The organism is Companilactobacillus mindensis DSM 14500 (assembly GCF_001434275.1).
In the GTDB taxonomy this organism is placed as follows: Bacteria; Bacillota; Bacilli; order Lactobacillales; family Lactobacillaceae; genus Companilactobacillus; species Companilactobacillus mindensis.
Map to the genome: position 1 here is coordinate 1 of NZ_AZEZ01000076.1, position 45,125 is coordinate 45,125.

48 protein-coding genes are annotated in these 45,125 nt (G+C 37.2%); 24 read left to right on the forward strand and 24 right to left on the reverse strand.

All coding sequences use genetic code 11. From position 1 onward, the window contains the following. Window positions 1-332 precede the first annotated feature (332 nt). From FD29_RS06955 to FD29_RS06985, 7 genes are all read right to left on the reverse strand, one after another. A complete protein-coding gene (locus FD29_RS06955) occupies window positions 333-989 on the reverse strand; it encodes a histidine phosphatase family protein (protein WP_057888217.1) in 657 nt (218 codons plus the stop codon). A gap of 125 nt (window positions 990-1,114) precedes the next feature. Beyond that, a complete protein-coding gene (locus FD29_RS06960) occupies window positions 1,115-1,690 on the reverse strand; it encodes a hypothetical protein (protein WP_057888218.1) in 576 nt (191 codons plus the stop codon). A 61-nt stretch (window positions 1,691-1,751) separates the two neighbouring features. Beyond that, window positions 1,752-2,624, reverse strand: coding sequence for a helix-turn-helix domain-containing protein (locus FD29_RS11275; RefSeq protein WP_147008001.1), 873 nt, complete (start codon window positions 2,622-2,624; stop codon window positions 1,752-1,754). A gap of 87 nt (window positions 2,625-2,711) precedes the next feature. Beyond that, window positions 2,712-2,915, reverse strand: coding sequence for a hypothetical protein (locus FD29_RS06970; protein WP_147008003.1), 204 nt, complete (start codon window positions 2,913-2,915; stop codon window positions 2,712-2,714). Between the two features lie 625 nt (window positions 2,916-3,540). Further along, a complete protein-coding gene (locus tag FD29_RS06975; protein WP_057888220.1) occupies window positions 3,541-3,879 on the reverse strand; it encodes a bacteriocin immunity protein in 339 nt (112 codons plus the stop codon). Window positions 3,880-3,891: 12 nt separating this feature from the next. Beyond that, window positions 3,892-4,095 carry a hypothetical protein gene (locus tag FD29_RS06980; protein ID WP_057888221.1) on the reverse strand — a complete coding sequence of 68 codons (204 nt, stop codon included), beginning with the start codon at window positions 4,093-4,095 and terminating at the stop codon, window positions 3,892-3,894. 98 nt (window positions 4,096-4,193) lie between these two features. Further along, window positions 4,194-4,502, reverse strand: a complete 309-nt coding sequence (locus tag FD29_RS06985) for a bacteriocin immunity protein (RefSeq protein ID WP_057888222.1) — start codon at window positions 4,500-4,502, stop codon at window positions 4,194-4,196. 212 nt (window positions 4,503-4,714) lie between these two features. On the opposite strand from FD29_RS06985, the gene FD29_RS06990 reads away from it, so the two are divergent. From FD29_RS06990 to FD29_RS07015, 6 genes are all read left to right on the forward strand, one after another. Beyond that, complete coding sequence (locus FD29_RS06990; RefSeq protein ID WP_057888223.1) at window positions 4,715-6,010, forward strand: GHKL domain-containing protein; 1,296 nt, start codon at window positions 4,715-4,717, stop codon at window positions 6,008-6,010. Between the two features lie 42 nt (window positions 6,011-6,052). Continuing rightward, window positions 6,053-7,300, forward strand: coding sequence for a GHKL domain-containing protein (locus tag FD29_RS06995; RefSeq protein ID WP_235804272.1), 1,248 nt, complete (start codon window positions 6,053-6,055; stop codon window positions 7,298-7,300). A 3-nt stretch (window positions 7,301-7,303) separates the two neighbouring features. Next, window positions 7,304-8,050, forward strand: a complete 747-nt coding sequence (locus tag FD29_RS07000) for a response regulator transcription factor (RefSeq protein ID WP_057888225.1) — start codon at window positions 7,304-7,306, stop codon at window positions 8,048-8,050. A gap of 143 nt (window positions 8,051-8,193) precedes the next feature. Next, entirely contained in the window at window positions 8,194-8,781 is a 588-nt protein-coding gene (locus FD29_RS07005; RefSeq protein ID WP_057888226.1) for a hypothetical protein, read from the forward strand. Window positions 8,782-8,882: 101 nt separating this feature from the next. Then, window positions 8,883-9,500 (forward strand): hypothetical protein, encoded by a 618-nt coding sequence (locus FD29_RS07010; RefSeq protein WP_057888227.1) that lies wholly within the window; start codon window positions 8,883-8,885, stop codon window positions 9,498-9,500. Window positions 9,501-10,088: 588 nt separating this feature from the next. Further along, a complete protein-coding gene (locus tag FD29_RS07015; RefSeq protein ID WP_057888228.1) occupies window positions 10,089-10,349 on the forward strand; it encodes a hypothetical protein in 261 nt (86 codons plus the stop codon). A gap of 66 nt (window positions 10,350-10,415) precedes the next feature. Here FD29_RS07015 and FD29_RS07020 read toward each other — a convergent pair whose 3' ends face one another. Beyond that, window positions 10,416-10,766, reverse strand: a complete 351-nt coding sequence (locus FD29_RS07020) for a hypothetical protein (RefSeq protein WP_057888229.1) — start codon at window positions 10,764-10,766, stop codon at window positions 10,416-10,418. 124 nt (window positions 10,767-10,890) lie between these two features. Between FD29_RS07020 and FD29_RS07025 the strand changes: the two genes are divergently transcribed. Beyond that, the gene (locus FD29_RS07025) at window positions 10,891-11,100 is read left to right on the forward strand and encodes a hypothetical protein (protein WP_057888230.1); all 210 of its coding nucleotides are present in this window, start codon (window positions 10,891-10,893) and stop codon (window positions 11,098-11,100) included. Between the two features lie 15 nt (window positions 11,101-11,115). Here the strand turns inward: FD29_RS07025 and FD29_RS07030 are convergent, their stop codons facing one another. Then, on the reverse strand, window positions 11,116-11,397 hold the full coding sequence (locus FD29_RS07030) for a bacteriocin immunity protein (RefSeq protein WP_057888231.1): 282 nt from the start codon (window positions 11,395-11,397) through the stop codon (window positions 11,116-11,118). A 329-nt stretch (window positions 11,398-11,726) separates the two neighbouring features. Here FD29_RS07030 and hflX point away from each other — a divergent pair, with 329 nt between their 5' ends. From hflX to FD29_RS07060, 6 genes are all read left to right on the forward strand, one after another. Further along, a complete protein-coding gene (hflX, locus tag FD29_RS07035) occupies window positions 11,727-13,019 on the forward strand; it encodes a GTPase HflX (protein ID WP_057888232.1) in 1,293 nt (430 codons plus the stop codon). Window positions 13,020-13,159: 140 nt separating this feature from the next. Continuing rightward, complete coding sequence (locus FD29_RS07040; RefSeq protein ID WP_057888233.1) at window positions 13,160-14,794, forward strand: peptide ABC transporter substrate-binding protein; 1,635 nt, start codon at window positions 13,160-13,162, stop codon at window positions 14,792-14,794. Between the two features lie 23 nt (window positions 14,795-14,817). Continuing rightward, on the forward strand, window positions 14,818-15,750 hold the full coding sequence (gene opp3b / locus FD29_RS07045; protein ID WP_057888234.1) for an oligopeptide ABC transporter permease: 933 nt from the start codon (window positions 14,818-14,820) through the stop codon (window positions 15,748-15,750). After that, window positions 15,750-16,775 carry an ABC transporter permease gene (locus tag FD29_RS07050; RefSeq protein ID WP_057888235.1) on the forward strand — a complete coding sequence of 342 codons (1,026 nt, stop codon included), beginning with the start codon at window positions 15,750-15,752 and terminating at the stop codon, window positions 16,773-16,775. The genes opp3b and FD29_RS07050 overlap by 1 nt, the downstream gene beginning before the upstream one ends. A 16-nt stretch (window positions 16,776-16,791) precedes the next feature. Further along, window positions 16,792-17,838 (forward strand): ABC transporter ATP-binding protein, encoded by a 1,047-nt coding sequence (locus FD29_RS07055; RefSeq protein ID WP_057888236.1) that lies wholly within the window; start codon window positions 16,792-16,794, stop codon window positions 17,836-17,838. Then, window positions 17,838-18,764 carry an ABC transporter ATP-binding protein gene (locus FD29_RS07060; protein WP_057888237.1) on the forward strand — a complete coding sequence of 309 codons (927 nt, stop codon included), beginning with the start codon at window positions 17,838-17,840 and terminating at the stop codon, window positions 18,762-18,764. The genes FD29_RS07055 and FD29_RS07060 overlap by 1 nt, the downstream gene beginning before the upstream one ends. Before the next feature lie 614 nt (window positions 18,765-19,378). Here the strand turns inward: FD29_RS07060 and FD29_RS07065 are convergent. Next, complete coding sequence (locus FD29_RS07065; protein WP_057888238.1) at window positions 19,379-19,672, reverse strand: bacteriocin immunity protein; 294 nt, start codon at window positions 19,670-19,672, stop codon at window positions 19,379-19,381. Between the two features lie 144 nt (window positions 19,673-19,816). On the opposite strand from FD29_RS07065, the gene FD29_RS07070 reads away from it, so the two are divergent. Next, window positions 19,817-20,296, forward strand: coding sequence for a hypothetical protein (locus tag FD29_RS07070; RefSeq protein ID WP_057888239.1), 480 nt, complete (start codon window positions 19,817-19,819; stop codon window positions 20,294-20,296). On the opposite strand, the gene FD29_RS07075 is transcribed toward FD29_RS07070, so the two are convergent. Beyond that, window positions 20,293-20,667, reverse strand: a complete 375-nt coding sequence (locus FD29_RS07075; protein WP_057888240.1) for a hypothetical protein — start codon at window positions 20,665-20,667, stop codon at window positions 20,293-20,295. The genes FD29_RS07070 and FD29_RS07075 overlap by 4 nt on opposite strands. 506 nt (window positions 20,668-21,173) lie before the next feature. On the opposite strand from FD29_RS07075, the gene FD29_RS07080 reads away from it, so the two are divergent. The 3 genes from FD29_RS07080 to FD29_RS07090 are packed head-to-tail and all read left to right on the forward strand — an operon-like array spanning window position 21,174 to window position 24,359. After that, complete coding sequence (locus FD29_RS07080; protein ID WP_057888241.1) at window positions 21,174-21,686, forward strand: DUF1440 domain-containing protein; 513 nt, start codon at window positions 21,174-21,176, stop codon at window positions 21,684-21,686. A gap of 9 nt (window positions 21,687-21,695) precedes the next feature. Next, a complete protein-coding gene (locus FD29_RS07085; RefSeq protein ID WP_057888242.1) occupies window positions 21,696-23,009 on the forward strand; it encodes an MFS transporter in 1,314 nt (437 codons plus the stop codon). A 12-nt stretch (window positions 23,010-23,021) separates the two neighbouring features. Continuing rightward, the gene (locus FD29_RS07090) at window positions 23,022-24,359 is read left to right on the forward strand and encodes a replication-associated recombination protein A (RefSeq protein ID WP_057888243.1); all 1,338 of its coding nucleotides are present in this window, start codon (window positions 23,022-23,024) and stop codon (window positions 24,357-24,359) included. Window positions 24,360-24,453: 94 nt separating this feature from the next. On the opposite strand, the gene FD29_RS07095 is transcribed toward FD29_RS07090, so the two are convergent. The 6 genes from FD29_RS07095 to FD29_RS07120 form a co-directional block, all read right to left on the reverse strand. Further along, window positions 24,454-25,917: a collagen-binding domain-containing protein gene (locus FD29_RS07095; protein ID WP_057888244.1), complete on the reverse strand. Its 1,464-nt coding sequence runs from the start codon at window positions 25,915-25,917 to the stop codon at window positions 24,454-24,456. Between the two features lie 169 nt (window positions 25,918-26,086). Beyond that, a complete protein-coding gene (locus FD29_RS07100; protein WP_057888245.1) occupies window positions 26,087-27,067 on the reverse strand; it encodes a Gfo/Idh/MocA family protein in 981 nt (326 codons plus the stop codon). 2 nt (window positions 27,068-27,069) lie between these two features. Continuing rightward, the gene (locus FD29_RS07105) at window positions 27,070-27,729 is read right to left on the reverse strand and encodes a ribose-5-phosphate isomerase A (RefSeq protein WP_057888246.1); all 660 of its coding nucleotides are present in this window, start codon (window positions 27,727-27,729) and stop codon (window positions 27,070-27,072) included. 96 nt (window positions 27,730-27,825) lie between these two features. Next, window positions 27,826-28,653 carry a MurR/RpiR family transcriptional regulator gene (locus FD29_RS07110; RefSeq protein ID WP_057888247.1) on the reverse strand — a complete coding sequence of 276 codons (828 nt, stop codon included), beginning with the start codon at window positions 28,651-28,653 and terminating at the stop codon, window positions 27,826-27,828. Between the two features lie 486 nt (window positions 28,654-29,139). Next, window positions 29,140-29,847 (reverse strand): C40 family peptidase, encoded by a 708-nt coding sequence (locus FD29_RS07115; RefSeq protein ID WP_057888248.1) that lies wholly within the window; start codon window positions 29,845-29,847, stop codon window positions 29,140-29,142. 212 nt (window positions 29,848-30,059) lie between these two features. Then, complete coding sequence (locus FD29_RS07120; RefSeq protein WP_057888249.1) at window positions 30,060-30,617, reverse strand: guanylate kinase; 558 nt, start codon at window positions 30,615-30,617, stop codon at window positions 30,060-30,062. 84 nt (window positions 30,618-30,701) lie between these two features. On the opposite strand from FD29_RS07120, the gene FD29_RS07125 reads away from it, so the two are divergent. Continuing rightward, the gene (locus tag FD29_RS07125) at window positions 30,702-30,911 is read left to right on the forward strand and encodes a hypothetical protein (RefSeq protein WP_057888250.1); all 210 of its coding nucleotides are present in this window, start codon (window positions 30,702-30,704) and stop codon (window positions 30,909-30,911) included. A 49-nt stretch (window positions 30,912-30,960) separates the two neighbouring features. Here FD29_RS07125 and FD29_RS07130 read toward each other — a convergent pair whose 3' ends face one another. Both FD29_RS07130 and FD29_RS07135 read right to left on the reverse strand, forming a co-directional pair. Continuing rightward, window positions 30,961-31,911 (reverse strand): hypothetical protein, encoded by a 951-nt coding sequence (locus FD29_RS07130; protein WP_057888251.1) that lies wholly within the window; start codon window positions 31,909-31,911, stop codon window positions 30,961-30,963. Between the two features lie 186 nt (window positions 31,912-32,097). Then, a complete protein-coding gene (locus tag FD29_RS07135) occupies window positions 32,098-32,724 on the reverse strand; it encodes an LVIS_2131 family protein (RefSeq protein WP_057888252.1) in 627 nt (208 codons plus the stop codon). Between the two features lie 271 nt (window positions 32,725-32,995). Here FD29_RS07135 and nrdH point away from each other — a divergent pair, with 271 nt between their 5' ends. Genes nrdH through nrdF form a run of 4 tightly spaced genes read left to right on the forward strand, consistent with a single transcriptional unit; the run spans window position 32,996 to window position 36,802 of the window. Next, complete coding sequence (nrdH, locus tag FD29_RS07140; RefSeq protein ID WP_057888253.1) at window positions 32,996-33,226, forward strand: glutaredoxin-like protein NrdH; 231 nt, start codon at window positions 32,996-32,998, stop codon at window positions 33,224-33,226. A gap of 2 nt (window positions 33,227-33,228) precedes the next feature. Beyond that, entirely contained in the window at window positions 33,229-33,603 is a 375-nt protein-coding gene (gene nrdI, locus FD29_RS07145) for a class Ib ribonucleoside-diphosphate reductase assembly flavoprotein NrdI (RefSeq protein WP_057888254.1), read from the forward strand. Continuing rightward, on the forward strand, window positions 33,584-35,761 hold the full coding sequence (gene nrdE / locus FD29_RS07150; protein WP_162253421.1) for a class 1b ribonucleoside-diphosphate reductase subunit alpha: 2,178 nt from the start codon (window positions 33,584-33,586) through the stop codon (window positions 35,759-35,761). Before nrdI ends, nrdE begins: the two co-directional genes overlap by 20 nt. A 15-nt stretch (window positions 35,762-35,776) precedes the next feature. After that, entirely contained in the window at window positions 35,777-36,802 is a 1,026-nt protein-coding gene (gene nrdF / locus FD29_RS07155; protein WP_057888255.1) for a class 1b ribonucleoside-diphosphate reductase subunit beta, read from the forward strand. A 60-nt stretch (window positions 36,803-36,862) separates the two neighbouring features. On the opposite strand, the gene FD29_RS07160 is transcribed toward nrdF, so the two are convergent. Continuing rightward, the gene (locus FD29_RS07160) at window positions 36,863-37,303 is read right to left on the reverse strand and encodes a MarR family winged helix-turn-helix transcriptional regulator (RefSeq protein ID WP_057888256.1); all 441 of its coding nucleotides are present in this window, start codon (window positions 37,301-37,303) and stop codon (window positions 36,863-36,865) included. Between the two features lie 264 nt (window positions 37,304-37,567). On the opposite strand from FD29_RS07160, the gene FD29_RS07165 reads away from it, so the two are divergent. Continuing rightward, window positions 37,568-39,877, forward strand: a complete 2,310-nt coding sequence (locus FD29_RS07165) for an L-type lectin family protein (protein ID WP_057888257.1) — start codon at window positions 37,568-37,570, stop codon at window positions 39,875-39,877. Window positions 39,878-40,068: 191 nt separating this feature from the next. Next, on the forward strand, window positions 40,069-42,438 hold the full coding sequence (locus FD29_RS07170) for an L-type lectin family protein (protein WP_147007910.1): 2,370 nt from the start codon (window positions 40,069-40,071) through the stop codon (window positions 42,436-42,438). Between the two features lie 87 nt (window positions 42,439-42,525). Here FD29_RS07170 and FD29_RS07175 read toward each other — a convergent pair whose 3' ends face one another. Genes FD29_RS07175 through FD29_RS07190 form a run of 4 tightly spaced genes read right to left on the reverse strand, consistent with a single transcriptional unit; the run spans window position 42,526 to window position 45,045 of the window. Beyond that, complete coding sequence (locus FD29_RS07175) at window positions 42,526-42,909, reverse strand: DUF1634 domain-containing protein (RefSeq protein ID WP_057888259.1); 384 nt, start codon at window positions 42,907-42,909, stop codon at window positions 42,526-42,528. Then, window positions 42,909-43,751 (reverse strand): sulfite exporter TauE/SafE family protein, encoded by an 843-nt coding sequence (locus tag FD29_RS07180; protein WP_057888260.1) that lies wholly within the window; start codon window positions 43,749-43,751, stop codon window positions 42,909-42,911. Before FD29_RS07180 ends, FD29_RS07175 begins: the two co-directional genes overlap by 1 nt. Next, a complete protein-coding gene (locus FD29_RS07185) occupies window positions 43,751-44,230 on the reverse strand; it encodes a hypothetical protein (protein ID WP_057888261.1) in 480 nt (159 codons plus the stop codon). Before FD29_RS07185 ends, FD29_RS07180 begins: the two co-directional genes overlap by 1 nt. 23 nt (window positions 44,231-44,253) lie before the next feature. Then, window positions 44,254-45,045 carry an alpha/beta hydrolase gene (locus tag FD29_RS07190; RefSeq protein ID WP_235804273.1) on the reverse strand — a complete coding sequence of 264 codons (792 nt, stop codon included), beginning with the start codon at window positions 45,043-45,045 and terminating at the stop codon, window positions 44,254-44,256. Window positions 45,046-45,125: the final 80 nt, after the last annotated feature.

Consider the following 45,125-nt stretch of genomic DNA (forward strand, 5'->3'; position numbering starts at 1 on the left):
TTGCTCTCACTGCGTTCCAGCGTCCACCAGAATTTCATGGAAGACGGCAGTGAACCCATAACCAAATCATATTTACTGATATTTAATAAAGAAAGCTGCCTATATTAATTTCTCAAAAGCCCAAAATACTTAAACCCATTAGTCTGGAATGGAATTCTGGTGGATGCTCAGCCGTGGTAGTCTCTTAGCTGGCGTATCTTGCCAGTTTAGAGACAGACAAGCTTAGAGACAATTTTTAAATTGGCTCCAAGTTGCTCTCACTGCGTTCCAGCGTCCACCAGAATTTCATGGAAGACGGCAGTGAACCAACACCAACATACCAATAAACAATTTTAAATATTTTGTTCCACTGTTTCGTTGTAATAAACAATCTTAGGACTAAACTTATCACCATCAAAGTGAACCTTAGTCAAAGACAGATTATTAGGTTCAATCTGATTAAGTAAAAATGGTGCATAAATGTTGACCAATGCCGTCAAAATGGCACTGTGGGTCACGATTATCACCGGTTTAGTCTCTACTTGTTTGATTTTCTCAATACCACTAGCGAACCGATCCCAGAACTGTTTGCTTGTTTCCGCCAAATGCGTTGGATCAAGTTTAGCTAATTTGTCCTGCATATCGTCAAAATTCATTTCCTGAAGCGTTTCTTCAACCGACTTGCCAGAAATTTTCTTATATGTTTCCTTCTTAGATTGGCCTTCAAAGCTGCCGTAAAATTGTTCCCGCAATTCGGGCATCGTGACCATTTTAAACGTCTTGCCACCGGCAGCTTTCATACCATTGTTCAATTCAGTGACCGTCTGGATCGAGCTATTCATGTCGCTGCTATAAATCGTCGGAGCGACTTCGCCTAGATTGCCTAAAGTTCTCCCCATTTTGTAAGCTTCTTCGTGACCAGCTTTGGTTAGAGGAGTATCAGACCAGCCCTGCATTCTGCCAAGTTGGTTAAAGTATGTTTCTCCATTACGGATAAAGTACACATCCATTTTATCAACTCCTAATTGATTGGATTCCATTAAAAGTGTAGGCTGGTCAGAAATAAAAAACAATTTTTTAAATCCTACAAAAAAAGGCATCCATCCCATTTATCATGAACTGGTGCCTTTCATTTTTATACTTTTTGTTTGAATAGTTTCATTTTATTCTGAGTCTTATTTTCCAACAATTCAATCATCTGATCGACTTTAATCGCATTTTGCATATCGTTAGAAATATCCAAATCAATTGTTTTTTGATCAGTTAATTGCAATTCTACACTGTACATACTGTCCATTCGATCAATTGCTTGGTCAACCAAATAATACCCTGCATCGATAGCACCTTCAGGACCGATACCTGCCGGTAAAGTCATTCCTTTACCCACAACGATTGCGGCCAGTTTTATTTTTGAAAAATCAATCGTCGTTGGTTTCAATCCCCAAGGTAACAAAATTGCCTTGATCTTTTTTGCCGTTGAGCTGTAATCATAGTAACTGATTCCTTCATCAGTGATTTGCCAATAACCGTGAGTTCCATTCAGATTGATCGAGTAAAACATGACGCTGACTATAAATCCGAGCACCCCGAACAAAATACTAACGCCAATTTGATTGAATAATAGTAAGAAACAATAACCAATGGCTCCACCAATCACCAGACTGATCACCAAAGGCATCGCATTAATCTTTTTACCAAATTTCAAATCCATATCAATCACTATCCTTAGATTTTCGATTTATTATCAATATAATTGTAGCGCTTTCATCGAATTAAGACTGCTTTGGTACTTGCAAATTTTTTTCATCCCTTAACTCATAAAGACGATTGACTAATTTAATATCTCGATCCATAACCAATTGGGTGATACCTTGTTGGTCAATAAATTCTAAGTTTTTTCGTTTTAGAAAGAGGATAATCGTTGGCAACATTTGACGTTCAAGCGTTTTGTGCCAATAAAAATCCTTCAAATTCAAATAAATCATTTTGTCATCCACAGTAGTAATTTGAAAGTAAAATGGTTCCACTATCATTTGAGCAGCATTCCCCGAATTAGGACCCAAGGATAAAGATTTACTAGGTTGGTATTCAAATAGATCCACTTTAATTTCAATTTTTTTAATCTCTTTATACGTCACGAATTCAGTCTTACGCATACGAAAGAGTGCCAACAGTGGCAAGTACATATTACCAATGAATCCGTAAACCTTTTGACTATTAGGCACATATCTGATTCCCGTCTTTTCCAAGGTCCAGTAATTATAATACCGTTTATAATCGAATGGATAAAAGTTAACAATAGCCATATACATGAGCAGTGCTGCTATCAATCCATACCAAAATCTACCTAAGAATCCGACCGTCAAACCCAACAAGACAAAGAATCCTAAAATAATTGCGGCTGCCTTGCTCTGCGGCTTGCCATAGTTGAATGGAAAATGTAAGTACGGCTCCCCAGTGATCAACTCATCCAAAGAAATATCCAACAAGCCACTCAAAGAAATCAAATTATCGATACTTGGCAAATTCTCACCAGTTTCCCATTTGGAAATCGACTGCCGCGAGATGTTCAAAGCTGTTGCTAGTTGTTCTTGTGATAAATTATTCTTTCTACGATATTTAACAATATTATCGGCCAAATTCATAAGTTTCATCCCCTCTTAACTACTTAAATTATAAGTACTAAGCCGATATTTTTGCACGCACTTATCAGTTGCAACGTTATATAACGGTTACTTCAATAACCAAGCACCCCACACTAACAAAATAATACCTATGATCAAGGATATATAAACACCAACAAAGACATATGGTTGCGGATTTTTAACGTTTTTTTTGATATTATTATTCATCACTCGAGCCGTATTGATTTGTAAGATTCCTATTACAATCAGTCCAAGTCCAAAAATCAAATTCATCGTATCAACTTCTTTCATTTAATTTAAAGATAACACTCTAAATTAAGGGTTGTTGAGTATTTGTTTGTTTATTTGTTTACTGTTCACTGCCGTCTTCCATGAAATTCTGGTGGATTGCTGGAACGCTGTGAGAGCAACTTGGAGCCAATTCTGTGAATTGTCTTCAAGCTTGTCTGTCTCTAACTGGCAGAGAAACGCCAGCTAAGAGACTCCACGGCTGAGCATCCACCAGAATTCCATTCCAGACTAGATGGTTTAAGGATTTTGGGATTTTGGGTTTTTAGATATTAATATCAACAATTTTATTGAATATTTATCAGTAAAAATTTAAATTACACAAGAAAGACCGTAACTCTTAATTAACTTAGGAATTACGGTCTTCTTATATGTATATTTAAAACTACATTTATATTACTAATAATCTTTACTCAAATATTATATATCCCAACTAAACAACGAAAACCCTAGCCTGGAGAGCAAAAGCTGATGGGCTCAGTAGTGGTTTAATCTTAGTCAGCGTACCTTGCTGGCTTAGATTACTGCCGAGCTTGAAGACAATTTTTAAATTGGCTCCAAGTCGTGCTCACTACGTTCCAGCCCAATCAGCTTTTGATCGGAAGGCGGCATCCTTCAACAACCCCTTTTATCTAACTGGCATATTTTCAAACATCCCGTAAAATTGCGATTTATCGACTGAGTTTCCACGATAAATACCGTTCCATCCGGCACGTTTAGCAATATCGCCCAATTCGATCAAATCATTTTCGGCTTTTTTCGACAAATTGATATTACTAAATCCTACGATGTAAATATAATTTACCATTCGGTTCAACAAAGCTTCTTTATTCTTAGTTTGATCGATTTTTGAATAAACTTGTACCAAAACATCAGTAATATCCAACAAAGCTGAGTTTTTATTTGATTGTTGCATCAATTCATTATATAAATCGTGAATGTATTGTTTTGTTAATTCGATATCCATACTTATCTCTCCTTAAATCTTCATAAACATAGCCAATATGCCTAAAATCAACATTCCTAATCCAAAGGCAAAACTGTACCAAACTGTCAAAGCAGAAAAACTAGACGTCGTTTTGTTACCGTGATGCTGGATCACTTTGACATATTTATATGAATTTACCATTTGATATATTCCAAATAGAACCGCTAAAACACCAATAAGAATTTCCCATTTCATGCTAAACGCTCCCTTTCAATATCCTGACTTTAAGATAGCATCTTCCTAGATGACTAGATTCAAGATATCTTGAATGGCTATTTTTCATTCCTGAATCATTAGAACCAAACCGTACCACCGAGCATGGATGCCAAAGCAATCCCGTCATACTTAGCTTCTTTGCCCTTAGATAAGTAATACAGATCCATAACTGACTTAGGAAAATCAGTTTTATTTGCTAAATACTTCAGTGTGATTTCCTTGCACAGGCGTGATGACAAAAGATCGACATCTCCACTCTTTTGCAGATCCGTTGCACATTTCAAAATCATCTGTTTCAAATCAGGACGTTTATTGATTGCAGGATCCGCATATGCTTTGGACAATAGGTCCATCATCTCTTGAACTTTTTCGGCATTCTTTTTCATAACTCAATACCTCCAACTAATAAGTTTTCTAACACTTAAAGCGTAATCCTCTTTAAAACAGTTTTTGAAAGGATATCTTGAAACGCGACTTTTTTATTCTTGAATCGACACTTCAAGATAAAATTCTGCTAGTTTCATGACATCCTTTTTTTATTATTTCAATATATGTAATAATTAATATATCGAAACAATTTAAATCTGGGGGGATAAAAATGGTTACTGTTGGTTTGGGAATCTACGCTGTTGGTCAATTTTTGGCCTGGATTCTAACCTTTTATATCTTCCAAATGATTTATAAGACTCATAAATTTGGTTTATTAGGAATCATGCTGATAATCGCTAACTTAGCCGATTTTTTTGCCGGCGACTTTTCCTATCCAATCATTGCTTTGACTCTTTATTTAATTTTTAACCGTCAAAAAAAACTAAATTTATATTTATTAAACAGTATTATTTTGACCTTATTGATAAAACTCATCATTGGCATCGTTGCCAACACTTTGATTATTTTCTTCTATAACTATCACATCAATACTGGAAACATTTTGGGCGGTGTTCTCTTCGTTGGCAGTAATTTCTTTATTAAATTGATCATTTCGTTATTATTCATTTTTTGTTATAAATACTTCGATCTCGGGGAAAAATTCAACATCCAAACATCATCGCTTTTCAGTCTGTTGATCGGTTATTTATTCGTCGTCATCTACGCCTTTATGAATATCGTTCAACACTATAAAGCTTACTCGGACTTAATTTCCGGTATCTTGCTCTTTATTTTGATTCAATGTACTTTCATCATGATTGTCTTTTTAAAGGGTAACCAGACGCAAAAAGAAACTTACACACGTGAGTTAACTCGGGAACAGTTGAATAACCTCAAAATGTACACCGACCAACTCGAACACGACCAAATCAAATTACGCAGTTTTGAACAAAATTATAAAGGTACTATCAAGAAATTACGTTCCATTGCTCAGGCAAAAGATTACGCCAAAATGAAAACTTCCTTGGGGACATTGGAAGATTATTCCAATAGTTACTTCGACAATATCTCTATGCAATTGTTCAAAGATCTCAATAACGTGGTGAATCCTTATCTCAAAAGCTTATTGATCAGTAAATTAACCTTGATTAATCAAAATAAAATCGACTGCCACTTTGAATGTCGTGATGTGGTAAACGAAATTGCCATCAATATTTTTGACTTAGTTAGATTGTTGGGAATCTCGATCGACAATGCCATCGAAGCTACCAAAGGCCAAAAGAACGGGCAAATTCAAATTGCTTTAGTCCAAGAAACTACTCAACTGTCGATCATCATCAACAATACGACTTCTGAAAAAACCGATATCAACGAAATGATGCAAGAAGGTTTCACTACCAAGCAACATCACACCGGTTGGGGAATGGTCAATGTTCAAGACATCAAACGCAAATATCCCAATCTCTTCGTTCAATATCGTAAAAATGACAAGTGGTTCAATCTCAATATCGTCATCATCAAATAATTAGGGGGCATCACAACATTGGCAAATTCAGGGCCATTTCTCATGCGGATAATTCTCACCTGGCTGATTTTTTATTACGTTTTGAATTTGATCTATCAACCAGACACCATCTCTTTGCAACGTAAATCGATCACCATGATCAGTCTGTATTTTATCTCCGTCATTTTGAACATTCTCTTACATGGCTACTCGTACTTGCCAATTCTTTTGCTTATTTATGGAAGTTTCCAAACTGGCCGTCAAATCAATTATTATTTGCTCAATACCGTCCTGTTAAGCTTCCTGTTAAAATTTCTCTCTGTGATCATTCCCACTCGACTACTTGCCCCATTCTTTGATTCTTCCGAAATACATTCGTATTACTTTATTTTAGTTATCTTATTCTTCCAATTTTTAGGTTCATTTCTATTCATTTATCTTTACAAATTTTTCAATCTTGACCGCCAATTCAAATATCAAGATTCAGCAATGACTAGCGTTTTATTAGGCTACTTTTATATCGTTTTGTACGCCACAATGTTGTTCGTTCGCCAATTCAGAACTTATATAAATTTGGTGACCGGAATTTTGGTTTTTGTTTTGATCCAGTGTATTTTTATTATTTTCATTTTCGTTCGTCAACGACACCTCAGAGATCGTGTTTACCAAGATAAATTTTCTGAGGAACAAGTCAAAAACCTAAAGATTTACACCGATCAGCTGGAAAAAGACCAATTAAAATTACGTCACTTTAAACACGATTATAAAAACTTGCTTTTCAGCCTAAAAACGGTTGCCGATGAACAAGATTACGATGCCATGAATCAAGCCTTGGATAATCTAGAAAATTATTCTGATGATTATCTCAATAATTTATCCATGGAATTATATAAAGATTTAAATAACGTCAAGAATCCTTATCTCAAAAGTCTCTTTATCAACAAGTTGAACGTCATCAATCAAAACAATATTATTTGTCACTTCCACTGTCGCAAAGAATTGACTGAAACGCCCATCAATATTTTTGATTTGGTCAAACTACTCAATCAAGCCATCGATAATGCCGTCGAATATACGAAAAGCCAAGAACACAGCGAAATTCAACTGGCTATCACTCAAGAAAATCAGCGATTAGCTTTTATCATCAACAATACCGTCTCCAAAGTTCCGACTACAAAAAAAGAAACCGACGGTTTGGATCTATTGCATATCAAAGATTTAAAGAAGAAGTATTCCAATATTTTTATCCAATACAGTAAAAACACTAAGTGGTTCAGATTCCACATCACGTTAATTACTAAAGGAGCGTAACTCATGTACCCAATCATTATGTGCGAGGACAATCGCATCCAATTACAACAATTAGACACTTTAGTCGAAAATTATATTCTCTTTCACAGCGACCTCTTCAAAGTTGAACTACAAGCCAGTCAGCCACAACAAGTTGTTAACTATCTAGACGACTGCGAACCGCAAAATGGCATTTATTTTTTAGATATCGATCTGCAAGCCGACATAGATGGGATTCAATTAGCCGAAATAATCCGTCAAAAAGATGTTCAAGCCGAAATTATTTTCGTAACGACTCACGACGAGTTGGCCCCACTGACGCTCAAGCGCAAAGTAGCAGCTCTAGACTTCATTGCCAAGGATCAGCCCTTAGATGACTATCGCCAAGAAATATACGACACGCTCGACTACGCCAAAAAAATCATCGATGAGACTCGCACGGTTCAAAAGAAAGGCTTCTCGTTTGAAGTCGGTACGCAAGTATATAATCTCGATAAGTCAGAAGTCATTTTCGTTGAGGCTTCCGATATTCCCCACCGCTTAAATTTGGAATCCACTAATGGAAAGTTTGAATTCTACGGTAAATTGACCGAACTTGAGGATAAATATCCCTTCTTATTTCGTATCAGTCGATCATGTCTGATCAATCCGGAAAATATTCAACACGTCGATTTTTCAATTCGAGAAGTTGGTTTTGCGGACGGATCAACGAGAAAGTTCTCTATCGGCAAATCCAAAAAACTTAAAAACATCATTCAAGCACCCCTTTAAAGATCATCGTTATAACGGTGATCTTTTTTTCTTCACATTTGCAACCTTTAAGTGCGTGCTTTATAGCCGGCCTCGCACCATACTTTAGTCGTAAAGATATTTTGGACGTCCGATAAAATTCATTCTAAAAGAAGGTTTTTATTATGTTAAAATTCGGAAAAAAAGTTACTTATAGACCACTATTAGTTGCCTTAGCCTTTGCACTCATTCCTACTGTTGCATTCGCATTTGCCAGTTCAAATCTTGGCTTGGAAATCGGTGCAGCCGTTTTTCTATTCATTATTTGCGTTTATTATCTGCCAAACTTGCCTTTGATCTTTAGTTATTGGCAAGTCGATGCCGAAGATATTCAGTATAATGACTTGCACAAATTATCACGTCGTTTGCTTGCCATCTTGTTTCCATTCAAAAATCAACTACTTACGATCCACATAAAAGATATAACATCTATCACCATTGATGGTTTAGAAAAACCAGTTGAACAAGCATCTTTCGCTCTGCCATACAGCGTTCCCTATGCCATCATGACGCCGGCTATTTCAATAATCAAAAATCCTGTCACTTTAACTTTCCAAATGAACGATGGTCAATCAATCGAATTAAACGTCTCCAGAGATTATGCCTACAATAAAAAAGAGACCATAAAGAAATTGAATCAATTTATCAATAGCCTCGATGATATTCCTGTGGTTGACCGCAAGAATTCCAAAATCCACTTAACGACTATTTAATTTGTTTCAGGACAAAATATTCTTCATTCAGGATATTTGTAACCGTTTTCCATAAAACAGTGCTAGAGTATGATTAACGTTAATTAAAGAAGGCGAAGCTCATGCTCGAATTTGGAAAAAAAGTTAATTACCGACCATTACTAGTTAGTCTCTTATTCGCACTGCTTGTCGTATCGTTTTTCAACATTTTTCACAACACATTCCTAACCGTTTTGTCTGGTATCGCCGGGTTCCTACTCATTTTGCTAGTCCATTACTATATGAATTTGCCCCTAGAATTCAAATACTGGCGGACTACTGACGACAGCATTCAATATTCCGATCTTAACAATTGGAATGACCGCATCTGGGCCATGCTAGTTCCTCCCGCAGCTCGACTCACAACAATCAAGAAACGTGACATTGCTGAAATAACCGTTAAAGGTGACCTGAATAAGGTTTACAGTACTCCTTCAATGATTCCTTTCAACACTTCCATGGGCATATTCTCCTCAGGGGTTGCTCTGATCAATAACCAGCACGTTGTCAGACTCACTTTGAAAAATGACGAGACGATTGATTTGGATATTAGCCGTGATTTCGTATACAGCCGTAAAGATACTATCAAAAAATTGAATCAACTATTTAAAGATTTACATGCTTATGGTGTCGAAGGTGACATGCCTAAGATCACCGCTCCAACTCAACTGAGTTCATTGGAAAGAAAACCATCGTTATAACGGCGGTTCACTGCCGTCTTCCATTCCAGACTAGAGGGTTTAAGTATTTTGGGCCTTGGAATATTAATATAGGTAGTTTTATTAAGTATTGAATATTTATCAATAAAAATTTAAATTACACAAGAAAAGCCGTAATTCTTAATTAACTTAGGAATTACGGCTTTTCTATATTTAAAATTATATTTATATAATTAATAACTTTTACTCGAATAATATGCATACCAACCAAACAACGAAAACCCTAGCCTGGAGAGCAAAAGCTGGTGGGCTCAGTAGTGGTTTAATCTTAGTCGGCGTTTTTCAGCCGGCTTAGATTACTGCCGAGCTTGAAGACAATTTTTAAATTGGCTCCAAGTCGTGCTCACTACGTTCCAGCCCAATCAGCTTTTGATCGGAAGGCGGTATCCTTCTTCTACCTCAGCTTTTTCATCTTTTGATCGGAAGGCGGTATCCTTCTTCTACCTCAGCTTTTTCATCTTTTGATCGAAAGGCGGCATATTTCAACGCTTTTTTCATTATCTTAATATGACACATTACGACTATTAACTTATTTATAATAGATTTATCCTAACAAATGAGGTAACGACAATGGCAAAAACAACGCTTTTACAATTAGCTAAAGATTGGCTAGATGGTAAGGTTTCCGATGAAGAAGTTCGCAAGATTGGATCAACAATTGAAATCTTCAAACCCATCGGTCTGCACGAGAATCTCATCACAGAGCCTGACGTTCAATGGGACTGTAACAACGGCAACAGTTGGTTCGAAGTCGATGCTGATCTATTATCAACGGATAAGATGACTTATAGCCAACGTAAAAAATTCGCCTCTCTAGTTCTAAATGAGTAAAAAGCTGTTTAGTCTGGAACGAATTTCATGGAAGACGGCAGTCATAACTCAAAAAAAATACTTCTCTTATAATTTAAGAGAAGTATTTTTTTCACCTAAAATATCAATTAGTGAATAAGCTGTTTCAAAACTTGTTGTCCGCTTGATGATCTCCAAAATAGCGGTCCACAGGCGGCTGCTATAATCATTCAAAACTAATTTGTTATCTAATCTTTCTGAATCGATCCGTGAAATAAGTTCTTCGATTTTTTTGTCGAAAAGTGATCCACAATATTGTTTTTGAACAAGTTCATCCACGGAAGTCTTCAAATATTGCCCGACCTCTTGATTAACGACGGACTCATTGATTTGTTTATTAAACGAAATTTCGAATTTCACTAATAATGCTAATAATAGTTTCTGTTTAGAATATTCCATTTGTCATTTCACCCATAAACTAATATAACTGATTTTTAGAATAATAGATACACTTTTTCAGCTTATTGTATGGTGTATAATAAAACGTATACATTTTTAAAATGATATACTTGGAGATTAATCTATGAATAAACAATTTTATAAAACAATCAATTTTTGGTACGGCGTAACTATGCTTGTCGTTGGACTCATCTTCATCGATCATTCCGTAAAATCTACTTGGATTTTAGTTGATGCCATTTTTATTATTTCTGCCATTGTTTTCTTTCTCTTAGCTTTGTTCCGCAAACCTAAACCTAAGAAAACTGAAGAAGATCGGAATCCACTTTTGTAGGACCGATCTTTTTTTCTACCAAAATAGTTTCGATATTCCGGTTCCTTTCCAAAAACTGTTAGCATCATTTTTCATTGCTTTGACCAAATCAATAACAGCTTGTGGGGCCTTATATTCGTGAGTCATTAAGTACATTGATATCGAATTATCCAGTTTCAAGGCCACGCCCTTCATGTCCTTGCCATTAGCTAGATCCTTGTATGCCAAAAGCAATCCTTGCTCTAAATCAGCGTCTTTTTTTACTTCTGGATCTTGAGCTGTTTGATCGATCAGATCCATTAATTCTTTTGTTTTCATTATTAAGCTCCCCGTTACTTGATAGCTTAACTTTATCATTACTCGTTCTAGGCGTTCAAAAACATCTTAAACCAGCTATTTTTACATCTTCAGCGTGAAAAGAAATCGCTTTCTACCTATTATATGGTGTTTCAATCACTTCCATGTTATTATTTATTCTGAAATGAGTTGCGAATGGCGAATTAATCACTCGAGTCATTCCTACTCTATTTTTTTCAATTTATGAAAGGATGGTATTTGTTATCATGCGCTTAAAGATCAATATCATTTCATACAAATAATAAAACGGCATTATTACCCTGGGGTAATGAGTGCCACCAGGAGGATTTATGAAAGATTCAAAATTAACATTTGAAAAAACACGTGTCATTGTTGCCGGAGTTAGCCACCTACAGCCTGACTTTGAATACACAATGCAAGAACTCGCCGCCCTAGTCGAAGCCAATAATATGGAAGTGGCTGATACTATTATTCAAAACGCCAATACCGTCAGTGGAGCTACTTACTTTGGTTCTGGTAAAGTTACCGAGATCAAAGAAATCGCCAACGCCGACGATGTTCAAATCATTGTTTTAAACGATGAATTGACACCTTCACAGATTAGAAATCTCGAAAAGGAAACCAAATTGAGTTTCATGGATCGAACTGAATTGATTCTACAAGTCTTTTCTAACCGAGCTCAAACTAAACAAGCTAAGCTTCAAGTTGAAATTGCTAAAATGCAGTATCAACTACCAAGAATTCACCCATCAGGTAACCCACTTGATCAACAATCTGCTTCCGGTGGTTTAGCTAACCGTGGTGCCGGTGAATCAAAACTAGAATTGGATCGCCGGGTAATTAGAAAACGGATCACTGCTTTACGCAATGAGTTAAAGACGGTTGATCAAACTGTCGATGTTCAAAGCAAACGTCGTACCAATACTTCTCTACCATTAGTTTCATTAGTTGGTTACACTAACGCTGGGAAGTCAACGACAATGAATGGTATCTTGAATTTCAACAAAGAAGATTCTCAAGACCGCAAGGTTTTCGAAAAGAATATGCTCTTCGCTACTCTTGATACCAGTGTTAGAAGAATTGATCTGGCGGATAATTCAAGTTTCCTACTATCTGATACCGTTGGATTTGTCAGCAAGTTACCTCACAATTTGGTTGAATCATTCAAGACGACTTTGCAAGAAGCTCAAAACGCTGACCTACTAATTCAAGTAATTGATGTTTCCGATGAACATTGGCGTAACATGATCGAAGTTACCGAAAAGACCCTGAAGGAAGTCGGTGTTGTCGACAAACCGATGATTTACGCTTTTAATAAAGCTGACTTGAAACCAGGCCAACAATTCCCTACTATCGAAGGCGACAATATTTACTACTCCGCTATCGACAAAGATTCAATTGAAAAATTAGTCGACTTGATCAAAATAAAAGTCTTCAATAATTTTAAAGAGACCACTTTATTGATTCCTTACAACGAACAAAAAGTTGCGGAAGAAATTTTACGTAATTCGCAAGTGATCAAAAAAGAGTTCACAAATGATGGTTCCTTGATTACGGCTAATCTAAGTCCTAACGAATTAGAAAAATTTAATAAATATATCCAAACAGAGATGTCTAATTAAACAGATATCTCTGTTTTTCTTTGCAATTTGTCCCTATTTGTATTATTATTTTATAAACATTAGAATTTTTCTAATTAAGGGTATTCACTTTTAATATTCATTAGTGTATTCTAAGAATAATTATTTAGGGAGGATGAACAATGAAATTTAAGAAATATTTACTTGCATTGTTACCGATATTTCTATTTGCATTAGTTCTAAGTGGCTGTGGTTCTTCAACTGAAAAAGATGATAAGAACACACTGTCAATCAGTTCTAGTGATGTCATTGCTACAATGGATTCATCAATGAACACTGATGTTATCGGTGCTCAAAATATTACTAACACTATGGAAGGTCTTTACCGTTTTGATGGTAAAACTTTAAAACCTGCTATAGCCAAAAAAGTCGTTAAACCTACTAACGGCGGTAAAACTTACACATTTGAATTGAAACACACTAAATGGTCAAATGGTAAGCCCGTTACAGCTAACGATTTCGTTTACGCATGGCGCAGAACTGTTGATCCAAAGACAGCCTCACAATATGCCTACATTTATGAAGGTATTTTAAACGCTGACAAGATCAGTACAGGTAAAAAACCAGTAGATTCTTTGGGAATTAAAGCTTTAGGTAAATACAAACTTCAAGTTACTCTTGAAGATCCTATCCCATATTTCAACACTTTGATGGCCAGTTCAACATTCTATCCTCAATACAAACCAGCAGTAGAAAAAGCTGGTAAGCAATATGGTCTAAAGAGTAAGGGCATGGTCTTCAACGGACCTTTCAAACTTGTTAATTGGACTGTTTCCAACAACAGTTGGACTGAAGTTAAGAACGACAAGTACTGGAATGCCAAAGCAGTTAAGTTGCACAAAGTTGAATACTACGTTGTTAAGGATGCCAACACTGGTCTTAACCTTTACGATGCTAACCGTATCAACCGTCTAGAAAAAATCAGTGGTGATACTGCTCGTCAAGTTGCCAACTACAAGACTTTCTCAATTGATAAGCAAGCCGCTACATTCTATATCGAACTTAACCAAAAGAAATACAAATTCTTCCAAAACAAAAAGATCAGACAAGCTATTTCAATGTCAATCAATCGTGATCAATTAGCCAACAACGTACTTGGTAAGACTGGTAGTGTTGATGACACGATCGTACCTGCATCAATGTCTTACAATCCTAAGACTAAGGTCGATTTCACTAAGGAAAAGGCTTTAGATTCTGCTAATAAATATTCTGAATACAATCCAACCGAAGCAACTAAACTTTGGAAAGAAGGATTGGCTGAAACTGGTCAAAAGAACTTGAACTTCACCCTTCTAGGTGATGATTCCGATGGTTCTAAGAAGCAAAATGAATACTTACAAGGGGAAATGGAAAAGAATCTCCCTGGTATCAAGGTTACTTTATCAAACGTTCCATTTAAGTCACGTTTGGACAAATCTTCATCCGGTCAATTCGACATGGTTGTCACTGCCTGGAATGCCGATTACCCTGACCCATACACATTCTTAGGTCTATTCACAACTGGTAATCCTCAAAATAATGGTAAGTGGTCAAACAAAGAATTTGATAATTTGATTGAAAAATCAAGTACTACCGATGCCAACGATGAAAACGCTAGATGGCAAGATATGTTACAAGCAACTAAGATCTTAACTGAAGAACAAGGAGCAATTCCTTTGTATCAATCCAGTCAAGCTAACTTAACTAGAACCAACGTTAAGAACTACACAATTACACCAAATGGTAGTTATAACCTTGTTAATACTTACAAAAAATAATCAAAGGTGAGGGAGATTAAATAATGACTAAATATATTCTCAAACGAATCTTTTACCTCTTTATAACCTTGTTCATTATTGCCTCTTTAACTTTCTTCCTAATGAAGATGCTTCCTGGTACTCCGTTCTCTAACCAGAACCGTATGTCACCGGATCAACTGAAGATCGTTAAAGCTCAATATGGCTTGGATCAATCGGTAGGAGTTCAATACGTCCGTTATATGGTGGGATTATTACATGGTAACCTTGGAACATCCTTCCAATTCAATAATGAACCTGTTACTTCTTTAATCGGTCAAAGACTTGCTCCATCAATGCAAATTGGTGCTCAAGCTATGATCGTTGGTACTGTTCTCGGTATCCTACTTGGTGCCGTTGCTGCTATTCGTAAGAACACATGGGCTGATACATTGGCAACTTTCGTATCAATCTTAGGCCTATCAATTCCTTCTTTCGTTTTAGCCGTACTACTTCAGTTCTACCTAGCTTACAAATGGAGAATCTTCCCTGTTGCTCTCTGGGATAACTTCCAATCAAGTATTCTACCAACTTTAGCTTTGGCAGCCTTACCGTTAGGTACTGTCGCCCGGTTTATGAGAACCGAGATGGTCGATGTTATGAGTAGTGATTACATCGAGTTAGCTAAATCTAAGGGTAATTCAAACTGGAAAGTTGTTACAAAGCATGCGCTACGTAACTCATTGATCCCAGTTGTTACAATTATCGGTCCAATGGCTGTTTCAGTTATGACTGGTTCAATGGTTGTTGAGAACATCTTCTCAATTCCTGGTATTGGTGAACAATTCGTTAAGTCGATCACAACAAACGATTATCCAACTATCATGGGACTTACAATCTTCTACTCATTCTTATTGATTATCGTTTACTTGATCGTCGATATCCTTTACGGATTGATTGATCCAAGAATTAGACTAGGAAATGGAGGTAAAGAATAATGGAACAAATTCCACAAATTCCCAAGGAAAAATTTAAATTAGTTCATGACGAGAACAATACCGAACAAGAAAAAATCGGTACTCCTTCATTAACATATATGCAAGATGTTCGTCGTCGTTTGTTCCAAAACAAGGTTGCGGTCGTATGTTTGACACTTCTATCAATCATTGTTTTAATTTCAGTCTTTGCCCCAATCATTGCACCGCACCAACCAAATGTTCAAAACGTTACTTTATCTAACCTCCCTCCTAAATTAGGTAATCTAAATATCCCTGGTATGAATGGTTACCAAAACATGGGTGGCAAAATGGTCGATGCTTATAAGCAAGCCGGTGCCCCTAAGGGAACTTCCTTCATCCTTGGTACTGATTACCTTGGACGTGACCTTCTCTCAAGAATTATCTACGGTACTAGACTTTCATTAGTCGTTGCCGTACTTGCTACATTAGTTGACCTTCTAATCGGGGTACCTTATGGTATCGTTTCTGGTTGGAAAGGCGGCAGAACAGATACTGTTATGCAACGTATCGTTGAAATCGTATCTTCTGTTCCTAACTTGATCGTTGTTATCTTGATGATGATCATTCTAAAACCAGGTTTGACATCAATCGTTATTGCGATTGCTATCACTGGTTGGGTAACCATGGCCCGTCTGGTCCGTGCGCAAACCTTCCAATTGAAGGAACAAGAATATATCTTAGCCGCTAGAACCCTTGGCGAATCATCAACTAAGATTGCTACAAAACACTTGATTCCTAACCTTTCATCAACAATCATCATTCAAACAATGTTTACAATTCCCAATGCCATCTTCTTCGAAGCTTTCCTAAGTTTCATTGGTATTGGTATTCCCGCACCAAACGCTTCATTAGGTACACTTTTATCCGATGGTCAAAAAGCCTTCAGATTCTTACCATATCAAATGTGGGCTCCAGCTATTATCTTGAGTATCATCATGATTGCTACTAACCTTCTTGGTGATGGTTTACGTGATGCCTTTGACCCTCAATCATCAGAACACTAACTAAGGAGAAATCGAAATGGATAAAATTCTAGAAGTAAAAGATTTACATGTAGATTTTGACACCTATAATGGTGTCGTTCATGCGATTCGTGGTGTCAACTTCCATTTAAACGCCGGTGAAACCTTAGCTATTGTTGGTGAATCTGGTTCTGGTAAGTCCATCACAGTTCGTTCAGTTCTACAATTGTTGGCTTCAAATGCCACAATTTCAAAAGGAGAAGTTCTCTATCACGGAGACGATCTCCTACAAAAGAGTGACAAGGAAATGGATAAGATTCGTGGAAACAAAATTTCCATGATCTTCCAAGATCCCATGACTTCACTCGACCCTACTATGACAATCGGAAAACAAGTTGCTGAACCACTCTTGATCCACAACAATGTTTCCAAAAAAGATGCTTTAAAACGTACTGAAGAAGTTCTCCGCTTGGTTGGTATTCCTAACCCAGCAGCCAGAATGAATGACTACCCTCACCAATTCTCCGGTGGGCAACGTCAACGTATCGTTATCGCAATTGCCATCGTTGATTACCCAGAAATCCTAATCGCCGATGAACCTACAACTGCCCTTGATGTTACGGTTCAAGCACAGATCATCGATCTATTAAAAGAATTGCAACAAAAAATCGGTACTTCAATCATCTTTATCACCCATGATCTTGGTGTCGTGGCTGGTATCGCTGACCGTGTGGCCGTTATGTACGCTGGTCGTTTCGTGGAATATGGTTCGGTTGATGATATTTTCTACAATCCTCAACACCCATACACATGGGGACTATTGGATTCAATGCCTACCCTAGATACCAACGAAGAAGCTCGTTTGAACTCAATTCCTGGTACTCCACCAAATCTTTTGAATCCACCAAAGGGTGACGCTTTTGCCCCACGTAATGCTTACGCAATGCAAATCGATGAAGAAGAGCAACCACCATTCTTCAAAGTTTCTAAAAACCACTTTGCAGCTACTTGGTTATTACATCCAGATGCACCCAAAGTTACTCCACCCGCAGCTATTCTCAAACGTTATGAGAAATTCCAAAAGTTAGGAGGCAATGCTAAATAATGGCAGATGAAAGAGAAGTAATCGTATCCGTTAAAAATCTCAAACAATATTTCAACATTGGCAAACCTAACATGGTTAAAGCTGTCGATGATGTATCCTTTGACATCTATAAAGGTGAAACCTTTGGACTTGTTGGTGAATCTGGTTCTGGTAAGAGTACTACTGGACGTAGTATCATCAGACTTTACGATCCAACTGATGGCCACATCTTCTTCAATGGCCAAGACATCAGTAAAATCAAGAGTCACGGTCCTAAGATGAAGGAATTCCGTCGTGAAATGCAGATGATCTTCCAAGATCCTTACGCTTCATTGAACCCTCGTATGAAAGTTAAGGATATTATCGCCGAAGGTCTCGATGTCCACGGTTTAGTTAAGAATGATCAAGAACGTGACCAAAAGGTTCGTGAATTGCTCGACATGGTTAACTTGAACCCTGAACACATGACACGTTACCCTTACGAATTTTCCGGTGGTCAGCGTCAACGTATCGGTATTGCCCGTGCTTTGGCCGTTGATCCTCAATTCATCATCGCCGATGAACCTATCTCAGCTCTTGATGTTTCCATCCAAGCCCAAGTTGTTAACTTGATGCAAGATATTCAAAAGAAACAAGGCCTAACTTACTTATTCATCGCCCATGACCTTTCAATGGTTAAATACATCAGTGACCGTATCGCTGTTATGTATCGTGGTAAGATCGTTGAATTAGCAAGTTCTAATGAGATTTATCAAAATCCATTACACGCCTACACTCAAAGTCTCTTGTCCGCTATTCCCGTTCCTGATCCAGAAATCGAGAAGAAACGTACAAGAATCGACTTTGACCACAAGAGTCCTTTCAAAGATAACCAAAGACTTCAAGAAGTACTTCCTGGCCACTTCCTCTATTGCAGCGACGAGGAAGCTAAGAAGTATCAAAAATAATGTGATTCAATGGTAAGTGCAGATACCGCTGACTTGCATTTGACAGTTCAAATCCTATAAAGTACGTTCAAATCCAATACCAAAAATATTATTTTACAAAGTAAAAGAGCTAGCCGTTTGGCTAGCTCTTTTTGTATTTGTATTATTTTTCATGGGCATCTTCTTCTTTCATTTTTGAATTCTGCTATATCTGGGGAGGATATATATTTGAAAATTCTATTAGTTTCTTCTTTTTGGGGGAGGATATAAAAAAGATTAATTCATAGGATTTTTAGTTTTATAAGTTATTATCTATTTAATATAGTCTTGAAAGTCATCTCTTCGTTTCTTGACTATGCTTATATAATAACGGCTAAATATGAACACAACGTTGGGAAAGTAAGAAAAAAATAGTACTTAAATATGAAGAAAAATTGATGAACTTACATATAAAAAAATAAGAGTGTGACAGAACTCGGTTAACTTCCGAGCAATAATCGAAAACCCTCAATATTCGCATTATGAATATTGAGGGTTTTGCTATTATGCGGAAGAAGTTGAGTTCTGTTGCACGTTTATGCTGCATATTTTACGAAAAACATAGTTGTGTCACAGCCTCATCTCCATCAACTTAATTAATACCCATACCAGATATGTGATTGCTGCATAATTTTTTTCAATTCATCGGATTGATCTTGTGATAAAGTGATGTGATTTTGAATCATCGCATTAGAAACGGCAATGTTCATCCGACTCAAAATATATGGTATCGAAGACTCTTTTTTCTCAAGTTCAACTTTGTAACTGAGGAGGACTTTCTCTAAAGGTGCCTTAGTTGGATCACCACTCAGTTCAGTCAATAATTTTGCAATAATTCTAACTGCTTCATCCCCACGCTCAACGCCACTAGCAAACCATTTTTCACCCATAATCAATACCCCTCTCGATTAATTTCCATACGTATAATATAACGATTATTTAAAAATAGCTGCAAACAACATCCCAAATGAGCCTTTTACATATCCTGAATATCACCCGCGGTATAATTATCTTGAATACTAGGAGGATCTATTATGAAAAAATTCTTGCTTATCCCTGTCGTCGTATTAACTCTGATTATATCTGGTTGCACAAGTGCCACTTCGCAAAAAAACACTTCCAGTTCTTCCACAACAACTAAAGTTTCTGGCACACCATATCAGAAATTAAATAAAGCTAGTCAAAAACAACTTCAATTCAAATTCGACCCCATCAAAATCAAATCTAGCGCCGATGGTACTTTAAATTACAACATCAATCTTACGATTACTAACCGGACTAAAAAGTCAGTCCACTTCGATTTAGCTAAATTTGGTATCTATACTTCTCAAAAGAAAATCGTCAAGGCTAACAAGACCGGTATTTTAATTTTGAAAGCCGGTCAGACTAAAACAATCAATAAACTAATGACAAAAGTTAACGAAAAATCCTTCATCGATGGCAGTTACTTTATTTACGCCAATCAAGATCACAAACTTGCGGATATTGTCTTTGCCAAAGCTAGCACTAACTAAATAATTCTCTTACAAGCATCACAGTAAACAAATATATCCATTCTATTGGCTGCACCCATTTCTACTTGTTGTTGGATATCTAAGTTGAAGGCTCCATCTAGGGAACCTTGACGCAACGTATTAACAATAACTTTATAAGCCTTAGTTAGGGCCGCGTCAAAAGCCCCTTCCATAGAAACTACGATAACTCCAGATTCTTCGTCCCAAATATTATCAACAAAACGATATCCTGCTGGAATCGGTCCTTTAGATATTGGCAAAGAATTTTTATCATACATCGACCTAGTCAATTCCAATTGTCCTTGAACATATTCATTTTTTGAAACTACTATTCGGTCGACAACTGGTTTTTTGTTATCATTTGTATCCATCTTCAATCCCCACTCTTCCTTAATCACGTATTTATTTACAGTGTATACTTCTTTATTTGATTTGATTATCAACCAACAAAAAAACTGCCGGGGAAGGCAGTTTTTTATTTTTGTGATATTTGCGGGGAACAAATACCAAATTTGTATTAGGAAATTAACTTAATATCTTTTAGGGGGGAGATATATTTTTATTTTTAAGGGTTAATTCATATTTTTAATAATTATCTATTTAAAAGGTTGTGCTGTGATAAGGGATTGTTTGTTCATCCGGTCACCTCTTGTTCCTTTGTTATTTGACTATGCTTAAATAATAACGGGTAAATATGAATTAACAATTTCCAAAGTACGAATTAATTTATAACAATTTATGAAGAAATTGTGACCACAATCAAGTTTTAGTTCAAAACGTCTCATTCTATTGCACTTGAGACTTATTAGCTGAAATCGTTATCAGTCTGATTTATACTTAATTTAATTGAAATAATTATAGAATCGAGGGATTTGTTATGCATTTAAACAAAGATCAAAAAGTCGACTTGAAGGCCGCCATTATTGCCGGTACAGCAGCTGGTATTTTCTCTGGCTTCGTCAAATTAGGTTGGGAGAACGTCTTGCCCCCACGTACACCAGCACGTGATGCCGTAAATCCTCCCCAAACCTTGATGGAACAAGCTGGACTTCCTAAGAGCATTACCCGGGGAACATATACTTATTCTGATCACCAAATGCCTTGGGCCAGTTTTTTGATGCACTTTGGCTTCTCAACTTCATTCGCTATCATCTATGAAGTTTTGGCTCAATATCAACCATTCATCAGAAAAGGTTCCGGTGCCATCTTTGGCTTAGCTATCTGGGTCGCCTTCCATATTGGTATCATGCCCATGATGAAGACTGTTCCTTCTCCAAAGGATCAACCAACTGAAGAACATATTTCTGAAGCTCTCGGTCACATTGCTTGGATGTGGACAAACGATATCGTCGGTCGTGAACTTTATCGTCGTTTAACGGCGCAAAAATAGGCGTTATTTTTGGGCAAATGGAAAACATCCCTAACTGAACGGATCAGCTATGGACTAAGTGATGCGGCAGATAATTTAGTTTTCCAAATGATGACCACTTATCTATTATTCTTTTATACCGATGTTTTCGGACTGACTGCCAGTGAGGTCGCAATTCTCTTTGTCGTTGCACGAACTGCGGACGTTTTTGAAAGCTTTATTATCGGTGTCATGATCGACAACACCCACTCCAAATGGGGTAAAAGTCGGCCATTCTTCTTGTGGTACTCATTTCCTTACGTTATCTTCGCTGTTTTAACTTTCGTTACGCCTAATTTCCTACCACATTCTGGGAAATTGATCTGGGCTTATGTCACATACTTAGGACTCGGATTCTTCTACACTGCTGTCAACTTACCAATTACTTCGATCCTGCCTACTATGACTAACAATGAACAAGAGACCACGCTTTTAGGCGTTATTAGACAATTTTTTGGTAGTTCCGTGCAAATCATTGTGGCCGTCTTTACCATTCCGCTCGTCGAATTATTTGGCAAAGGCGATCAGCAAAAAGGGTTCTTAGGTACGATCATGCTCTTTGGCTTGATTTCCTTGATCTTGATTCTCAACACATTCTTTCACGTTAGAGAACGATTCACTAACAAAGAGATCAATCACCAACCATTCGCTGAAGTCTGGCGTATGTTGCGCAAAAATAAACCGTGGATCATTATTTCGATCGTCATCTTCTTGTACTGGCTGACGACAGCAATTAAGAATCAAACGACTATTTACTACTTCAAATACGTCATGCACGATGAAAACTTAGTCTCATTGGCCAATAGTTTCACGCTGACGGCTTTGATCGGGGTCGTTGCTATTTACTTTGTCTCAGCTAAACTAGGCAAGAAACGCACGATGCTACTCGGTATCGCCACAGCTTTTGTCGGTCAAATAGTTATTACTTTCGCCACTTACATGAAGAATTTACCAATACTATTCAGTGGCATTTTCATCAACTGTATCGGTGGCGGTTTTATCATCGGATTAGTTTCGATCATGATTGCTGATACGATCCGCTACGGTACGTCAATGGGAATCCAAGCCGAGGGCGTATTGGCATCAACGGATGACTTCGGAGTCAACTTAGGCCTTGGCCTCGGTGGTCTGATCACCGCTGAATCGCTCCAAATTTCCGGTTACGTTTCTAATCGGACGCAGACTGCGCAAACTATTTCCGCCATCAATTTAAATTACGCATTGATTCCTTTGGCTCTTTACCTAATCATGTTTTTGATCTTGTTAGGTTACAATGAGAACAAAATCAATGCCGCTATCAAATAAAGAAGGTTCAATATGCAACAAGAATCGCTTTTCGCAAATCAGAACAACGACGACAATACTCCTCTAGCCAATCGGGTCCGCCCAACGACACTAGAGGATTTTGTCGGTCAACAGCACTTGATCGGTGCTGGAAAAATTTTACGTGACATTATCGATCAAGACAAAATCCCTTCGTTGATTTTTTGGGGTCCCCCAGGGGTCGGTAAAACTACGCTGGCCGAAATAATTGCCAAGAAAACTAAGGCTAATTTCATCACTTTCAGTGCCGTCACCAGTGGCATCAATGACATCAAGAAAGTGATGAAGGAAGCTGAAATGAATCGAGAAATGGGTCAAAAGACGATTGTCTTCATCGATGAGATCCATCGTTTCAATAAAGCTCAACAAGATGCGTTCTTACCTTTTGTTGAAAAAGGCAGCATCACCTTGATTGGTGCTACGACTGAGAATCCTTCGTTTGAAATCAACTCGGCTTTGCTTTCCCGTTGTAAAGTCTTTGTTCTCAAGTCGCTGACTAAGGATGACTTGATCGAACTACTCAAGAAAGTCCTTGCTAATCCCAAGAGTTTTCCCGATTTGACCGTCAAAATTGCTCCCGACACTTTGGAATTCATTGCAGCGTACGCTAATGGTGACGCTAGAAGCGCTTTGAATACTTTGGAAATGGCTGTCATCAATTCAGAAACGACCGATAAAGTTGCTAAGGTTAATTTGGAAGACGTTCGTCAACTGTTGAACACCAAATCATTGCGCTACGACAAGAACGGCGAAGAACACTACAATATCATTTCGGCTCTGCACAAATCCATGCGCAACAGCGATACCGATGCGGCCATTTATTGGGTGACCCGCATGCTCGACGGTGGCGAGGACCCGCTTTATATTGCCAGAAGATTAGTTCGTTTTGCCAGTGAAGACATTGGTTTGGCTGACACCAACGCTTTAAACGTCGCCATCAATACCTTTCAAGCTTGCCAATTCCTAGGCATGCCTGAATGTAACGTCCACTTAGTCGAATGCGTTATCTACTTATCTGTTGCGCCAAAGTCTAACGCATCTTACAAAGCCTTGCTTCACGCCCAAAAAGATGTCAAGAAGTACGGTAATTTACCAGTTCCTTTACAGATCCGCAACGCTCCTACTAAGTTGATGAAGGATCTCGGCTACGGTAAGAATTATCAATTAGCGCACGATAGTAAAGACAAGCTGACCGATATGCAGACCGTACCACCGGAAATCAAAGGCACTAAATATTACGTTCCTACTGAGCAAGGAAAAGAACGGCTCTTCAAACAACGTTTGGAATATATTAATCAATGGCATCAACAACATGACAACGATTCTAAATAAATGAAAATAAGGACGATAAACCCGTTTTGGAGTTTATCGTCCTTATTTTGATTAACTGGATAGTACGAACTAAGACGTTCATACTTCTAACCCATCATTTTTTTCTTTCTTTTCTATTTATCAAAGTAACTGCTAATAACATAAAACCTACAATTGGCGCAAGAATACCAGACTTTACTCCTGTTGAAGGCAATTTGCTATTGGTACTCATTGGCTCTGTTTCATCAACCGGTAAAGCTGATTTCATTTGGGTTGTTTCGATAACATTTGCTGGTAATTTTTCGCTTTCAGTGTCAGTATATTCGCTGCTACCTTCTACTTTTACCAAATCTGGGTCTATGTTTAAGTCTGGATCTGGTGTTGGGGTTGGTTCTGGGTCCGGATTTGGTTCTGGATCTGGTTCTGGATTGGGAATACTCTCAGGTTCTGGAGTTTCATTTTGATAATCCCAACGATGAGTTTCGCCACCATTAACATTTATCTTATTGGCAATGATATTACCATCCAAATTATGCTTCACTTCCAACTCGGCTTTTGGACTCAGAACGCTTCCCATAAAAACTCTGTCAAAAAGTACTTTCCCTCTGAACAACTGATCAGCACTCGTACTATCGTAAAAATTCCAAAGTAGATGGTTATCATCAAAAAGTTCAGTTTCCTGTGGCTCACGTTGATTATCAGTTCCTAATTCTTCGCCATTGTCGTAATATAATTCAATTTGAGAATTCATTACGTATTCACTTACCCCAGATGTATCAACGTTAATCACTACATTGGTGCCACCAGCATCAGCAGACAACCCTTTAATTTTCAACGGTGTTCCTGAATTCAACACATCGGAAGATAATTTCAAAACAATCTGATTATGATCATTAGGTTGATAATCTCTTATATCGATTGTTCTGTTATTTGGATCCACAAAATTTTCTGAAGTAATTTCAGCGTGCCTTTTTCTTTGGATCAATTCTTGCGATTTACTGGCCAATTCTTGGAAGGACTTCTCAAAATCAATGTATTTATTAGTACCTTTATCTTGATAAGTTTCTTCTTTTAGTAAATTCCCCAATCTAACCAAGTTAACCGTTGGACACTTAATATCGCTGAAATCAATTTCATTATTGATTCCAAAGATAACCTTATTTTTTCGAATATCACCACTGGAAACAAAGGAACTTGCTGCTATTTTTTTAGCATCCTCAATATAAGAAATATCATCAGTAACTAAGTTATTAATGATATTCGTTCCAAAATTAACATTTCCATATAAAACTCCTGTGGCTACATTTCCATTAGTATGTGTATTCAAATGTGCCTCGTTTGCAAAGATATGAAAATGAGCTGCATATCCCAATTCATTTTGTTGGTAATTGGGAAAATCCGTTTCAACATTGCCCCCATCTTTGATTTCATTATCAGAAATTTTTGCCTGTGCTTGGATAGCTTTTTTTTCCGATAATTCATCTGCTTTTACAATGATCACTGTATTCATTCCAACTAAAGCTGTTGCACTAACAGCTAAAAACGATAACGCCCACTTCTTTCCCTTTTTAATTGTCATAAATTTGATACCATCTCTCTAAAGATTTTTTGTGACAATATTATCTATTATTTCAGGAATGTTCGTCAATCATTTTATATAAAATCATTTGTTGTTTTTTGAAAAATAAATTTATTTTTATAAGAAATATGCCAAATGAATATTATTTTTCAAAATTAAGCTTAAATCATCATTCAAAAGGATATTTCATTCCCCAATCATTTCTCACATCATTCAAAATATGTGCCACATCACGTGACAAAGCTAATTGACCGTCATCATGGCCGTTGTCGATGTACTTTTGCATATCGGCTACTTCATATTGAAGTGCTTTCGTATCGTCGCCAGCAACGATTTTATCTGTTGTTTGCGTATGTGCGTCCGCAGTATAAGTAATGTCAGCTTCGGTAGCACGTGGATAATTGCTGATTTCGACGTAACCTTTTGTCCCAGAGATCACGCCCCGCTTTGGTTGTTTGGCGCGCATTGATAAGGCCATAACTGCCATTTGTTCATCGTCATTTTTCAAAATAATTCCTGATTGTTCGTCAACGCCAGTTTCGAAGTATTTGACTGTCGTTAAGATATTAGTAGGTTGTTTAGCTAAGAAACTTCTCGCAAAAGCAGTGGCGTAACCACCGATATCTAGCAAAGCTCCACCAGCTAATTCTTTATTGAAGAAACGATTCTTAGGATCATAATCTTTCAAACTGCCAAAGTTGACTTGAACCAATTTAACTTGACCAATCTTGCCGTCAGCAATCAATTGTTTAACTTGCTTATAGAGTGGCATGTGCAGCAACGTAAAGCCTTCAGTCAAAATCAAATGCCTGTCTGCTGCTAACTTTTGAACTTCGTCAAATTGTTCAGCATTGACAGTAATAGCTTTTTCACAGAAAAAATTCTTACCGGCATTGAGGGCTTCCTTGATGTATTGATAGTGATATGTGTGTGGCGTAGCAATGTAAATTACGTCAATATTAGGGTCATTGATCATGTCAGTAGGATTCTTGAATTGATGTTGAATCTTTTTTTCAGCGGCAAATTTAGCCATCTGTTCGGCATTCATATCACTAACGCCATAGATCTCACCGTTAACAGCATTCAACGCATCAGCCATTTCGTGTGCGATCCAACCTGTTCCTATCATTCCCCAATTATATTTTGTCATAATTACAAATCTTCTTTCTTGATATGTTTTACGTCTTTATCAGTTGCTAATAACGCATCCGTTACAATATTTTCAAAATATGAAGTACCCATTACGCCGGTCGTTTGCGCTAGCTGTCGGTTGATCTCAGAAATATTGGTCCAATTTTCAAAGTGAATATCGACCAATCCATTGCCATTCGGTGTTCTGAACATGCCAGCCATCTCACTTGCTTGACGAATTTTGGCTGACCCGCCTAACTTTTCAACTTCAGTGATCACTTGCGGAATCGCTAAATCCAAAACTTCTAAGGTCAACTGAACGTCTGGATTCAATTCCTCTTTGAATCGTTCAATCGGCGCCATGATGATATAGCGGTCGGCTAATTGTGCGTATAATTTCTCAAACGTATGAATGCCACCGTTGCTCTTTAAGGCGTTCAAATTCTCATCTAAACTGTCACATCCGTCAAAAGCTAAGTCGAACTTCTTCACTTGTGGCAAAGAAACTACCGGAATTCCCAACTCTAAACAAAGTTGACGTGTCTGTTCGGAGGGACTAGCAATTTTGATTGTGGGTTCTTTAATAGCTCTGATCAATCGGCCAACTGTACGACCGCCACCGAAACTCACGGTCATTTGTGGCTTGATCATTTTGAGTGCTGCTGCAATTAATGGCTCCATATAATTACCTCTTCAAGAAATATATTTTCATATTTATTTTATATTCGAAATTTATTTTCATGATAAGACATAAAAAATATCCTGTCAAGCAGGATATTAAATTTTACGATCAGCAATCAATTCCTCATGGTGGGAGATTTTTTTCAAAGTCTCTTTATCTTGGCCAACTAACAGTAAGAATATCGCTTCGATCATCGTGGAGGCAGCTATTCTTGAGAAATAATATTCGGATTGAAAAATCTGTTCACGTACGTATGTCTTCAAATGGAAATCGGCTTTTTGAGCAATCGGCGAATCATTTCGATTAGTAATAGCAATTACTTTGATATTTTTTTCTTGAGCCACTTGTAATTGTTTCATCAATGATTTGGATTCCCCAGAATTGGAAATAATGATCAGAATATCTTGTTTGACCATATTCAAAGTTTGAGCGATCGAGGTCTCAAAAGCGGCATCGCTAAAAGCAAGGATCCCAATTTGATTGAATTTGTAAACCGCATCAATTGCGACTGGATAAGTATTTCCTTCAGCTACTATTTGAATCAAGCGGGCGTTCTTGATCAATTTTAGAACCTCTGTAATTTGTTTTGTCGACAAATTCTTTAATGTATTAGTAATTTCAATGCTCTTGTTAGTGCTAATGTTCTTCAATGATTTTTGAATATCATCATCGATCGTTACTGAAACATTGGCGTCGTCAGAAACTTGAGCCAGACGTGTCTTCAACTGATGAAAACCATCAATATTCAAATTTTTACAAAAACGCGATACTGAAGCATCACTGACGCCAGATTGTTTGGCCAACTGTGAAATTGTATAGTCGATCACTTGTTGGGGTTGTTTTAAAACTACTTCAGCAATCTTCTTGTCAGTCACTGACATATGGGGCAATTTGTTATAGATGATATCAATAATATTTTGCATAGGTGTTTACCTCTGTTTCTATTCTATCAAATTTTGAACAGCAAAAAAGCCTGCTAATAAGCAGGCTGCCATGATATTTATAAGTATGATAAATACCAACTTCTTTCTTTTTAAACTAAGCTACGGGGAATAGCTAGTTTTAATTAACTTTATTATCTTTAGGGGGGAGATATTTAAAGTTTTTCATCTGTGTTTTTTATAGGGGATTAAATAAAAAAGAGTTTTTTGTTTTTAAAGGGGTTATTTCTATTCATTGTTTTCAATAATTATCTATTTAAGATTGAAGGGTTCTCTCTATTAAAGAGTTATCTGATCATCCGGTCACCTCGTTTGCTTTTGACTATGCTTAAATAATAACGATTAAATACGAATAAATTTATAACAAATTATGAAGATTTATTGAATTTATCGAAAACATAAAAAAAGACCGCCAATCGGCAGTCTAAGTTGTTTATTGTAGAATGATTTGAATTTTGAATATTAAAATTATAGAACTTTAACAGCGAATGAAGGCATGAAGTAACCTGAGATTGTTGAAATCTTAACTGATTCGCCTGGTTGTGGTGCAGCGATGTATTGGTTGTTACCTAAGTAGATACCTACGTGGTAAGTTGAACCCTTGCTACCCCAGAACAATAGATCACCAGCAGATGCTTGAGAAACAGCTTCTTGTGTACCGGCACTTTCTTGAGCTACTGTATAACCACCGATGCTCTTACCTGTTGCTTGTTGATAAACATATGATGTGAAACCTGAACAGTCGAAACCTGAAGGTGTCTTACCACCCCATACGTATGGTGTACCAATGTATTGTTTAGCAGTACTGATAACACTATCAGCAGTAGCAGTTGAAGTATCTGCAGCAGCTTCTGTAACAGCTGCTTCTGTTGTTACGTCTTCTGAACTTACCCATTCGTTTGTAGCAACGTAGTACCATGTGATACCACTATCGTCTTGAACAGCTTTACCAACAGCCCATGAAGTGTTTGATGAAAGTGCACGACCTGAGTTATCAGCTGATGATGAAGGAGCAGTCTTTAAAATAGCCATTTTCTTTGTGTGAACAGCTGCAGGAACATCTGTCAATTGTGTTGCGGCTTTAGTAGTTGAAGCGTTTGATAAACCTAAACCTGTAACTGCTAATGCTGCAGCAGCTGTAAATGAAATAAGAATCTTTTTAACGTTAGTATTCAAAATTTAAATCCCCCGTAATTGGTTTGTTTTTTATTTTTTAAGTTTTTATTAATTATTAATTTCTTATCACTCAACGATGACTATATTACTCCCCGAATATTGCAGAATTGTTACAGTAATTGTATAAGAATGTTACACTTTGTTATTCACAAAATAATAAGGTCTAGATCATTGATTTAACAATGCTCTAGACCTTATTGTGAAAGTTATTATTATTTGATTTTTTCGATTTTTAGTATATTGTTAACGCTTTCTTGAGTTGCTTTTATACTATTATTAATAATTTTATAGCATTTGCCCGCTAATTCGGTCGGAATTTGTAGGTCTCGAAGGAATTCATCACTGGTAATTCGGGCTTGGAGGCGCTTTTTATCATCCCCACGATCTGCGAGTCGTTTTGTTACCGTATCGAGATCGACTTCCAAAAAGATCACCACTGCTTGGTCGCCATACTTCTCTTTGTAAGAGACTGCTCCTTTAGTATCGACGACAATACTAGCAGCATCGTATTTTGCCCAAGTTTTATTGAGACTTTCTTCAGAAGATCCGTACCAATTTCCACTGTATTCGACTTTTTCAAGGTAATGATTCTTCAAAAAGCTATCTTTTGTCTCAAAATAATAGTCCACGCCGTTTTTTTCGCCGTCACGTGGTAATCTAGTGGTGTGAGTTATAACACTCGGTATATGATAGGTATCTTGTAAATATTTGCTAATCGTTGTTTTGCCGGTACCGCTAGCTCCGGTGATAACAATAATTTTTTTATCCATTATGGAACTCCTATATTTGAAATATTTCTTCTACTATATTATTATACTAGTCTGTTAAGTAATTAATCCGAGGAGAATTGACATATGAAAATTGAAGATTTAGAAGTTGGTAAAGTTTACGATTGCTCCGTTGATGAAGATATGGATTACCCATTCCAAGGAAAAGTTGAGAAGGTTTATGAACACTCAGCTTTGATGGAAATTGTTAAAAATGATCCTAAAGATAATGCTAACAAAACTGAATTGAACAACAAGATCGTTGTTAGTATCAAGAAGATCAAAAAAGCTAAATAATTGCTGAATCAAAGCAGGATTCCCTTAGGGAGTCCTGCTTTTTTAGTTGCTAGTCTCCATCATTTAGACCAAAATCGTCGTAAGTATCGTAATAATCGTCATCTTTGTCATCTGCAAAATCAAATGTCTTTGGGTATTCATCAGTTGTCTGCGGTTGTTCATTAGTTGTTTCATTTTCATAGGAACTGCCTGGAACAACTTCTGGTCCCAAACCAAATTTTTGGCGAATAGCTTTATTCAATTCATATTCACTTTTGGGATAATGTGTAAAAATCTCCCCAGTTTGGGCATCTTGTAATTGTGAATCGGATATTGGCACTAATAATTTATCATTATCATTGTCCATATTACCCAAAGTATAGCCATTAATTTTACCATGTAATGTTTGATAATTAGCCAACACTTGCAGCTTTCCCGAAGGATCGACTTGCCGCAGCTGATTTCCCATTGGGAATTCTTGGAAAGCATAGTATCGTTCGATGCCTCGTTCTGAAACATAAAATTTTCCTATCAGTTTTTTCGTCACTGTCCCAAAATAACCGGTTGGTTTCTGAGGCGATAAAGTCATCAATTCTTTGTCCGAACGAGCTGTCTTAAAGTCAAATTGTGTTTCTGAGGAAATGCTCAGTTTATGATCCGCTAAAAGCACGATTTTTATATAACGGTCATCCCCCTTGAGAATGTAAATATCATCACTGACCTTGCTAGTTTTGACATTTCGCCATTCGAAGCCATTATAATCATCATTCAAACAATTCAAAGAAAGTTTCCCAGCCTGAATCTTCAATTCCCAAAATTCATCATTCATTATGCTATTTTGAGTAACTTTGGCATAATAATATTTTCCTTGCAATCTTTGGGGAATTCCTGTAACAAATACTGGACCCTTTTTAATAGTATGTGTTTTTGGAGTTACTTTAGGTTGGTGAGTTTGTGACTTGCAACCTGCCAGCGAAAATATTACTAATATGATTCCCAAAATACCCGTTATTGTTTTCACAAAATTCTCCTCAATTGAACTTTTCAAATAGCTTAGCATGAAGCAATTATCCTAAGATACTCAAATAATCATTCATATTGAGAAATAATATCGATTTATAAAAATACCAAAAAAATAATCTTTGATCCTTTCGAATCGAAGATTATTTTTGTTAGTACTCAAAAGTTAACCGGTTTGCTGCTCTCTCTATTTAGCAACGTTAATAAATGAACGTGCAGGAACTCTTAGGACTCGATACTCCATCGCATAACGACCAGCGCGTAAACCTAGGCCATTTCTAAAGTTGTTCTTGAATTTGGCTTGAACGGTAATAACGTAAGCATATTGATATTTTGAATCCAATTTCTTAATTTTTTTAACTGGCCAATCTAAACGAATGCCCGATACAGTGAATGGCAATGTTGCATCAGAGATTGTCGCGTTGTGGCTGGAAACAGTATAAGTTGAATTATTCAACCAATATTGATAAACCTCAGTCGTTGAATTGGATTCCTTTTTATTGATCTTAACGTAATAGCCTTGGCCATCATCAGTTGTTTGCACGATCATCGGATCGTATTTGTATGACACAGCAACTTCATTCTTATCAGTTAAATCAACTTTCGTAAATAAACTTGTATATAATAGACCGCTGACAGCTAAAATAACGACTAAAATTTCTACTAGGTCAGTTACAATAGTGGTCCAGGTAATCTTCTTTTTTTGTTCAACAAGAATTTTTAAATGACGATTTCTAATATTAAATACCACAAAGATTAATAGCGCAATCACAATGATCCACGCAATAATTCCCACAAAATTCCAAGAATTCATAGTTTTCTCCCAACTAAAATTAATTGTCTTAAATGCTCCATAACTCTATAATAGTCATTACGCTAATTTTACCACGAATCGAAAAATTATTTGAAATTGTGATGTAAAACGGTCAAAAATGTGTGGGTACATACGTTTGCCGATTTTTTATAATGACAGTATAACCGCGCTATATCGTGTATTAATCGTTATACCAGACACAATATATTGTGTTAATACCATCAAATGATTATACTGATTTAGAATAGCACTTTGAGAGGAAGTAATACTTATGAACAACGTAATCGTTTATAGCAAAAACAACTGCATGCAATGCAAAATGACTAAGAGATTCTTGAAGGAACACAATGTATCCTTTGAAGAAAGAAACATCAATCAAGAGCCACAATATCTTGATACTTTGAAACAACAAGGTTTCCAAAGCGTTCCTGTTGTCATGAATGATGCAATCGATCCCATCGTCGGTTTCCGTCCAGATAGTCTAAGAGAACTTGTCGACTAATCATGAAGGAAATAGCTTATTACTCAATCACAGGTCAAACCAAACGGTTTGTTAATAAGCTGGGTATAGATGGATATGAAATAACCGACGCCGATCCGTTCTACGAAATGGGTCGGCCCTTTATTCTTATAGTACCTTCTTACGATGACGATATGATGGACCCCGTGATTGATTTTCTACAATACAAAGATAATGCTAAAAATTGTGTCGGTGTAGCTGGCGGTGGCAACCGTAATTTCAACACCCTTTATAACCACACGGCCAAAGACATTGCCAAAGGATTAGATGTTCCTGTTGTCTTCGAATTCGAATTCAACGGTACGCAAAAAGATGTCGAAAACTTTAAGAAAGTAGTGAATGAAATTGGGATTAAATAATCTAGACGTAACTAAACTCAGTTACTTCAAACTGAATAACGAAATCAACATTCCTGTCGATGACAAGATTCCTTTAAACAAAGACAAGGAAGCTGTTGCAGCCTTTTTCTCCGAGAACGTAAAACCAAATACTAAAAAATTTGATTCATTCAAAGACCATATTGACTACCTGATTCAGGGCGACTACATTGAAAAGTCGGTTATCGACGAATATCCACATTCATTTATCGAGAGTTTGTATCAAGATTTACTGAATCAACACTTTCAATTTCAATCATTCATGGCTGCCTACAAGTTTTATAACCAATATGCTCTAAAGACTAATGATGGCGACCTTTATCTCGAAAATTATGAGATGAGAATTCTTTTTAATGCCCTTTTATTTGCGCATGGCGATCAAGAATTAGCTAAGAGTTTAGCAACTGAAATGATTGCTCAGCGTTATCAACCCGCTACACCTTCATTCTTAAATGCTGGCCGTAAGCGCCGTGGAGAATACGTTTCTTGTTTCCTACTCCAAGTTACTGACGACATGAACAGTATCGGTAGAACTATCAACAGTGCCTTGCAACTATCTCGTATTGGTGGTGGGGTCGGTATCACATTATCTAACTTACGTGAATCAGGTTCCCCAATCAAAGGTGTCGAAAATTCCTCATCTGGTGTTTTGCCAGTCATGAAGCTATTGGAAGACAGTTTCAGTTACAGTAACCAACTCGGTCAAAGACAAGGTGCCGGTGCCGTTTACTTGAACGTTTTCCATCCTGACATCATCGACTTCCTTTCTGCTAAAAAAGAAAACGCCGACGAAAAGATTCGAGTAAAAACTTTGTCCCTTGGAGTCATTGTTCCTGACAAGTATTACGAATTAGTTCGTAACAACGAAGATATGTATTTATTCAGCCCTTATTCAGTCGAAAAAGTTTACGGCAAACCTTTCTCATACATCGATATCACTAAAGAATATGACAAGATGGTCGCTGACGACCGTATTAAAAAGTACAAGATCAACGCCCGTGAACTCGAAGATGAAATCAGTAAGTTGCAACAAGAATCTGGTTATCCTTACGTATTAAATATCGATACTGTCAACCGTGACAATCCAATTGACGGTAAAATCATCATGAGTAATCTCTGTACTGAGATTCAACAAGTCCAAATCCCTTCAGAATTAAATGACGCTCAAGAATACACCAAATTAGGTACTGACGTCAGTTGTAACTTGGGTTCTACTAATATTTTGAACATGATGAAGAGTCCTGACTTTGGCAAATCGATCCGTTCAATGACAAGGGCTTTGACATTTGTCAGTGACGCTTCCAACATCACCGCTGTTCCACCAGTTGCTAACGGTAATAAAATGAGCCATGCCATCGGTTTGGGTGCTATGGGTCTGCATACTTTCTTAGCATGCAATCATCTTGAATATGGCTCTCCTGAAGCCTTGGAATTCATCAACGTTTACTTCATGCTGTTGAACTACTGGACTCTGGTAGAAAGCAACAACATTGCTAAAGAACGCCACGAATCATTTGCTAACTTCGACAAATCTAAATATGCCGATGGAACTTATTTCGATAAATATATTACACACAGCTACGCTCCTAAGTCAGAGTTGGTCAAAACTTTGTTCAAGGATATCTTTATCCCTGAAACTAAAGATTGGGGCGAATTAAAGACAAAAGTTATGCGTGATGGTTTGTATAACGCTTATCGGATGGCCGTTGCCCCTACTGGATCAATCTCTTATATCAACAACACCAGTGCTAGTTTGCAACCTGTAACGCGTCTCGTTGAAGAACGTCAAGAAAAGAAAAACGGTAAGTTGTACTTCCCAGCTCCTTTCTTGAGCAACGATACAATCAAGTATTACAAGTCAGCTTATGACACTGACATGCGTAAAGTTATCGACACTTATGCTTCAGCACAGGAACACATCGATCAAGGTATGAGTTTGACTCTCTTCATGCGTTCTGAGATCCCTGCGGGCCTTTACGATTGGAAAGCCGCTGATGATACTAAACAAACTACCCGTGATCTAAGTATTTTACGTAACTACGCCTACTACAAGGGCATCAAGTCCCTTTACTACGTCAGAACCTTTACTGAGAATAACGATGAAATCGGCAGTAACGAGTGCGAAAGCTGCTCAATCTAGGAGGAAATTTTTATAATGGTTGATACATATTACAAATCAATGAACTGGAATAAATTGGAAGACCAAATCGACAAGGAAACTTGGGAAAAGTTAACTTCACAATTTTGGTTGGATACACGTATTCCACTTTCAAACGACTTAGATGATTGGCGTACTTTGAGCCCCGCTGAACAGACTGTTGTTGGACATGTTTTCGGCGGTTTGACATTGCTTGATACATTGCAATCACAAGATGGTATTCAAGCCATGCTCAAAGACACTCGTACTCAAGCAGAAACGGCTGTTTTCAACAATATTGAATTCATGGAATCAGTTCACGCCAAAAGTTATTCTTCGATCTTCAGTACTTTGAACACGGCCGAAGAAATCGAAGAAATCTTCGATTGGACTGACCACAACGAATATCTTCAAAAGAAAGCCAAATTTATCAACGATATTTATCAAAACGGCAAACCTCTGCAAAAGAAGGTTGCCAGTGTTTTCCTAGAAAGTTTCTTGTTCTACTCCGGTTTCTACACACCGCTCTACTACTTAGGCAATAACAAGTTAGCTAACGTCGCCGAAATCATCAAATTGATCATCCGTGATGAATCAGTTCACGGTACTTATATTGGCTACAAATTCCAATTAGGTTTCAACGAATTGAGCGATGACGAAAAAGCTGAATTAAAAGATTGGATGTACGATCTGCTTTATACCCTTTACGATAATGAAGAAAAATACACCAAAGAATTGTACAAAGAAGTTGGCTGGGTCGACGAAGTACTTGTCTTCCTTCGTTATAACGCTAACAAAGCCTTGATGAACCTCGGACAAGAGCCACTCTTCCCAGACGGCAACGCTGAAGACGTCAATCCTATCGTTATGAACGGTATCTCAACCGGGACAAGCAACCACGATTTCTTCTCTCAAGTTGGTAATGGTTACTTGATGGGTAAAGTTGAAGCTATGAAGGATTCCGATTATGATATCGGTCGAACTGGCGACAACAAAACTCCCGATGACGATTCGTTATTCGGCAAAGTAAAACGACTAAAATAAATTTAAAAAAAAGACCTCTGATTAAAAAATCAGAGGTCTTTTTGCGTTCTAAAACTAATTTTACTTTGTTATATTAGTGAATAACTTTTTAGATAGATTCTCTAACGTATTCCATTCATCTTCCGTGAAGCCACTCTTCTCAACTAGAATTTCTGGTAGTTTGTTGATCGACTCACGCTTTTCAATCCCTTGGTCAGTTAAATGGACGTTTACGACACGTTCGTCCTCTTGGCTGCGTTTGCGAACAACTAAGCCTTCATTCTCCAACCGCTTCAAAAGCGGTGTCAAAGTTCCTGAATCAAGCGACAATAATTTACCTAATTCTTTGACCGTTACCTGTTTATATTCGTACAAAGCTACAATGACTAAATATTGCGGATAAGTTAAGTTGTTCTTGCTCAAACCATCGTGATATAACTTCTGAATTGCACGTGATGTTGCATAGAGGGAAAAACACAAATGATCGTCTAACGCTATTGGTTTACTCGTATCTATAAACATTTAAATGCCTCCTCCTAGTAATTACTTACCCACATTCTATGCTTATTCAAGAAGATTGTAAATTATTTGATTTTGTACAATTTAGTAGAAAACAAAATACTTCTCTAAACATTTAATAAGAAATATTGTTATTTTATTATCATATTTGTTTATATTTTTTATATAAAAATACAATGGATTTTGAGTACCTATACCATGCGTATACATCGTGTCTTTGCTACACTCACTTTGTGAAATAGTTTGTAGCGAGGGGACGGATTTTCCATGAATACACATCATATCTTTAAGAAAATACTACTATCCCTAGGGTTAGTCGGCATATTGGCGCTTGTGACGCTTCTGGGAGTTTCACAAAGTGTTAAAGCTGATGACAACAACGCTGACTATCTAAATGCTTTGAAGACAACACCCAAAGGTTTGAACTGGGATAATCACGCCTTTGTCATTGCTGATTTTGAAAAAGCCGCGGCGCAAAGAAAAGCCGAAGATCAAAAAAGTGGACTCTCAACAAATTACCGACCAACTTCTTCTATCAATCACCACTCTAGTATGGTCAACAATGCTGAAATCGTTAAATCCCTAAATCCAAATTCACCTAATACCAGTGTTATCAAAATGACTAATAATAATTGGCAAACTGGAGCTGTTTGGAGCAATCCGGATCAAAAAAATTTCTTTGACATGAGTCACGAACAGATTGCTTCGATGTGGCTTTATTTCGGACGCTCTGATAACACTTCAGCTTTACCCGGAAACGGTATGGCCTTTGTTCTACAAAACGATAATAACAAAGAAAATGCTATTGCACTCTCTCCGTCGGGCATCCCTGTCAACGGTCAATCCTTAGGTGTCTGGGGATCCGATTGGGACATCGAGAATGAAAATCATCCCGAACGTTTGGCTCAAACTGCTATTCGAAACAGTTGGGCTTTGGAATTTGATACTTTCGTCAACATGGAACGAGTTAATATTACCGGTGAAGGAAATTCCTTTGACAGTGCTATTTCCGAAAACATTAATTCAAGTTGGTCCCACATTGCTGGTAATTATCCAGCCCAAAGTGACACTTATCAATTCGGAGTCGGTTATCCATATTATTACACAATGAAACATGAACATTTTCGCCAACAACCAAACTTAGTCGACAGCAAGTGGCATCATGTAACGATCAAATGGGAACCAAATAAGGACGATGATAATTTAGGTATTCTTTCATACGCTTACGATGACAAAGATCCTGATACTGGCATGCCGCTCAATACTACTAATTCTTATAACCACGTCTCTTTTGAACTAGATCTTAAAAAATTAGGCCTATCCGGCAGCAACAAACAACTCTATTGGGGATTCACTGGTTCGACCGGTAGGAATTCAGAAAACAATTTGATGGTTTTTGAATCCATCCCTTCTTTCGTTGATGTCCATTCATCATCCAAAATATACGATGTAACTCAAGGCAATAAATTAGTTAACGCCAACGATACAGTTGATCCAAACAACGATATCAAATATGAATATTCTTTATCCTACAAAGGTTGGTCCAAAGGCTGGCACGACATTAATGCCTCCATCAAAATCCCTAAACACGTTTATTTCAACAGTGGTACTATCACGTTCCCTGATTCTCAAAATAAAGAACCTTATCAAATTTCTCCCTCGGCCTTTCATGACGGTTCTATTGACTTCGTATTGCCAGAAGCACTCGATCACGAAAGTCGCAACGCCATCATCACGTTGAATGGTAAAACTGAAAAGATTGCCACATCCACACTGGATGTTCCTTCAACATACGCTTCATTTGACGGTGATAATCTTATTACCGGTACTGTCACCGATCCATTCAAAATTAGAGCTCGAAATCTCAGTCTTGAAAGCAGTTCACCCAATCCCATCAAGACACCTCCTCATAAAAGTGTCGATGTTCCTGGTCAAGTCACTTACGTTGGCACCAACAATGCTAATCCCGATTACAGCAGTATGGTTGTACATCAAACATTAAATGGCACTACGACTGAAATAAAAAATGCTATCGATCAATACGGAAAATTTACATTGAATATCGACGGCAATCTTTTGAATGAAATCAATACGCTCAATTTTTACGTAACGGATAACGATGGCAACACTAGTAATTCCATTTCTCGACAGATCGTCTTCGGTGGTCTACTGGAATTTGGCAACATTCAAGAAAATGTTCATTTCAAACCCATCAATGGATCTTTTACCAATCAAGTCATCCCTCGCTTAAATAAATGGCAGATCGATGTCGTCGACAGTCGTGATAAGGGTAGCACTTGGACCGTTCAAGCAACTGCTTCTGATTTGGTCAATGAAACGACCCAACAAAAATTGGACGGGAACTTATTTTTCCGTGACAGTGCTGGTAAAAATAATCTCTTAAATAATCCCGTCAATGTCGCAACCCATATGAAAGATATCGATGGAACTCAAACCAAGAATATTACCGATGCTTGGACTAACACTGACGGTATTCTTCTGTCGATGCAAAAAGGCAATCCCGTCGGAACGTACCAAGGAAAAATTTCTTGGTCTTTGATCGATTCAACTACCTAAAAAACAAACCGGTTAGATTCTGAGCAATTGCTTAGGACTGAGAATTGTCTGTCGATTTTTGACGGATAATTTAATTACCAAAAATAATATATATTTGTTGAAACTTTCGTTCTCATTTTCAAACTAGATTTTCAATTATTTGATATGCTTTTTTTACTAAAAAGTAAATCAAATAATCGGGGGAATCCTTCATGAGTAAATACAAAAAATATCTACGAATACTATGTATTTTACTATTTGTCCTCCCATTATTTTCAGAGAATCAGGCTGTTATGGCTAGAAGAAATGATAAGGGTCACCAAACATCATCCCCAACGTTGTCTCAAGAAGACATAGATAATGACATCGCTAAAAAGGATTATCAAAAAGCCCTACAGACAGTTCCTAGAGGGCTACTTTTGGATAACAACGATATTTTTCAAACGGATAGTTTCAATGATAATGCTGCTACTATTCAAAGTGTTTTTGGACTCGATAAAGAACACAAGACTAGCGTTATCAAAGTTACCAATGGCATTCATCAAGTCGGTGGAATCTGGAGCAACATCAACAAAGATAACTATTTTGATATCAATCACGATCAAACGGCCTCAATGTGGCTCTATTTTGGACCCAATACTGCTAATTTGCCCGAATATCATCCTGCCGATGGTATGGCTTTCGTCCTTCACAACGATCCTAATGGTACCAACGCTCACTCCTATGGTCTAAAAAAAGGCCAACTCTCACCTGGTGATGGTGAAACTCTTGGCGTCTGGGGAACCGATTGGATCAACGATAAACAAATAAGTCCCCAAGATATCGCAAAAACGGCTATTCAAAACAGTTTGGCCATTGAATTTGATACCTTTTCTGACAATTTAGAGAAGTACGAAGAGATTTCTGGTGAAGGAGTATCGTTCGACGCAGGAGCTTCTAATAAACAACACATAGACCTTGATTTTCCAGCTTTACCAGAAACCTATCTTGCCAGATCCGCTCAACGTGATAATAGTAATGATAGAAAATACTTTTTTAGAATGCATCACAAACATGAAAAAGAAGTAAACTTAGTTGACGGAAAATGGCACCATCTCACAATCAAATGGTCTCGAAAAAAAGATTCTGATCCTAATACTCCGATAGACCCTGAAAATGGCTATCTATCCTATGTTTACAATGATAAAAATGCTGATGGAACTCCTGTACCCCAAAATAAAACGACCTTTTCTTCAGACGAGACTTATTTAGGGACTCCTGGTTCAATAAAAATACCATTAAAGAATTTCAATTTAAATGGCAATCATAAGTTGTACTGGGGGTTTACCGGTGCAACTGGTAAATATACTGAAAATAATTTAATCGCCTTCGAATCCATTCCTTCATACGCTGACGCATCTGCCAACGCTGAAGTTTACGATGACACTATGGATAGCACTCAACAATTATCTTCCCAAAATTATGCTTATACCAACGATGAAATTAGATATAAATTCACCCTGAATTATAATGGTTGGGATAAACCTTGGAATAATATCAAATCACAAATAATTTTTCCTGGCGAAAAGGCCTCAAATATCCAGCTGACCAGTGCAACTATTTCTTATCCAAACGCTGCCAGCGACAAAGATCCACAGCCAATTGAATTACAAAATATCGAAACTGATCCGTCCGATAAATTCAGCACTAAAAAGCTCAATTTCAATTTACCTGAAGGTTTAGATTCAGATAATCGTAAAGCAGTTATTGAACTAAAGGGTAAAGTCAAACATGATGTCGATGTCAATGTGCAATCCCAAGTTTCCGCTCTTCATGCCACCTTCCAAGGTAGTACCTTGATCACCGATACTGATGCTTCAGCTTTTAATATCAAACAACGAATCCTAAGTATCGAAAGTGATACTCCTAACCCAATAAAAGTCGATTCTGGCAAAGATGTAACCATCAATGGAAAAGTAATTTACAATATTAAGAATCCTAATTTCAATATGGTTACTATTTTTCAAAAACTGGACGACAAACAACCGATAAATTTAGGAAATATCGTCCAAAAAGACGGCACTTTTAAGTTCACCATCAAAGCCGATCAACTCAAGGGCCTCGATAAATTAACTTTCTATGCCCAAGATTTCCAAAATAAAAGTAACACCATCGACCGCGAGATTTCCGTTGCCGGATTATTGCAATTTAAAAATATTTCCGAAAATGTCTCCTTCCAGCCAATTGCCACTTACAATCCCAATAAAATAATTCCCCGCTCTGGCAAGTGGCTAGTTGAAGTATCTGACAATCGTAAAAAAGACAGTCACTGGACCGTTAAAGCTAAAGCTACAAATTTGATGTCTGATAATAATGAACTCTTCAATGGTAATATCTTCTTTCGCGACGCCAATGGAAATGATCATCCCCTAACAAATCCGACTCCCATTTCTCACCATATTAAAGATAATGATAAATTGCAGATCAAAAATATCACCGATGAATGGGATACTACCAACGGCATCCTTTTATCGATGGACAAACAAAGCAATGTCGGCAAATACACCGGTAATATTTTTTGGTCCTTAGTCGACGCCATATAAGATTTTCTCCTAACTAAAAAAGCACTGATTCTAATCACAGAATCAGTGCTTTTTACGTTTGTTCCAAAATAATTTATTTTTATTAGCTTAACTTCGATATCCCATAAACATGGCAAACATCAAGATAACTAAAACAATCGTTGTAATCACGACATATAACGTATCGTGCTCTTTATAAAAGGCATAGATTGAAACAACAACCCGCAATACGGGTGTCAAAATCAATAAAAAGACGCCTAACATAATAACTGCATATGACTTTCCTGAAGCTATTCCCGAAAAGATTGCACTAAAAGTTCTTGGAAAACTGACCATTGATTGACCATCTTTGACAACCGTCGGATATCCGGCACCGTTCATAAAATACAATCCCATACCGATCAAAATAACAATGGCCGAAGTGATAACACCGATACGTAAGATCTTACCGATAATGACTTCGACTTTACGCGTTTCTTCATGTGTTTGCATTAGATGTTCACCCCGAATCCTTTAAGAGCCATTTGAACACCCATGTATAAAATAATTGGGATAAAGATCATTCTGATAACTCTTGGTTTCAAAACTTGCATCAAACGGGCACCAATCGTGGCACCAGCTAAAACACCGATTGCCAAAGGAGCAGCGATATCAGGGCGAATCGATCCATTGAAGAAGTACACTGTCGCACTAGCAGCAGCTGTAACACCCATCATCAAATTACTTGTGGCACTAGATGGTTTTAAAGGCATTTTCATAATTGTATCCATGGCGATAACTTTGAAGGCACCACTACCAATACCAAGCAATCCAGAAGCTAATCCGGCTGCCCACATCATTATGAACCCACCAGGAACGTTTTTCATTGAGTAATCAACTTGCTTTTGTTCAGCTTTATCATAATACGTACTAGCAAGTTTAAATTTATCGACAATTGGATCGGAACCAGTGAAAACTGACTCACCCTTTTTATCGAATAATTTACGAATCATATTATATGTTGAATATAATAAGAAGAATCCAAATAAGACATATAAGAAACTACTTGAAAATACTCCAACTAATAGCGCACCCATTATGGCACCCACAGTCGTTGCAATTTCCAAAAACATCGCGACACGCAAATTAAGCATATCGTCTTTTAAGTAAGCAATGGTTGAGCCAGAACTCGTTGCAATAACGGAGATGATACTAGCACCAATCGCATACTTGATATCTAACCCCATCATGATAGTCAGCACCGGAGTAATAATCATTCCGCCACCGATCCCCAAGATTGCACCAAGAATTCCAGCTCCAACACCCATTACTAGGAGTAGTAGCATTGAATTCATTATTTTTCCTCTTTCTCTACGTCATCTTCCTTATTAGAAAAGTTTTCTACAGAAGTTTCATAGTTACTTTTCATTATATCCATTGTGTGTTTAATTTCAGCATTTTTTAAGACATTTTCTGAAATTAAATCAATATGAAATTTTGAGGCATTCAAATAATCACATGCAGTCGATAAGTAAATCTTGGTTTCAACTTCGGCATCGTCATCGAAGAAGTGCGTTACCTTCTTGGCATCAGCGAATGGTAAATTGATCACGCCGGTTTCCAAATAAAAATCAATTGGGAATTCAGCATCAGCAACGTGCATGATGACTTGTGAAAGTTTACCAGCTTTAATATCCTTTTCAATTTGTTCCTTGGCAGTATTCACTGACCAAAGATCTTCTTTAAGTAAATCGTCCTTACTAATATCGATCTTAGTTTGATTAAAATTTTCTTCCTGAATGTTTCCGATAAAATCTGTAATTTTAATTTTCATGCTCTTCTCCTAGAGGTATTTTTTTAAAAGTTTTCCACAACCTGCTGATATTTTTTCGAGTCTATGTAGTAGCTGCGAATGTGAACACCAAGGCTTTCATAGACTGTTTTTTCGAATTTTCCACCTGTGGATAACTCGTCTCTCATTTCAAATGGCACAGTAAAATCATTTTTACCATGCATAAACAAAACTGGCAATTTATTCTTAGCTAACGCCTGTTTGCAGTCAGTTTGCTTATATGAAAAGCCAGCCCTAATTTTCGAGACCATTGAGATACCTTTGATCAACCATTTGCCTTTGATATGGAATCTCTTTTGGCAATGGTAGCTCAAGATGTCCGCTGCACTCGTATAGCCTGAATCTTCAATTATCAGTTTAACATTTTTTGGTAAATCATACCCTGATGTCAACATAACAGTTGCTGCTCCCATTGAAGCTCCAAAGAGAACAATTTTATCATCAGGACGTTCTGTTAATAACTTGTGGATCCAATCGAGCGTGTCTAAGTTCTCAATATAGCCAAACCCCAAGTACTTGCCTTCACTCTTACCGGCCGCCTGGTCATCGATTTGTAAAACATTACATCCCAGGTTGTCGAAAAGCTGTGCATGAACGTTCAACGAATTGTGATCGACTCCGAATCCGTGGACCATAATTACTGTGACCGCCGATTCATTATCGGTAAACCAGCCATACAACTTACTGCCATTAAATTTAGATTCAATTTGCCATTCTTGCTTGTCTTTCTTGAGAAAAGTTTCCGTTTTCTCCTCTAGTCCTTCGTCCATCTTTACCTTAGGCGCTTCTGAACCCAAAGCCTTCGAACCTCTTTTTTGAATATGGCGAATTGTCAAACTAAGTGCAACGGTTTGTCAAAAAATACTTCATATGGGGT

What these genes read in the sequence shown, in the direction of transcription:
- FD29_RS06955 (WP_057888217.1), bottom strand. Translation starts at nt 989, where the DNA reads ATGGATGTGTACTTTATCCGTAATGGAGAAACATACTTTAACCAACTT.
- FD29_RS06960 (WP_057888218.1), bottom strand. Translation starts at nt 1,690, where the DNA reads ATGGATTTGAAATTTGGTAAAAAGATTAATGCGATGCCTTTGGTGATC.
- FD29_RS11275 (WP_147008001.1), bottom strand. Translation starts at nt 2,624, where the DNA reads ATGAATTTGGCCGATAATATTGTTAAATATCGTAGAAAGAATAATTTA.
- FD29_RS06970 (WP_147008003.1), bottom strand. Translation starts at nt 2,915, where the DNA reads ATGAAAGAAGTTGATACGATGAATTTGATTTTTGGACTTGGACTGATT.
- FD29_RS06975 (WP_057888220.1), bottom strand. Translation starts at nt 3,879, where the DNA reads ATGGATATCGAATTAACAAAACAATACATTCACGATTTATATAATGAA.
- FD29_RS06980 (WP_057888221.1), bottom strand. Translation starts at nt 4,095, where the DNA reads ATGAAATGGGAAATTCTTATTGGTGTTTTAGCGGTTCTATTTGGAATA.
- FD29_RS06985 (WP_057888222.1), bottom strand. Translation starts at nt 4,502, where the DNA reads ATGAAAAAGAATGCCGAAAAAGTTCAAGAGATGATGGACCTATTGTCC.
- FD29_RS06990 (WP_057888223.1), top strand. Translation starts at nt 4,715, where the DNA reads ATGGTTACTGTTGGTTTGGGAATCTACGCTGTTGGTCAATTTTTGGCC.
- FD29_RS06995 (WP_235804272.1), top strand. Translation starts at nt 6,053, where the DNA reads ATGCGGATAATTCTCACCTGGCTGATTTTTTATTACGTTTTGAATTTG.
- FD29_RS07000 (WP_057888225.1), top strand. Translation starts at nt 7,304, where the DNA reads ATGTACCCAATCATTATGTGCGAGGACAATCGCATCCAATTACAACAA.
- FD29_RS07005 (WP_057888226.1), top strand. Translation starts at nt 8,194, where the DNA reads ATGTTAAAATTCGGAAAAAAAGTTACTTATAGACCACTATTAGTTGCC.
- FD29_RS07010 (WP_057888227.1), top strand. Translation starts at nt 8,883, where the DNA reads ATGCTCGAATTTGGAAAAAAAGTTAATTACCGACCATTACTAGTTAGT.
- FD29_RS07015 (WP_057888228.1), top strand. Translation starts at nt 10,089, where the DNA reads ATGGCAAAAACAACGCTTTTACAATTAGCTAAAGATTGGCTAGATGGT.
- FD29_RS07020 (WP_057888229.1), bottom strand. Translation starts at nt 10,766, where the DNA reads ATGGAATATTCTAAACAGAAACTATTATTAGCATTATTAGTGAAATTC.
- FD29_RS07025 (WP_057888230.1), top strand. Translation starts at nt 10,891, where the DNA reads ATGAATAAACAATTTTATAAAACAATCAATTTTTGGTACGGCGTAACT.
- FD29_RS07030 (WP_057888231.1), bottom strand. Translation starts at nt 11,397, where the DNA reads ATGAAAACAAAAGAATTAATGGATCTGATCGATCAAACAGCTCAAGAT.
- hflX (WP_057888232.1), top strand. Translation starts at nt 11,727, where the DNA reads ATGAAAGATTCAAAATTAACATTTGAAAAAACACGTGTCATTGTTGCC.
- FD29_RS07040 (WP_057888233.1), top strand. Translation starts at nt 13,160, where the DNA reads ATGAAATTTAAGAAATATTTACTTGCATTGTTACCGATATTTCTATTT.
- opp3b (WP_057888234.1), top strand. Translation starts at nt 14,818, where the DNA reads ATGACTAAATATATTCTCAAACGAATCTTTTACCTCTTTATAACCTTG.
- FD29_RS07050 (WP_057888235.1), top strand. Translation starts at nt 15,750, where the DNA reads ATGGAACAAATTCCACAAATTCCCAAGGAAAAATTTAAATTAGTTCAT.
- FD29_RS07055 (WP_057888236.1), top strand. Translation starts at nt 16,792, where the DNA reads ATGGATAAAATTCTAGAAGTAAAAGATTTACATGTAGATTTTGACACC.
- FD29_RS07060 (WP_057888237.1), top strand. Translation starts at nt 17,838, where the DNA reads ATGGCAGATGAAAGAGAAGTAATCGTATCCGTTAAAAATCTCAAACAA.
- FD29_RS07065 (WP_057888238.1), bottom strand. Translation starts at nt 19,672, where the DNA reads ATGGGTGAAAAATGGTTTGCTAGTGGCGTTGAGCGTGGGGATGAAGCA.
- FD29_RS07070 (WP_057888239.1), top strand. Translation starts at nt 19,817, where the DNA reads ATGAAAAAATTCTTGCTTATCCCTGTCGTCGTATTAACTCTGATTATA.
- FD29_RS07075 (WP_057888240.1), bottom strand. Translation starts at nt 20,667, where the DNA reads ATGGATACAAATGATAACAAAAAACCAGTTGTCGACCGAATAGTAGTT.
- FD29_RS07080 (WP_057888241.1), top strand. Translation starts at nt 21,174, where the DNA reads ATGCATTTAAACAAAGATCAAAAAGTCGACTTGAAGGCCGCCATTATT.
- FD29_RS07090 (WP_057888243.1), top strand. Translation starts at nt 23,022, where the DNA reads ATGCAACAAGAATCGCTTTTCGCAAATCAGAACAACGACGACAATACT.
- FD29_RS07095 (WP_057888244.1), bottom strand. Translation starts at nt 25,917, where the DNA reads ATGACAATTAAAAAGGGAAAGAAGTGGGCGTTATCGTTTTTAGCTGTT.
- FD29_RS07100 (WP_057888245.1), bottom strand. Translation starts at nt 27,067, where the DNA reads ATGACAAAATATAATTGGGGAATGATAGGAACAGGTTGGATCGCACAC.
- FD29_RS07105 (WP_057888246.1), bottom strand. Translation starts at nt 27,729, where the DNA reads ATGGAGCCATTAATTGCAGCAGCACTCAAAATGATCAAGCCACAAATG.
- FD29_RS07110 (WP_057888247.1), bottom strand. Translation starts at nt 28,653, where the DNA reads ATGCAAAATATTATTGATATCATCTATAACAAATTGCCCCATATGTCA.
- FD29_RS07120 (WP_057888249.1), bottom strand. Translation starts at nt 30,617, where the DNA reads ATGGATAAAAAAATTATTGTTATCACCGGAGCTAGCGGTACCGGCAAA.
- FD29_RS07125 (WP_057888250.1), top strand. Translation starts at nt 30,702, where the DNA reads ATGAAAATTGAAGATTTAGAAGTTGGTAAAGTTTACGATTGCTCCGTT.
- FD29_RS07135 (WP_057888252.1), bottom strand. Translation starts at nt 32,724, where the DNA reads ATGAATTCTTGGAATTTTGTGGGAATTATTGCGTGGATCATTGTGATT.
- nrdH (WP_057888253.1), top strand. Translation starts at nt 32,996, where the DNA reads ATGAACAACGTAATCGTTTATAGCAAAAACAACTGCATGCAATGCAAA.
- nrdI (WP_057888254.1), top strand. Translation starts at nt 33,229, where the DNA reads ATGAAGGAAATAGCTTATTACTCAATCACAGGTCAAACCAAACGGTTT.
- nrdE (WP_162253421.1), top strand. Translation starts at nt 33,584, where the DNA reads ATGAAATTGGGATTAAATAATCTAGACGTAACTAAACTCAGTTACTTC.
- nrdF (WP_057888255.1), top strand. Translation starts at nt 35,777, where the DNA reads ATGGTTGATACATATTACAAATCAATGAACTGGAATAAATTGGAAGAC.
- FD29_RS07160 (WP_057888256.1), bottom strand. Translation starts at nt 37,303, where the DNA reads ATGTTTATAGATACGAGTAAACCAATAGCGTTAGACGATCATTTGTGT.
- FD29_RS07165 (WP_057888257.1), top strand. Translation starts at nt 37,568, where the DNA reads ATGAATACACATCATATCTTTAAGAAAATACTACTATCCCTAGGGTTA.
- FD29_RS07170 (WP_147007910.1), top strand. Translation starts at nt 40,069, where the DNA reads ATGAGTAAATACAAAAAATATCTACGAATACTATGTATTTTACTATTT.
- FD29_RS07175 (WP_057888259.1), bottom strand. Translation starts at nt 42,909, where the DNA reads ATGCAAACACATGAAGAAACGCGTAAAGTCGAAGTCATTATCGGTAAG.
- FD29_RS07180 (WP_057888260.1), bottom strand. Translation starts at nt 43,751, where the DNA reads ATGAATTCAATGCTACTACTCCTAGTAATGGGTGTTGGAGCTGGAATT.
- FD29_RS07185 (WP_057888261.1), bottom strand. Translation starts at nt 44,230, where the DNA reads ATGAAAATTAAAATTACAGATTTTATCGGAAACATTCAGGAAGAAAAT.